Raw genomic sequence first — 56,944 nt, forward strand, 5'->3', positions numbered from 1 at the left:
GGGTTCACCGCGCAGCTCGGCGCGATGCGGATCTCCGAGGAGATCGACGCGCTCGAGGTGATGGCCGTGCGGAGCATGCCCTACCTGGTCACCACCCGGATCATCGCCGGGTTCATCGCGATCATCCCGCTCTACGTCGTCGGGCTGCTGATCTCTTACCTCGGCTCGCGGCTCACCACGGTCGTCTTCTTCGGACAGTCCGGCGGCACCTACGACCACTACTTCACGCTGTTCCTGCCGCCGGGTGACGTGCTCTGGTCGTTCGGCAAGGTGCTCGTCTTCAGCGTCGGCGTGATCCTGACGCACTGTTTCTACGGCTACCGCGCCTCGGGTGGCCCGGCCGGCGTCGGCGTGGCGGTGGGCCGGGCGGTGCGGACGTCGATCGTGCTGATCAGCGTGCTCGACCTGTTCCTGTCCCTGGCCATCTGGGGCGCGACGACCACGGTGAAGGTGTCGGGATGAGCCGGTTCGGCACGCAGCTCGCCGGGGTCGCGTTCCTCGGTGTGCTTGTCCTGCTCGGCTATCTCGCGATCGCCATCTACGACAAGGACTTCGACGACTCCGAAGTGGTGACGCTGCAAGCGGATCGCGTCGGCAACCAGCTCGCGCCGACGGCCGAGGTGAAGGTCAAGGGCGTGCCGTTCGGCGAGGTCCGGGCGGTGCGCAGCACGCGCACCGGCGCCGAGATCGACCTGGCGCTCGACCCGGCGAGGATCGGGACGCTGCCCGAGAACGTCTCCGCGCGGCTCCTGCCGAAGACGGTGTTCGGCGAGCGGTACGTCAACCTCGTCCTGCCCGACCTGCCACGCGGCTCGCTGCGCGCGGGAGACGTCATCGCGCAGGACCGCTCGTCGAGCGCGATCGAGCTGGAACGCGTCCTCGGCGACCTGCTGCCGCTGCTGCGGGCGGTCCAGCCGCAGAAGCTGAACAGCTCGCTCGGCGCGATTTCGCAGGCCCTCGACCACCGCGGGCAGCCGATCGGCGAAAGCATCGTCAAGCTGCAGGACCTCCTGGCCCAGGTGAACCCGCTGATGCCGCAGTTCAAGGCGGACATCACCGGGCTGGCGAACGCGGCCGACGTCTACACGACCGCCGCACCGGACATCCTGCAGGCGCTGACCGACCTCTCGACCACCGCGAAGACCATTGTGGACACCCGCGCGGACCTCGACAACCTCTACTCGAGCGTCACCAGCGCGACCGGGCACCTGAACGACTTCCTGCGGAAGAACAAGGACAACATCATCGGCGTCTCGGTGGAAAGCCGGCCGTCGCTGGAGCTGCTTTCCCGATACTCGCCGGAGTTCCCTTGCCTGTTCGACGCCGTCAACCGGCTCAAGCCGCTGATGGAGAAGGCACTCGGCAAGGGCACGAACGAACCGGGCCTGCACGTGACGCTCACCGTGCGGGACCCGCGCGAGAAGTACGTTCCCGGCCGCGACACCCCGCGGTTCGACGCCACGGGCGGGCCGAAGTGCTACGGCGGCGGCGCGGCGGCCTCGGGCGCCACCGACGGTGACCTCGGCCCGGCCAACTCGCCCGGCGAACGGCAGCTCGTCGCGGAGTTGCTGAAGCCCACGCTGGGGGACGTGCCGGACTGGAGCAGTGTCCTGATCGGACCGGCGTTGCGCGGGACGGAGGTGACCGTCCGATGAGGAGCGTCGCCGGTCCCGCGATCAAGGGCCTGATCTTCTTCCTGGTCACCGCGGTCGCCACCGGGATCCTCGCGATCACCATCGCCAACTCCAGCGTCGGCGCCACCATCGGCTACACGGCCCGGTTCACCGACGCCACCTCGGTCAACCCCGGCGACGAGGTCCGCATGGCCGGCGTCCGGATCGGCCAGGTCGACGAGGTGCACGTCGTCGAACACCGGCTGGCCGACGTCGCGTTCTCCGTCGACCGCACGCACCGGCTCACGGCCTCGGCCTCGGTCACCATCCGCTACCGCAACCTCGTCGGCCAGCGGTACCTCTCGGTCGACCCGGGCGCCACCGACACGTCGCCGACCCTCGGCGAAGACGCGCAGATCCCTCTCGAGCGGACCACGCCCGCGCTCGACCTCACCGCGTTGTTCAACGGGTTCAAACCGCTCTTCCAAGCACTGTCGCCGAACGACGTCAACCAGCTGTCGTTCGAGATCATCCAGGTCCTGCAAGGCGAGGGCAGCACGATCGAAAGCCTGTTGCGGCACACGGCGTCACTGACGTCCACCTTGGCCGGAAAGGACGCCGTGATCGGGCAGGTGATCGGCAACCTCAACACTGTGCTCGACACCGTGAACGCCCAAGGCGACCAGTTCGACGCACTCGTCGACACGACCGCGCAGCTGGTCACCGGCCTGGCCGCGGACGCGAAGCCGATCGGCCAGGCGATCGGCGGGCTCGGCGAGCTGACCACCGCCACCGCCGGGCTGCTGGAACAAGGACGTCAGCCGCTCAAGGACAGCATCACCGCCCTCGGCGACCTCTCGAAGAACCTGGCCGACAACACCCCGGTGTTCCAGCAGTTCCTCGACAACCTGCCGAAGAAGCTCGACCGCATCGGCACGCTGTTCTCCTACGGCTCGTGGGCGAACTTCTACCTCTGCTCGGTGGAGACCGACGCGAAACCCGCGCCGGGCGGACAAGTTCCAGGCATCCCCGTGACCGCTGAGAGGTGCCGATGAAACCGCCCCGCATCAAGCCGTTCCGCAGCCGCAACCCGATCGTCGTCGGCGCGGTGACCGCACTCGTCATGGTGCTGGCCGGCAGCGCCACCTTCTTCTCCGACGACCTGCCGATCCTCGGCGGCGGAACCACCTACAAGGCCGAATTCCACGAGGCCGCCGGGCTGAAGCCGAACGACGAGGTCCGCGTCGCCGGGGTGAAGGTCGGCGAGGTCACCGACGTGCGGCTGGCCGGCGACCACGTCGAGGTGCTGTTCCGGGTCAAGGACACCTGGATCGGCAACCGGACCACGGCGGCGATCAAGATCAAGACACTGCTCGGCCAGAAGAACCTCGTGCTCGACCCGGTCGGCAACGGCGAGCTGAACCCGGACCAGCCGATCCCGCCCGAGCGGACGAGCTCGCCCTACGACGTCACCGAGGTGTTCAACGACCTGGCGAGCACGGTCGGGGCGATCGACACGAACCAGCTCGCACAGGCGTTCCGGGTCCTGTCCGACACGCTCGGCGCGTCGGCCCCCCAGGACGTGCGCACCGCGTTCGACGGCGTCGCCGCCTTGTCGCAAACGCTTGCGTCCCGCGACGACGAACTGGTCAAGCTGTTCCAGAACACCAACCAGGTGTCCAAGACACTCGGCGAGCGCTCCGATCAGATCCAGGCGCTGATCCGCGACGGCAACACGCTGCTCACCGAGCTGAACGCCCGCAAGGACGCGATCGCGTCACTGTTCAGCGGGGTCAAGAACCTCTCGATCCAGCTGCGCGGGCTCGTCGCGGACAACCAGAAGACGCTCGGCCCGGCGCTCGACCAGCTCGACCGCGTCGCGACCGTGCTGCAGCAGAACCAGGGGAAGCTGGCGGACAGCCTGCGCCTGGCCGGCCCGTTCTACCGGCTGCTCGGCAACGCCGTCGGCAACGGCCGGTGGATCGACACCTACATCTGCGGGCTCATCCCCACCGGCACCACACCGGGCAGCTGCCTGCCGCCGAAGAACGGGGGACGCTGATGGCGCACCAGCTCATCGACCTGGGAGCGCAGGCGCGCCGGCGGACGAGACTGCGGGCGCTCGCGCTCGGCGTGCTGCTCGCTTTGACCGTCACGGCGGTGTGGCCGCTCGCGACCGCCCCGGCCGAACGCACGCTGACCGCGTACTTCGCCGCCGCCGTCGGCGTCTACCCGAACTCGGACGTCCGCGTCCTCGGCGTCGCCATCGGGTCGGTGTCCAAAGTGGAACCGAATGGCACCGACGTCAAGGTGACCATGACGCTGCATCCGGACGTCCAGCTGCCCGCGGACGCCGGGGCCGTCGTGATCACGCCGAGTCTCGTCGCCGACCGGTACGTGCAGATCACGCCCGTCTACCAGGGCGGGCCGCAGCTGGCCGACGGCGCGTCGATCCCGCGGGAGCGCACCGCGACCCCGGTCGAGGTCGACGACCTCCTGCACAGCCTCAACCAGCTGATGACGGCGCTCGGCCCGCAGGGCGCCAACAAGGACGGCGCGGTCAGCGAGGTGCTGACCAAGTCCGCCGAGTACCTGAACGGCAACGGGCAGACCATCGGCACGGCGATCAAGAACCTCGGCGAGTTCGCGCGTGCCGCGAGCGACTCCAAAGACGACCTGTTCGGTTCCGTCGACAACATCAGCAAGTTCACCGCGATGCTCGCCGCCAACGACGGCCAGGTGAAGCAGGCCATTTCGCAGATCGCGTCGCTCAGCAAGGTCCTGGCCGACCAGCGCGACCAGTTCTCCGGCGCGCTGACCGAGCTGACCCAGGCGCTGGGCGTCGTGCAGGGGTTCATCAAGGACAACCGCGGCAAGGTGCAGTCCAACGTGGACAAGCTCGCCGACGTCACGAAGGTGCTGGTGGACCAGAAGGACTCGCTCGCCGAGGCCCTCCAAGCGGCCCCGAACGCCCTGACGAACCTGCTGGGTGCCTACGACAAGGCGAACGGGACCATCGACGGCCGCGGCAACCTCCTCGAGTTCCCGGAGCCGAAATGAAGTCCCTGATCAAGGTCGCCGCCGTGGTGACGCTCGCGCTGGTCACCACCGGCTGCGGACGCGGGGTGAGCGTCTACGACATCCCGCTGCCCGGCGGCGCCGCGCTCGGCGACCACCCGATCCACGTCACCGCGAGCTTCACGAACGTCCTCGACCTGGTGCCGCAGTCCGGGGTCAAGGTCAACGACGTCCCGGTCGGGCAGGTCGTCAAGGTCGAACTGGCGCCCGACGGGCACAGCGCGCGCGTCGACCTGCTGGTCAACGGTGACGTCGACCTGCCGGGCAACGCCGTCGCGCGGCTGCGTCAGGCCAGCATCCTCGGTGAGAAGTTCGTCGAGCTGGCCCCGCCGGACGACGCGACGCCGTCGGGCCGGCTCCTCGACGGCGCGGCGATCCCGCTGGACCGGTCCACTTTGACGCCCGAGATCGAGGAGGTCTTCGGCGCGTTGTCGCTGCTGCTCAACGGCGGCGGGGTGGCGCAGATCCAGAACATCAGCCACCAGCTCAACGAAGCCCTCGGCGGCCGCGAAACCGCGGCGCGCAGCCTGCTGTCCAGTTTGGACGCCTTCGTGAAGGGCCTCGACGAGCATCGGACCGAGATCACGCGGGCTATCGAGAGCGTCAACAAGCTCGCGGAGACGCTCAACGCGCACACCGACCAGATCACCACGACACTCAACGGCCTGACACCCGGCATCGGTGTCCTCAACCAGCAGCGGGAAGCGCTGGTCGGCATGCTCAAGTCCCTCGACGGCCTGACTTCGGTCGCCGTCGACACCGTGAACGAGAGCAAGGACGACCTCGTCGCGGACCTCAAGGCCCTCGAACCGCTGCTGCGGCGGCTGGCCGACTCCGGGGACAAGCTGCCGAAGGCGATGGAGATGATCTTCACCTTCCCGTTCCCGGACGCCGCGCTCGACACGATCCGCGGCGACTACCTCAACGGGTTTCTCAAGGTGGGCCACTGATGCTGACCCGGTTCGTGCGCGTCCAGGTGACCCTCTTCGTCGTCATCGCCGTGCTCGGCGTCGCCTACGTCGGAGCCACCTACGCGGGCCTCGACAAGGTGTTCTTCGACCGCGGGTACACCGTGAAAGCGCAGTTCCCGACCGGCGGCGGCATCTTCACCAACGCCGAGGTCACCTACCGCGGCGTGCCGATCGGCCGCGTCGGCGAGCTGCGGTTGACCCCGGCCGGGATGGAGGCGGACCTCGAGATCGACTCCGGCACCGCGCCGGTCCCGGCCGACACCGAAGCCGTCGTCGCCGACCGGTCGGCGATCGGTGAGCAGTACGTCGACCTGCGGCCGCGCACGGACGGCGGGCCGAAGCTGCGGGACGGGTCGGTGATCACCCAAGCCGACACGAAGATCCCGCTGCCGGTCGACGTCGTCTTGTCGACAGTGGACTCGTTCGCCAATTCGGTGCCGAAGCCCGCCCTGCGCACGGTCGTCGACGAGCTGTACAACGCGACGTCCGACGCCGGCCCGGCGCTCGACCAGCTCGTCGGCCGCGGCATCGAGTTCGTGCAGGCGGCGAGCGCGCACGTGGCGCCACTGACCCGGTTCGTCACCGACGCGCACGTCGTGCTCGACACCCAAGTGCAGCAGGCCGACGCGATCCGCAGCTTCGGCGCCAATGCGAAACTCCTGGCCTCGACGTTGAAGCAGGCCGACGGCGACCTGCGCACGCTCATCCCGGCGGTGCCCGCGGCGGCGAACGAGGTCGGCGCACTGATCCGCGACTCCGGACCGCAGCTGGGCGTCCTGCTCGCCAACCTGCTGACCACCGCGGACGTCCTCGAAGCGCGCCAGAGCGGACTGCGGCAGCTGCTGATCACCGCACCGGAGGCGGTCGCCGCGGGCAGCGCGGTCGTGCGGCCGGACGGCGCACACTTCGGGTTGTCGCTGACGTTCTTCGACCCGCCGCCGTGCACCACCGGGTACACGACGCCGTATCACGACGGCCTCGACACGTCGACCCGTCCGCTGAACACGGCCGCGCGGTGTGCGCTGCCGAGGGGCGATCCGACGAACGTGCGGGGTTCGCAGAACGCACCGGGAGGACGGCCGTGAGGATCTTCGCGTGGGTGGCCGCGGTCTTGGCGACCGTCGCGGCGGGCTGGTCGGGGTTCACCTGGTGGCAGGCGGCGCACGACGACGGCGTCGCGCGCGCGGTCGTCCGGGAGGATGCGCTGCAGGCGGGCCGGACCGCCGTCGCCGGGCTGACCACTTTGGACTACCGGCAGGCGGCACCGGGGTACCAGCACTGGCTCGAGCTGTCGGGCGGCGCGCTGCACGACGAGCTGGCCGCCGATCGCCAGGGCAGCCTCGACCGGATCGCGCAGGCGAAGACCGTCACCGCCGGCAAGGTGACCGACGCGGCGGTGACCGAAGTGGACACCGGCGCGGGCACGGCGAAGCTGATCGCGTCGGTCGAGCTGGTGGTGGCGCCCGAAGGCGGCGACGCCGTGACGAAACGCAACCGGTTCCGGGCCGACCTGACGCGCGGCCCCGAAGGCTGGCGGGTCACCGGGCTGGGCCAGGTCCCGACGGGGGAGGCGCCATGACCACGCCGACGAAGAAGCGCCTGGCGAAGGTGGCCGGTCGGCACCACGACCCGGCACCTGTCGAGACACCGGTCGTGACACCTCGTCGCCGGGCGCCGTGGGTGCTCGCCGCGGTCGCGGTCGTGATGGCGGTGCTCGCCGGGTGGTTCACGCTCGAAGCGAGGAGCACGAACGCCGTCGTCGCGCACAACACCGCGCTTTCCGATGTCGCGGGCACCGCGGACGCCGGGAAACAGATCAGCGCCGCGCTCGGCACGCTGTTCTCCTACCGCTACGACGACCCGGGCAGGAACGAACAGGCGGCGAAAGAACTCCTCACCGGCCCCGCGCTGGCGCAGTACGGGCAGCTCTTCGGCGAGGTCCGGAAGCTCGCGGCCGACCAGAAACTCGTGGTCACGTCGACCGCCGTCGCATCCGGGGTGAAACTCCTGGACGGCGACCGCGCGGCACTGCTGGTGTTCCTCGACCAGACCGGAACCCGAGGCGACGGGCAGCACAGCACCGGTGCCGCTCAGTTGAGCGTCACGGCCGAGCGCGTGGGCGGGAAGTGGCGGGTCACGGGGATGTCCGCCGCGTGACTATCACGGTGACCACAGGCGTTGCCCGTGACGCAGTGAACGGAGTGACAAAGTATTTCCGCGCATTCCCGGTTCGTTGACAGGGATTCAACGGGGGAAATACGGTGAATCACCGGTCCGCCGCGAGAAATGCGCGAGGAATCCATGCTCACGAGTGCTGAACGTCTGTCTGCTTCGGACACGAGTGGATACGCAGTGCCGGCCGTCGATATCGTCGATGACCTCGGTGGCGTGCGATGACCGACCCCGGTGAGCTGCGCCGCTGGCTCACCGAGCGGATCGCCGGGCTCGCGGGTCTCACGCCGGAGCAGGTCGACGCCGGGGTGCCGCCGTCCGAGCTGGGCCTGTCGTCGCGGGATGCGGCGACCGTCGCCGCCGAACTCGGTGAGCTGCTCGGCCGCGAACCCGACCTCGCCTTGCTCGGGCGGTACCCATCGATCGCCGCGCTGGCGGCGGCGCTGGCCGAGCCGGACGCCCGGCCGCGGCCCCGGGCCGGTGAGCCGGTCGCGGTGCTCGGCGTCGGCTGCCGGTTGCCGGGCGGCGTCGAGTCGCCGGACGAGTTGTGGCGGGCGCTGCTGAGCGGCACCGATTTCGCCGGCGCCGTGCCGCCCGACCGCCGTCCGTGGTTCGAAGACGATTTCCGCGGCGCGTTCCTGGCCGACGTCGCCGGGTTCGACGCGGCTTTCTTCGGGATCGACCCGGCCGACGCCGCGGCGATGGACCCGAGGCAGCGGATCCTCCTGGAGACGACGTGGGCGGCGCTCGAGCACGCGGGCATCGCGCCCGGCACGCTGCGGGGCAGCCGGACTGGCGTGTTCGCGGGCGTCTCGGCGGCGGACACCGGGTCGGCTGCATCGATGATCGCGAACCGGGTGTCGGAGAGGTTCGACCTGCGCGGGCCGAGCGTGGTCGTGGACACGGCGGGCTCGTCGGCGCTGGTCGCGGTCCACCATGCGGTTCGGGCGTTGGCCGCGGGGGAGGCCGACGTGATGCTGGCCGCGGGGGTCCATGTGCTGTTCGCACCGCCGGCCGACGGCACGGTGTGCGGCGAGGGCTGCGGAGTGGTGGTGCTGAAGAGACTCGCCGACGCCCGCCGAGACGGCGACCGAGTGTTGGCGGTGATCCGCGGCAGCGCGGTGGGCTGGTCCGCGCCTGAGCAGATCCTGGCCGACGCGCACGCGGTCGCCGGATCTGACTTGTCCACTGTGGACTACGTGGAGACGCAGGCTGGCCTGGAGGAGGCACTCGGCCGAACCCGCGACCCGCGGCGGCCAGTGCTGGTGGGTTCGGCGAACTCACAGTTCGGCGACCTCGGCGCGGCATCCGGGATCCTCGGGTTGATCAAGGTGGTCCTGTCCCTTTGGCACAGCCGGATCCCACTGTCGCCGGACAAGCTCACCGACTGGCCGCGGTACGCCGGCACCGCTCGCGCCGGTGTCTCGGCCTTCGGTGCCGGTGGCACGGGGGCGCACGTCGTGGTCGAGGAATGGTCGAAACCCCTCGAACCCGCCACCCCCGGTTCCCGGTGGAACGGCCGCCCGCAGATCTTCACGGTCTCGGCCCGCTCGGAACCCGCCCTGCGCCGACGGGCCGGCGAACTCGCTGACTGGCTCGCCGGCCCCGGCCGCGGGACCGCACCCGGCGACCTTGCCGCGACGCTCGCCCGGCGCCGGGAGCAACTTCCGCTGCGGGCCGCCGTCATCACGTCCTCCCGCGCCGCACTGATCGCGGGACTGCGGGCGGTCGCCGAGGGCCGGACCACGGCCGATGTCGTCCGGGGGACGGCCGGGCGCGAGCCGCGTCCGGTTTTTGTGTTCTCGGGGGCCGGGGCGCAGTGGCCCGCGATGGGACGGCGGATGCTCGGCGCCGAGCCGGAGTTCCGGGCCGCCGTGGCCGCGCTGGAACCGTTGTTCCTGGCCAAGGCGGGATTCTCGCTGCGGGGCGCCCTGCGCCGGCCGCTCGGTGACCCCGCCGTCGTGCCGCCGCTCGTGTTCGGCCTGCAGGTCGCCCTGGCGGAGTGGTGGCGCGCGCACGGCGTCGAGCCCGCCGCCGTGCTCGGTCACTCCGCGGGCGAGATCGCGGCGGCCGTTGTCGCGGGCGCGCTGGACGCCGGGACCGGGCTTGACATCGTCGTCAGCCGGGCGAACCTCCTCTCGGAGCTGCCCGCCGGCACGATGGCCGTCGTCGAGCTGTCCGCCGCCGAGGTGCTCGAGCTGGGGTTCCCGGGCATCACGGTCGTCGAACACGCTTCGCCGGCGCAGTGCACGGTCGCCGGCAGTCCCGAGCAGCTCGCCGTATTGGTGTCCTATGTGGATAGTCTTGGTCGGTTGGCGCGCCGGCTGGCCGGAACCGGGAACTCGGCCGCGGTCGAACCGATTCTGGGCCGGTTCCGGTCCGGGCTGGGGGAACTGCGGTCGTGGCCACTCGCGACGGCCTTCTACTCCAGCGTGCTCGACGACCCGCGTGCGGTGCCGCCCTTCGACGCCGGCTACTGGACGGCCAACCTGCGCCGTCCGGTCCGGTTCACCCAGGCGGTCGCCGCCGCCGTCGCCGATGGGCACCGCTGGTTCGTCGAAATCTCGCCCCATCCGATCGCGCTGCCCGCTGTCGAGCAGACCGCGGCCGGCGTCCGGACGCTGCCCACCCTGAGCCGGCGCGACGGCGAAGAAAACGTTTTCGCGCGTTCGCTGGCCGAGCTGCACACCGCCGGGCACCCGGCGGTGCTCGACCGGCGGTACCCGGAGGCGCCCGTGCTCGACCTGCCCCCGCCCCCTTGGGAACACCGGACGTTCCGCCTACCGCGGCGGACCGCCGGCCATCCGCTGCTCGGCACCCGCGTCGAAGTACCGGACGAGGGGCGCCACCTGTGGCAGTCGACGATCGGGCCGGAAGCACCGGACGAGCACCGCGTGCACGACGTCGCGGTCTTCCCGGCGGCCGGTTTCCTGGAGCTGTTCCTGGCCGGCGCCCGGCAGCTGTTCGGCACCGCGCGCGTCCGGGTCGACGGCCTCGAAGTCCACCGGATGCTCGCGGTGACCGGGGAGACCTTGCTCAGCACGGAGATTCGAGCTGACGGCACCGCCGTGGTGCGGGCGAGAGCCGGAGCGAGTTGGGTGCGCCACGCAACGGCGTGGGTCGCACCGGACACCGAACCCGCGCCGGCACCGATTTCCGAAGTGGACCACGGCCCGGTTCGCGGGCTCCGTGCGGCCCTTGCCGCGACGTTGCCCGAAGACGTTGTGCCGAAAGGATTCGGCCGGGTACGGCTGCTCGGCGACCCGGGCCGGAGTGTGCGATGCATGGCTGACGGCAAAGGCGCGGTGCAGCTCGTCACCCAGGACGGCGAGGTCGTCGCCGACGTCGGCGACATCCGCGTCCAGACCTCCGTCAGTGTTCCGCTCGCCGCCCGCGCGTTCGGGATCGACTGGCCGCGAGCACCGTTGCCATCGACCCCGCCGGACGGACGGCGTTCGTGGTTGCTGCTCACCGACGAGCACCCGGCCGCGCTCGCCCGGGTCGTCGCGCTCGCCCTGGCACTGGCGGCGGCCGGCGACGAAGCGCTTTCGCTGCCGCAGGACGACCTCGACGAGCTGCCGGCTTTCTTGGCCGAACGCTCGGTGCGCGGCGTCGTGTTCCTCACCGGGGCGCCCCACGCCTACCGCGATCCCGAGGACGCCCAGGATCTCTTGCGTACCGTCCTTTCGGTACTTGCCCGCCTCGGGTCCGGTGTCCGGTTCCACCTGGTCACGCAGTCGAGCGGCGAGCCGGGACTGGTGTTCCTGCGCGGCTTGGTGCGGGCGCTCGCCTTCGACCGGCCGGGACTGCGGGCGACGCTCGTCGACTGCGACGCGCGGTCCCATGTGGACGTTCTCGCGCGCGAGCTGCGGGCGGACGCGCCCGACGACGAAGTCCGCTGGCGCCACGACGTCCGGTACGCGGCCCGGTTGACCCGCCTGCCGCTCGTCGACGGCGTGTCGACGGGACCTGGCGCGTACGTCGTCACCGGCGAGCCGGGGGCGGCCACCGCGCGCTGGCTGGCGAGCAATGGCGCCACCAGGATTGTCCTTTGCGGACTGTCCATTGAGGATGTACCAGGAGTGGACGTCGTGACTGTCGACGGCGACATCGCGCAACCCGGTGTCGCGGAACGGCTCGTCGCCGCGGCCACCGCGGATGGCCTGCCGCTGCGGGGAATCGTGCACGCGCCCGGCGGCGACCTCACGGCCGTGTGGCGCCCCAAAGTGCTCGGCGCACGACGGCTGCACGAGGCGACTGCCGACACCCCGTCCGACTGGTGGCTGCTGTATTCGTCGTCGGCCGCGCTGGTCGGCGCGCCCGATCGGATGGCCGTCGCGACCGCGGACGCGTGGCTGGACGCGTTCGCCGCCTGGCGGCGCTCACGGGGACTGCCCGCGACGACGGTGAGCTGGGGCTCGGATCCCGTGCTGGAGCGGCTGCCGGTGGCCGAAGAACTCGACGCACTGCCCGCGGTGCTCGCGGCTGACCGGCCGTCGGTCGGGATCGCGCGGCTCGACGCGGCCCGCGTCGCCGGGCACTTCCCGGACCTCGCCCGGCGGCCGTTCTTCTCGGCTGTGCTGACGGCCGTCCCGACGCCGGCGACCGCGCACGAGCGGCTCGCGGCCATCGTCGCGGGACTGCTCGGGGGCGCGGTGCCCCGGGACGTGCCGCTGGTCGAGCTGGGCCTGGACTCCCTGACGGCGATGCGGGCGCGGGCCGCGGCCGAGCGCGAGTTCGGCGTCACGCTGCCGGTGCCGCTGCTGCTGGGCGGCGCGAGCCTGGACGACCTCGCCGAGTACGTGACGGGCCCGCCGGCATCCTTCCCCGACAGTCCGCCGTGGCTCGAAGGCGCGCCGCTGGTGCTGTTCGGCGAGCCCGTCGTGTACCGGCCGCTCCTGGACCGGCTCGACGGCGTCCCGTGCCACCGCGTCGAAGCGTCCGATGTGGAGGGTTGCGTCGCGTCGCTGCGGGAGGTGCAGCCGGCCGGGCCGTACCGGCTGGGCGGTTGGGCGGCCGGCGGCGTGCTGGCGTTCGAGACCGCGCGACGGCTGGCCGGTGCGGGTGAGCGGGTGGACGTCGTGGTGCTCTTCGGCTCCGAAGCGCCGCCCGACGCGGCGCCGTACGCGGGTCGCGTCGTGCTGTACCAGGCGGGAGACGCGGCCGCGCCGGGTTGGGCAGAGTGCTGCGCCGACCTGCACATCGAGCCCGTGCCGGGCGACCACCGGACGATGCTCGACCCGCCGCACGTGGCGGTGCCGGCCCGGCACCTCGCCGCCGAGCTCGCCGAACTGGCCGGCCGCACGAGCCCCGGCACCCCGGTCTGACGCGAGTCGACCCTTCAATCACGAGTGATGCCCTCCCAATCACACGTGATGCCCCTCTGGTCACGCGAGATGCCTCCTTCCGCGCGCCGGCCGCTGTGCGGAAAGGGGCATCGAGCGTGATGGAGCAGGCATCACGCGTGATTGAAGGGGCATCACTCGTGATCAGAGGGTCGACACGGCTAGGTCAGGGTGGCGCGGAGGGCGAGGATCATCTCGAAGCGGTCGTCCGGATCCCGCAGGTGGTCCGCGAACAATGTCTCCAGCTCCTGGGCCCGCGCGCGGACCGTCTGCGGGTGGATCGCGAGGCGGTCCGCGACCTCGCGGACGTTGCCGCACGTCTCCAGCCACGCCAGCAGCGTCCCCGCCAGGCGGTTGTACTGCTTCGGGGTCAACGCCGTCAGCGGGGCCAGCCGGCGCCGGGACACCTCCGTCGCGAGGAACGGCTCCTTGCGCAGCCACAACGTCGCCAGGTGGTCTTCGCACCAGGTCAGCGGCTCGTCCGGGAGGACGTCGGCCGCGGCCAGGCGCAACGCCTCCTGTGCCGTCGCCAGGGAGCTTGCGGCCTGACGGGGCGGCACCGGCGGGCCGACCGCGGCCCGGTGGCCGGCCAGGGCCGCCGTCAGATCCGACCGGTCCGACGGCGCCGGCAGCAGCAGCCGCGGTGTCCCGTCCTCGAAGTCCTCCAGCGCGTCCAGCCCGACGATGTCGGCCGGTTCGTCCAGTGCCACCGCGACCAGCCGGTGCGGCAACGGCCAATCCGCCGCCGTCGCCGCTTCCTGGACCGTCCGCGACGGCGACGGCGGGTCCGCCAGCAGCAGGTCCAGCAGCCGGCGGCGACGTCGTTCCAACGCTCCCGCCGCCCGCGCCTGCGCCGCCGCGTGCCCTTCGATCGACAACGCCGACAGCTCGTCGATGTAGGCGAAGATCGCCTCGGCCAGCACGCACAGCGTCGCCGACGGCACGCCGGCCCGCGTCCCCACCTCGGCCATCCGCCGCCAGGTGACGCGCGCGCCGACGCGGTAGGCCGCCTGCAGGACGTCGAGGTTGCGGCCCTGCGCGAGCTCGTGCACGCCGAGCCCGACGAACACCCGCCGTCGCTCGTCCGAGACCGAGCCCGCCGCCGCGATCCGGTCGATGAACTGCAGGATCGCCGCCTGCACGCCCGCCCGCAGCGCCTTGCCGAAGGCGCCGTCGAGCGGCCGCGCGTAGTCCGGGATGGTCCGCTGGATCTCGCGCAGCACCTCGTCGGCGACGTCGAGCATCCGCGGCCGGAACACCGCGGCCAGCTCCCGGGGGAGCATGGCCCACAGCTGTCCCGGCCGCCCGTCGCCGCTCAGCATCGGCCCGAAGCTCGTTTCGCCGGACGGCCCCGTCACAAGCCTCACCACTCCTTCGGGATGAGCCGGACTCAGGAACCGAGCAGGGCCTCCGCCCGCAGCGCGATCTCCATGTCGAGCCGGTCGTCGGCGTTGTTGAGCCGATCACCGAACAGGTCGATCAGCTGGTGCATGCGGTACCGCACGGTCTGCGGGTGCACCTTGAGCTTCTTCGCGATCTCGGGCGCGCTGCCGCGCGACTGCAGCCAGATCAGCAGCGTCTCGCCGAGGCGCGCCCGCTGCTTCGGGGTGAGGTCCCGGAACGGCTCCAGGCTGCGGGAACACAGCTCGCGGACCAGGAACTCGTCGGCGAGCAGCCACAGCGTGGACAGGTGGTCCGTGCAGCGCGTGACCGGCGCGTCCGGCAGCACGCCGCGCTGGACGAGCTTCAGCGTCCGGCGCGCCCACAGCAGCGACCGCGGCGCGTCGGTGAGCCGCACGGTCGGGCCGATCACCGCGCGCCAGCCGCCCAGCCGCTCGGTGAGGTTCTTCAGGTGCTTCTCCGCATCGCCGGTGACCAGGCACGGCTCGCCGCCCTCGAGGTCGACGAGGACGTCGGAGTGCAGGTCCGGCGCGGCGAGACTGTGCTGGTCGGCGCGGGGTTCGAGGGCGACGACCGTGACCTCGGCGGGCAGCGCCCACTGCGCGGTCGCGGCCTGCGCGCTGATCGTCTGCGGCGCCGACGGCGGGTCGGCGAGCAGCAGTTCGAGCAGCCGCCTCCGTCGTCGCGCCCGGGTGCCGGCGGCGCGGGTCTGCGCCGCCGTGTAGCCCTCGATCGAGAGCGCGGAAATCTCGTCGACGTAGGCGAAGATGGCCTCGGCGCTGGTGCACAGCGTGTCCGCGGCGAGGCCGTTGGCCTGCCCGAACTCCGAGATGTGCCGCCACGCGACGCGCCCGCCGACCCGGTAGGCCGTCTGCAGGCAGTCGAGGCTGCGGCCCTCGTTGAACTCGATCTTGCCCAGGTTGCGGAACACGGTCGTCCACGTCTCGAGCGGCACGGCACCAGGGGTGCCGACACTGTCGAGGCACTGGATGATCGCCTGCCGGACACCCTGGGTGATGATGTGCCCGAACGCGCCTTCGAGGGGCTGGCGGTACTCGGGCACCGCCCGCTGGACCTCCTGCAGGACGGCGCGGGCCAGCGGGTCGACCCGCGGCTTGAAGCGGATCGCCAGCTCACGGGGCAGGGACGCCCACAGCCCGATGGCGCCGGAAGCGCGCACGGGCCGGGGTTCCCCCGAGGTCCGCTGAGCCGGCGGGTAGGCGGTCCGGGGCCGGTCGGCCGACACGGACTGCTGCCGGTACGCCGGTCCGGAAGAGCGCTCGCCGGGGTTGGGCCGGCCCGTCCGCAAAGCGGGGGCGGCGAACCCGGTGTCCACGTCGGTCATGTTTTATCCTTGCTGGCAACAAAACCGGCCTCTTCGTCGTCGAAGCCGGTCCGGATTTTGTGGCTCAGGCAACATAATTTCGCGCGAACGGCACTGTCAACGGGTTCTCCGCTGACTTTGCGGTAACCCGTCCGGACTACACCCGAACGGGTGGAACGGCGCGAGGTGAGGTGACACTTCCGCTTCGGGCGGATGGTGCGCGGATGACAACTTTTCAGGAGGGCTCGCGCACCGTGTTTTCGGCGGCCTGCGCGGCCGTCAGCCGCTCGGCGACGTCGTCCAGGGTCAGCCGCGCGGGTTCGGTGCCCCGGACGAACTCGTTCAGCAGCACGCAGAACCCGTCCGGATCGGACACATGTGGAAAGTGTTTCGCGTTTTCCCGCACGGTCAATCGGCCGTTCGGCAGCAGCCCGGCCGTCCGGCGGCCGTGCGCGACGGGGATGAGCGGGTCCCGCGCGCCCCAGACCAGCAGCGTCGGCACGGCTTCGGCCAGGTAGAGCTTCTCGACGGCGCTCGCGCGCTGCCCGCGCAGGTCGATGAGGCTGCGGGCGATGAAGAGGAACGCCCGCCGCCGCGCGGGGTCGGCCAGCGAGCCGAAATGCCGGGCCAGCTCCCGTGTTTCAGCTTTCAACGACCCGCCGAACCGGCGCCCCAGCCGGGCCGCGGCCCGCGCGATCACCAGCGTCACGCGGTTGACGGCCAGGGCCAGCACGGCCGGTGCACCCGGCAGCGCCGTGGCCCGCAGCACCGGGCTCACCTCCGGGCCGAGCCCGGCGCTGGCGACCAGCACCAACCGGTCGCACATTTCCGGGAACTGGTAGGCGAACTGCATCGCGACGCCGCCGCCGAGCGAGTGGCCGACGACGGTCGCGTGCCGCACGCCCGACACCGCCAGCACGTCCCGCACGGTGCTCGCCAGCGCGCCGAGGCCGTAGTCCGCGCGCGGCGCTTCCGATTCGCCGTGGCCGGGCAGGTCGGGTGCCAGCACCCGCCGGCCGAGCGCCGCGCACCGCGCCAGCACCGGCGCCCAGGTCTCGGCGCTGCCCGCGATCCCGTGCAGCAGCACGATCGCTTCGTCACCGGCACCTGACGGTGACGGCTGCTCGTGCAGCCGGATGCGGCGGCCGTGCAGGGTCAGGGAGTACGTCTCGATGGTCATCGGCAGCCTTTCTCGCGAACCTGAAAATAGGGCATCCGACTACTTGCGTCCGGTGTGGCGAACACCACTTACGCCGAATGCGGGTGTGCGTGACAACAACGGGACCGAAAAGGCGATCGAGGGTGCGGGTTCTCCCGGATTCACCGGTAATGCGTATCGACATTCCGCGGGTATCCGCGTATTCCTCGAAGGTATGGTCGCAATGACGCACCGGACGCGCTGATGTCCTGCCGCGCGAGTTTTCCGTCACCCCAGCGGCAGCTCCGGCCGCAGCGGCCGGGGTGCCGCCCGTGGCGGCGCGTGCTGCCGATGCCGGTGCGCGCGCTCGACCGCGCCGTCAGCGTTCCCGTTCACCCTCCGGCCGGTGCGCGCGCATGAGCAGCTGAGCACGCAGGGCGAGCTGCATGCCGAGGCGGTCGTCGGCGTCCTTGAGGCGGTCGCCGAACAGCTCCTCGAGCTGCCGCAGCCGGTTGCGCACGGTCTGCGGGTGGACGCCGAGGCGCTGCGCGATCTCCGGTGCCCCGCCGCGTGTCTCCAGCCAGGCCAGCAGTGTCTCGCTGAGCCGGTCGCGCTGCTTCTCGCTGAGGGAGGCGAACGGGTCGAGGCTCTGGCGGGCCAGCTCGGCGGCCAGGAAGTCCTCCGCGAGCAGCCAGAGCGTCGCGAGGTGGTCGCGGCACCAGATGATCGGGCCGGGGATGTCGGGGCCGGACAGCAGCAGCGCGCGGCGGGCGGTGCGCAGCGCGGCCGGGGCGTCGGCCAGGGGAACGGTCGGGGACACCGCGGCCCGCCAGCCGTCGAGCTTGGCTTCCAGGGGCGCGAGGTCGGCGTCGGGATCGCGGGTGAGCAGGTGCGGCTCGGGGCCGTCGAGGTCGGCCAGGACGCCGTCGCCGAGCAGGTCGGCCGGGAAGCCGGCGGCGTCGGGGCCGCGTTCGAGGGCGACCATCGCGGCGGCCTCCGGCAGCGGCCAGCCCGCGCCGCCGGCGAGCTCGGCGATGCTGCTCGCCGCGCCTTCGGGGGCTTGGACGATGAGCTCGAGCAGGCGCCGGCGCCGGACCGGGACGGCGCCCTCGGCCTCGGCCTGCGCTTGCTGGTAACCCTCGATCGCGGTGGCGCACAGCTCGTCGACGTAGGCGAAGATGGCCTCCGCGGCGACCGAGATGACGGCCGGGTCGACCCCCGCGGCGACGACGCCGGGGTGCATCGCCCGCCAGGCCACCCGGGCCCCGATGGTGGCGCTGTCCTGCAGCGCGTCGAGGTTGCGGCCCTCGGTGAACTCGATGCGGCCGCGGCCGCGGTAGAAGTCGGTCCAGTGCTCGTGGGACAGCTCCGGCTCACCCATCGAGTCGACGCAGTGCTGCACGGCGTACTCGACGCTCTTGACCAGGACCTTGCCGAACACGCCCTTGAGCGGCAGGCCGTAGGCGGGGACCGTGCGCTGGACCTCCTGGATCATCGAGGCCGCGGCGTGCCCGACGTGCGGGCGCAGGCCCGCGCCCAGCGCGCGCGGCAGCGAGGCCAGCAGGCGGAAGCTGCGGTACTCGACCACGAATCCCCCTTCGAGTTCGTCCAAGCGGAGCAGAGCGTATCCGACGGTTGTGTCACTGAAAAATCAACGAGGTGTTCCCGGAAAAGGTGACGCGGTGACGTCCTTTTGACACGGACGGGTGGGCGATCTACGCTCCGTGTCAGATGGCGGGTGTATTTCGAGGCGCCAATTCCCCAGTGGAGGACCGAATTTCCATGCGCGGTTCCGCTGCCTCGGACGGTTCGGTGTGGGCCCGGCTGCCCCACGAGCTCGGTGACGCGGTGCGGCCGCGGATCCCGGAGATCGCGCGGGCCTGCATCGACGGCATCGCCGCCGAGATTCCGGAATATTCCGGTACTTTCGGCCGCGGTCCCACCCGGACCGCGGCGATCGAGCAGGCGCGGCGCGGGATCGAGCGGGACATCGACCGCGTCGGCACGCCCGCGATGTGGCAGGCCGACCGGCTGGCCGAGTTCCGCGGGCACGGGCGCGAGGCGTTCCACAGTGGTCTGAGCCGCGAGTCGGTGCAGGCCGCCGTGCGCGTGTCGAGCCGGGTGACGTGGCGGTGGATCGCCGACATCGCCCGGGATGCCGGCTTGTCCGGCGACGTCCTGTACGGCGCGGCCGAGGGGATGTTCTCCGACGTCGAGACGTCGATGGCGGCGGTCGCTGAGGGCTACCGCGCGGCGGAAGCGGCGATGTCCGGCACGGGCGAGCGCCACCGGCGGCTGCTGCACGCCCTGATCGGCGGCCGCGCACCGGCCGAAGTGGACAGTCTGCTCGCGGCGTCCGGGCTGCCGGTGCCCGCGCGCGTGGCGGCGGTGGCGTTCCGGGCGTTGCCGGGCGCGCCGGAGTTCCCACCGGGGTTGCTGCCCGAGCACGTCCCGGCCGACCCGCTCGGGAGTCCGCCCGCGGCGCTGACGCCGGCCCCGGACACGGACCTGGCGGGGCTGGCGTCGTTGCCGGCCGGCTGGATGGCGGCGGTCGGGCCGCTGGTGCCCCCGGTCGAGGCCCCGGAGTCGTTCCGGGTGGCCCGCCGGGCACTGGACCTGGCGGCGCGGGGCTTGCTGGACGCGCCCGGCCCGGTGGTGTGGTGCCGCGACCATTTGACGACGCTGTTGCTGCTCGCGGACGAGTTCCTGGTGGCTCAGCTGGCATCGACGACGTTGGCGCCGTTGGCGGAGTTGTCCGGGCGGCGGCGGGAGCAGCTGGCGGAGACGTTGCTGGCGGTGGTCCAGACCCGGGGGAGCGCGCCCGAGCTGGGTCGGCTGCTGGACCTGCACCCGCAGACGATCCGGGCGCGGTTGAAGAAGCTGTCCGAGTTGTTCGGGGCGCGGTTGGACGATCCCGGGGAGAGGTTGCGGCTGGAGTTGGCGCTGCTGGCGGAGCGGGCGTTGCCGGGCGAGGAGTGAGCCGGGCGCTGGGCGGGCGGCTGCCGACGGCCACGCTCCTCCCGGACAGGGCCTCGGCAGAGACGGATCCCCGGCGGATGTCTTCGGCGGGCGCAGGGGCGGCCTCACCGGCGGTTGTCTTGAATGAGTCATTCAGGGCGTGGGAGGTCCTGAATGACTCATTCAAGACGTTTGCCCAGGCCACCACGCCCGTCGACCGACGCATCCACGAGCCCTCCACGCTGACCGCCTCGCGGTCCGGGAAGCCTCTCTACGACAAGCTCGGCTTCACCACTCTGGGCGACGCCAACTGGTGGCGTTGAGCCCGGGAACACCCACCGCCGGTAGCCGTACCAGCGGAACGCCGTGCCCAAGCCCGTCCCCAGCACCATCCCCGCCACGAAGTCGGCGACCTCCTGCGCCAGGTAGCTCACGTGCGGTACCGCCAGCCCCAGCGCGTACCGCGAGACCAGCGGCGGCACCAGGTTCACCGCCACCGCACCCGCGTTGACCACGAAGAACAACGCCGCCTCGCGCAGTCGGTGATGGCCGCCGCGGCCCGCGAACGACCAGCGCCGGGACAGCAGGTACGCGAACGCCGTCGAGGCCACCGTCGCGCAGAAAAGCGCCGTTACCGGTTTCTCACGGAACACGGTGAGCTTCAGGCTGTAGTCGCCCAGTAGGGTGACTCCGTACGCGGCCAGGCCGACGACGGCGAAGCGGAGCAGCTCTCGCGGCTCGGGCATGGTTCCTCCAGGTGACGCCGACAGGGTGGAGGTCTTTCGATGGCACGCACGGGCGGTGAGGGTGAGCTCCCCTCGGTCGCCGAACTGGTGAACCTTTCGCAGACGAAACCGCTGATGATCCGCGGTGACCTCGATGCGATGCTCGCCGCGGCGTCCGCGCCCGAACCGGAGCCCGAGACCAAGCCCGACCCCCTGGCCATCCTCGACGCCGAGCTCGCGGCGCCGGAACCCGAGGACGAGCGCCCACTGGAGGCGCCGCCCGCCGAGTCCCGCCGGACCAAGCCGTACGTCCTCGCCGCCGGTGCGGCCGTCGCGCTCGGGCTGGCCGCCGTCGTGCTCTTGCAGCCGCAGCAGGTCGGCGGGACGGCCACGCCGCCGCCGGGCGCGACCGCCCCCGCCGCGCCGCCCGCCTCGAGCGACGCGGTGGAGACGATGAGCGCTTCCGCGGAACCGCCCCCGCTCACCGCGCAGGTGCACGACTCGCCGGTCCGGACCACGGGCGCCCCGGCCGCCGCGGGACGCAAGCCCGCGCGCCCCACGCCGTCGGCATCGCCGGTTCAGGACACCTGGCAGCAGTACGTGAGCTCGGTGATCAGCTCGTGGCAGCAGCAGCACCCGCACGGCAGGCCGAACCGCTGATCAGCAGTTCGACGTCGCCGGCTTCCCGGCGATCCGGTCCTTGACGAACGCCAGGACGTCGGCGTTGCCGGTGTAGACCAGCGTGATGTGGTCGGTGTCGTAGGTCTTCCACGTCTCCTGGACGCCGGCCGCGCAGTACGCCTTGTGCAGACTGTCGGCCTGCGCGAACTGCACCAGCTGGTCGCCGGTCCCGTGGTACTGGAACACCGGGACGCGAGGCGGGCTGCCGCCGAGCTTGTTCTCGGTCAGCCGCGCCACCCACGCGGGCTTGATGTAGCCCGGGCCGGTCGTGTAGTCCGCGATCTTCTGGTTCGCGTACGTCGTGAGCAGCTCGAACGTGCACGCGCTCTGCTTCATCTCGGCCAGCTTCGCGCGGCCGTTGTCGCTGAGGAACGAGTCGAGCCGCAGCTCCGGATAGGCCTGGTCGAGGCCCAGCAGGGCGTAGGCGAACACGCCGAAGCCGGACTTGCCGTCGAGCTGCAGCGTCACCTGCACGAGGTCGGCCGGCACCCCGCCGGCCGCGACGCCGACGAGGTTCAGCTCCGGCGCGTAGGAAGGCTGCAGCTCCCCGGCCCACGCCGCGGCGCCGCCGCCCTGGGAGTAGCCGCGGAAGACGACCTTCGCCGTCGCGGACAGCCCGGCGGCGGTGAGCCGCTGGGCCGCGCGGACCCCGTCGAGCACCGCCGGGCCTTCGGATCGGCCCACGACGTACGTCGTCTTCGGCGTGCTCTGGTAGCCCTCGTAGTCGGGGACGGTGACGGCGTACCCCGCGTCGAGCAGGTCGTCGAGGCCGGGCTGCTCGTAGAACGCGCCGATGTCGATCATCTTCGACGGCGTGCAGCCGAACGCCGGGCCGTGCGTGCCGGGGTCGAACGAGACGATCGGCGCGCTCGCGCGGTCGGCGTTCTTCGGCACGAGCACGGTTCCGGTGACGGCGTCGGGCTGCCCGAGCGCGTTCGTGGACAGGTACATCACCTGCCACGCGTCGACGGATGCCTTGCGCGGCCCGGCGTTCGACGTCCGCCAGCGGATGACGTCGCCCGGTTCGCCCGCGGGCAGCGGCGAAGGCGGGGTGTAGAACGAGTCGTCGAAGGGACCGGGAGCCGGTGCCGCCGAGGCTGCCGGGGCGAGGGCCGCGGTGACGGCCAGCGCGACGAGCAGGGCGAGCGCGCGGCGCGTCACGAGCCCGTCCCGTAGACGCGCTTGCAGGTCGCGGACTCGCTGAAGGCCAGGTTCAGCTCGGGGTTCGCCTTGAGGTCCTTGATCGGGCCTTCCGGATCGGCCAGCTGCCCCATGGTCGCGTCGGCTTCGGAGATGACCTGGCGCAGGCTGGGCTGGTCGGTCACCTTCGCCTGCTCCATCTTGGACTTCGTCTCGGCCAGCTTGGTCCGGGTCTCGGTGAGGTTGCCGGTCGCTTTGTCCACTGCGGACTGTCCATCCGGGACAGGAGGGACGCCGGCGGTGCGGATGCCGCCCGCCATGTCCTCGAGGGCCGAGCCCAGGCGGCCGAGGAAGTCGACCATCGCGTCCCGGGTCTTCACCGGGTCGGCGTCGTCGACCGCCGGCGGCTGCGACAGCTTCGCCGAGCCCGCGGCCACCCCGGTGCACACCTTGTCGACCCAGGCCAGCGCCGCGGGGTCGGCGTGCCGGCCGGGATCGGCCGGGGCGTCCGACCCGCAGGCGGCGCACGACAGAAGTGCGGCCGCCGCCATTGCGAGCACCGCGCTGTGCATTCTTTTCATGGGTTTCGAAGCTACGCGGCGCGGTTGTGCGCGAGCAAGGACAGAAAAGCGGATTGGCACTCGCGTCAACATTTCGAGCCGGAGATTTGTCATGCGCGTCAGCGGTTCGGCGTCCGTGCTGTGCTGGGGAAACCTTCCCGTGCCTGCTAGGAACCCGGGTCGGCCGACGTGCCGGTGTGACAATTTACCGAGACGGCGTGACGTTTTCACCAAAAGCCCTTGATCGGCGCCATTGGTGCTCGTTAGCTTACGGTCCGGTCGCGATTCTCGAATAGCGCGGGCCGTTTCGTATCACTGTTGATACACGGAAGGACCATCGTGAGTCACCCAAGAGGCAAGAAGAAGACGGTCGCGGCCGCCGCGGCCGTGGGCGCGGTGGGGCTGATCGCCACCGCACTCGTCGTCGGGGCGCAGGCCAGTGCCGCCGACCCGATCTCGCTGACGCTGAACTACCACTGCACGCTGCCGCTGGTGGGTTCGCAGTCGCTGAAGGTGGTGATCAACACCGACCTGCCGACCACGGTGAACACCGGGCAGCCGACCGGCGCGTTCGACATCAAGGCCGTGTCCACCATCAACGCGGACACCGTCGCCGGGCTGAGCCTGATCGGGGCCACGACGATCGAGGGCACCGCGACGGCCGCCGCGACCGTCGCCGCGCCGAGCCTGAACCTGCCGGTCAACGTCCCGATCACGCTGGACAAGACGAACATCCCGGCCTCGGGTGAGCTGAACATCAACGCGGCGGGCAAGACGCCGTCGCTGACGTTCACCCAGCCCGGCCAGGCGAAGATCACCGTCGGCGACCTGAACCTCAAGGTCACCCCGCGCAAGGCCGACGGCTCGGTCACCGGCATCACCCCGGACGGCACGATCGACGCGCCCTGCACGCAGGACGCGGGCCAGGCCAACACCCTCGCCACGATCACCATCGCCGGCGGCGGGACGACGACCCCGCCCACCACCACCCCGCCGACGACGACACCCCCGACCACCACGCCGCCGACGACCACCCCGCCCACCACGACCCCGCCGGGCGGGGGCATCAAGTACTCCTTCGGCATCACCGGGTCGACGTCGCTCAAGTCGCTCGGCAGCACCGCGCCGATCACCGGCTCGTTCGACGCCGACGTCAACCTGTCGGCCAAGACGTTCACCGGTGACCTGAAGCTGAACCCGACGCACACCGACTTCAAGCTCTTCGGGTTCATCCAGGGCAGCTCGGACGTCAAGGTCGTGCAGAACGGCCAGCAGACCGGGGAACTGGTGGGCACCGGCTTCAAGGCGCACATCAAGTTCGACACGTTCCTGACCACCGTCAACCTGTTCGGCATCCCGATCAGCACGGACCCGAAGTGCGGCACGACCACCTCGTCGACCAGCGAGATGACCACCGGCGCCGACTTCGACCTGCTCAAGGGCGGCAAGCTGTCGGGCACCTATTCGCTGTCCGCGCTGCAGAACTGCGGCTCGTTCAACGACATCATCAGCGCGTTCGCCAAGAGTGACGGCAACTCGCTGGACCTCGTGCTCGCCAAGAAGTGACCCGAGCTGCCGGCCCCCGTCGCGCCGCGGCGGGGGCCGGTGCCATGCCCCGGAAGGAGAGAGCCCGTGCGGAAAGCCCGGTCGTTGCTCGCGGCGGGCCTCGCCTGCCTGGTGCTGCCGTTCGCCGTCCCGCCCGCGGACGCGTCGACGCCGATCGACAAGAAGCTCGGCTTCACCTGCCCGTTCCCGTTGATCGGAAGGCAGCAGCTCGACGTCGAGGTCAAGGCGTCCTTCGAGGTGCCGTCCGCACCCGGCGGGACGTTCACGACGGCGGACCTCACGGTCGCGGTGACCGTGCCGGACAAGTCCACCCGGGGCCTGGCCCTGGTCGGTGCGGCGAGCATCGAAGGGACGGCGTCCGCAGGGGTGACGCTGGCCAACGGCTCGCTGACGCTGCCGCTCGCCCTGCCACTGACCGTGGCGAAGACAGTGGTGCCGCAGTCGGGGGCGTTCACCACCCGGGCCACCGGGTCGGTCCCGCCGGTGCGGCTACCGAACGCGGGCAAGACCACGCTGACGATCGGGGACTTCAGCACCCGGCTGACGCCGAAGAAGGCGGACGGCTCGTTCACCGGGCTCAGCTCGTTCACCTCGGACTGCACACTCGACCCGGGCCAGGACCCGGTGCTGCTGAGCTTCGACCTGGGCGGCACGCAGCCGTCGTATGAGTACGGCGTCACCGGGACGACCACGCTGAAGGCGCTCGGGGCGACGGCGCCGGTCACGGGGTCGCTGGGCGTTCCGGCCTTCGGCACGGCGTTCGACCGGACGCGGGCGGAGTTCAAGGTCTTCGGGTTCGTGCCCGGGACGGCCGAGCTGCGGTTCGGCCCGGACGGCCCGCAGACCGGCGAGCTGACCGGCGACGGGTTCGTCGCGCACGCGAAGCTCGCGCTGGCGTTGCCGCAGGTGACGCTCTTCGGGCTGCCGGTCGCCGACGCGGGGTGCCGGGCGAGCGCGCCGATCGCGGTCGACCTGAAGTCGGGCAGCGGTTTCGCGCTCGCGTCGGGCGGTCCGGTGGGCGGGGAGTTCACGATCCCGGCGCTGACCGGCTGTGGTGCGTTCACGGAGTACCTGAGCTCGCTGGTCCAGGGACCGGGCAACGCGTTCGCGCTCACGTTGACCGCGCGCTGAAGAAGTTCTCACCGCCCTGTCGATTTCGCCCTCCCTCGCGTGACGGAGTAGGAAAGGACCACGACGAGAGGAAACGGACATGGCGCAGTACGCGGTGCTGATCTACGAGCGGGTGGCCCCCGAGGACCTGCCGAAGGAGATCATGGACCGGCACCTGGGGCTGCCCGACCGGATCGCCGCGCAGGGCGGCAAGGTGACCGCGGGCCTGGCCCTGCAGCCCAACGAGACGGCCACCGCGATCCGCGGCGACCTGGTGACCGACGGGCCGTTCGTGGAGACCAAGGAGGTGCTGGCCGGCGTGTACGTCCTGGAGGCCCGCGACCTCGACCACGCCCTCGCCTGCGCGAAGCTGACGCCGGTCGTCGAGGGCGGCGTGGAGGTCCGGCCGCTCGTCGACTTCCAGGTGGTGCCGGACTGACCTCGGTCGCGGACGCCGTCGCCGAGGCGCACCGTCGCGAGTGGGCCTACGTGCTCGCCGCGACGGTGCGGGTCACCCGCGACCTCGACGAGGCCGAAGAAGCCGTCCAGGACGCCTACCTCCAGGCGCTGAAGCGCTGGGCGAGTGACGGTGTCCCGGACCGGCCCGGTGCGTGGCTGACCACGGTCGCGCGCCGGACCGCCCTCAACGGCGTCCGGCACCGGGAAGTACTGCGGCGCAAGCTGCCGCTGCTGGTCGAGCCGGACGCCGCCGAGCCACCCGAACCGACCGGGCCGATCCCGGACGACCGGCTGAGGCTCGTCTTCACCTGCTGCCACCCGGCGCTGGCGCAGGAAGCCCAGATCGCGCTGACGCTGCGGCTGGTGTGCGGCGTCGCGACGGCCGACATCGCGCACGCCTTCCTGGTGCCGGAGCCGACGATGGCCGCCCGGATCACCCGCGCCAAGAAGAAGATCGCCGCCGCGCGGATCCCGTACGCGGTGCCCGCGGCCGAGGACCTGCCGGCGCGCGTGTCCGTCGTGCTGACCGTGCTGCACCTGCTCTACTCGGCCGGCCACACCGCGGCGTCGGGGGACGACCTGGTGCGCGACGAGCTGACCGGGCGCGCGCTGGACCTGGCGCGGATGCTGCGGGCCCTGCTGCCCGCGGACACCGAGGTCGCCGGCTTGCTCGCGCTCCTGCTGGTCCACCAGGCCCGCCGGGCCACCCGGACCGACGACGCCGGCCGGCTGCTGCGGCTGGAAGACCAGGACCGGTCCCGCTGGGACACCACGATGATCGCCGAGGCCGACCGGCTCGTCGTGGAAGCGCTCAAGGGCGGCCCGCCCGGGCGGTTCAGCGTGCAGGCCGCGATCGCCGCCCTGCACGCCCAGGCACCGAGCTACGCCGAGACGGACTGGCCGCAGATCCTGACCCTCTACGACGTGCTGCTGCGCCTGTGGCCCTCGCCCGTGGTGGCGCTCAACCGCGCGGTCGCGCTGGCGATGGTGGACGGCCCGGCGGCGGCGCTCGCCGAAATCGCCCGGCTGGAGGACGACGGCCGGCTCGCCGGCTACCGCTACCTGCCCGCCGCCAAGGCCGACCTGCTGCACCGCCTCGGCCGCGACGCCGAGGCGGCCGAGGCCTACCGGGCCGCGCTCGCGTTGAGCGACAACGCCGTCGAGCAGGAGTTCCTCGCCGCGCGGCTCAGCGGGGCCTGAACAGCAGGACGTACCCGGCAGCCGAAAGGACCAGCGCGGCCAGGAAGAACGCGCCGTGCGGCACCGCGCCGACGGCGATGTCCGCGAACAGCTGCAGGACCAGGTCCACGACGCCGAGCGCGCCGACGATCGCCAGCGTGACGCGGGTTCCCTTGACCCCGCGGTACACGCCGAGGACCAGCAGCGCCCACAGCCCGGCGCAGACGACGTACGCGAGGATCGCGACCGGGAGTGGGACGGCGGCTTCGACGGCCGTCCGGCGCCCGCCCAGCAGCGAGCCGAGCAGCCAGCACGCCGTCGCGCCCCACCAGGCGAAAGCGGCGCGCGGTGCCCGGGTCGGGGTCATCGCCGCAGCGTAGGACGGGATCGTCCGGTTCCGGCACGGTCACGACCCGAACCGTTACCCGCGTGGTGTCACACCGGGGTGCTATAAAGCGCTACCTGTCGTGGGACCGGTTTCACGGCCGTAGGCGGCCACCGCCGGTGCCGCTAGGGTGATCGTCTGGATGTGCTGGCTCACGAGCAGCCGAACGGGAGAAGCCGGTGACCGCCGCGCACGACTCATCGTGGGACTCCGGCACCCGTCTGCGCGTGCTGCTGGTGGAGGACGACGACGGCGACGCGCTGCTGGTCGAGGAGATGCTGGCGGACACCGCCGTGCCGTTCTCGCTCGAACGCGTCGAAACGCTCGCCGCCGCGCTGGCCGGCCCCCTCACCGCCGACTGCGTAATCCTCGACCTGCAGCTGCCCGACGCCATGGGCCTGAGCGGCCTGACCAAGCTGGGCCAGCACGCGCCCGGCGTCGCGATCGTCGTCCTGACCGGCGGGCACGACCAGGCCACCGGCGTCGCCGCGGTCGCCGCCGGCGCCCAGGACTACCTCGTCAAGGACCAGGTGGACGGGCCGCTGCTGGTGAAGGCGCTGCGCTTCGCCCGGGAACGCAAGCGCGCCGAGCAGGTCGAGCAGCAGTTCCTGCAGCAGCAGCTGCTCGCCCGCGAGAACGCCCGGCTCGAACGCGGCCTGCTGCCCGTCCCGCTGCTGCGCGACCCGCACCTCGAGCTCGCCTCCCGCTACCGCCCGGGCCGCAACGGATCCCTGCTGGGCGGCGACTTCTACGACGCGATCGAGCTCTCCGACGGCACCGTGCACATGATGATCGGCGACGTCTGCGGCCACGGCCCGGACGAGGCCGCGCTCGGCGTCGCGCTGCGGATCGCGTGGCGCTCGCTCGTGATGGCCGGCCTGCCGATGGCCGACGTGCTGAGCATGGTCGAGCGGGTGCTGGTGCACGAGCGGATCGAGCCGCTGTTCGCCACCGTCTGCATGGTCGTCGTCGCACCGGACCGAAGATCCCTGCGCCTGTCGCTGGCCGGGCACCTGCCGCCGCTGCTGCTCACCCCGGGCGACGGGCACCTGCTCTCCGGCAAGCACCTCGGCGTCCCGCTCGGCGTCGTCGAAGGCACGAAGTGGGAGGCCCTCGACGTGCCGCTGGAACCGGGCTGGTCGCTGCTGCTCTACACCGACGGCGTGTTCGAAGGCCGCGTCGGCGCCGGGTCGGAACGGCTCGGCCACGAGCGGATGGCCGCGATCGTCCTCGACATCCAGCACCAGGCCGGCCTGGCCGGCACCGACCTGCTCGACGAGCTGATCGCCCGCGCCGAGCGGCTCAACTCCGGCCCGCTCGACGACGACGTCGCCCTCGCTCTGCTCAGTCACGACCCGGGGAAGCAGGTTCGATGAGCGCTGAAGCACGCGGCTGGACGATCCGCCGCTGGCTCACCCTGCTCGCCGTGACCGAGGCGGTGCTGCTGCTCGCGGCGCTGGCCGGCGGCGGGATGGCGATGAACAACCTCACCGACGCCCGCAACCGCCTGCTCGACGTCATCGGCGCCCAGCGGCTCGCCGCCATCCAGCTGTCGACGGCCCTGCTGAACCAGGAGACCGGCGTCCGCGGTTACCAGCTCGGCCGGCAGCCGGACTTCCTCACCCCGTACACCGACGGCGTCCGGTCGCAGGCCGACGCCGTCACCCAGCTGCGGCGGCTCGGGGCCACGCCGGGCACGCAGATCGGCGACGACCTCGACCGCGTCCAGCGGGCCGCGTCGACCTGGCAGGCGACGATCGCGCCCACCATCACCCCGGCCGCGCCCCCGGTCACCCCGGCGCAGGCCGACCGCAGCCGGACCCAGTTCGACGCGGTCCGCGGCGCCCTCGACGCGCAGGCCGCGCACTTGGCGACGCTGCGCAACGAGGGCCGCGCCGACCTCGACAGCGCGGCGAGCTTCCTGACCGCGATGCTCATCGCCGTCGCGGTACTGGTGGTGCTGCTGTTCGTGGTCCTGTTCCTCGGCCTGCGGCGGGTCATCACCCGGCCGATCCTGCGGCTGGCGGACGAGGTCCGCCACGTCGCCGACCAGGACGTCCACCGGCCGGTGAACGGGAACGGACCGCGCGAGATCGCCCAGCTCGGCGCCGACGTCGAGGCCATGCGGCAGCGCATCCTCGACGAGGTCGCCGAGCTCGAGCGGGCGCACGCGATGCTGGACCGCCGGACCCGCGAGCTGGAGCGGTCGAACGCCGACCTGGAGCAGTTCGCCTACGTCGCTTCGCACGACCTGCAGGAACCGCTGCGGAAGGTGGCGAGCTTCTGCCAGCTGCTGCAGAAGCGCTACCAGGGCCTGCTCGACGAGCGCGGTGAGCAGTACATCGAGTACGCCGTCGACGGCGCGAAGCGGATGCAGGTCCTGATCAACGACCTCCTGGCGTTCTCGCGGGTCGGGCGCAAGCCGGGCGAGCACGTCGTGGTCGAGGCGGGCAGGCTGGTCGACGACGCGGTCGCGAACCTGGAGGTGGCGCTTTCGCTGAGCGCCGGCAAGGTCGAGCACGGCGAGCTGCCCGAGGTGCGCGTCGAGCCGGCGCTGATGACGGCCGTGTTCCAGAACCTGATCGGCAACGCCCTGAAGTTCAAGGGCGAGACGCCGCCGGAGGTGCGGGTCAGCGCGGACCGCGACGGCGAGGACTGGGTCTTCTCGGTGTCGGACAACGGGATCGGCATCGACGGGGAGTACGCCGAACGGGTCTTCGCGCTGTTCCAGCGGCTGCACACCCGCAGCGCGTACCCGGGCACCGGCATCGGCCTGGCCCTGTGCCGCCGGATCGTCGAGTACCACGGTGGCCGGATCTGGCTCGACACCGAGGCGGACGACACCACGTTCCGCTTCACCATCCCGGTCGCCGGGGACGAGGGGGACGCATGACGCAGGCGCACGAGCCGATCGACATCCTGCTCGTCGAGGACGACCCCGGCGACGTGCTGATGACGCGCGAGGCCTTCGAGCACCACAAGATCCGCAACGCGCTGCACATCGCGAGCGACGGCGTCGAGGCGCTCGAGTTCCTGAAGCGGAAGGGGCGCTTCGGGCAGGCGCCCCGGCCGGACCTGATCCTGCTCGACCTCAACCTCCCCCGCAAGGACGGCCGGGAGGTGCTCGGCGAGATCAAGCAGGACCCGGACCTGCGCACGATCCCGGTGGTCGTGCTGACGACGTCCGAAGCGGACGAGGACATCGTGCGCAGCTATGACCTGCACGCCAACGCCTACGTCACCAAGCCGGTCGACTTCGAGAAGTTCGTCGAGGTGGTCCGGAAGATCGACGAATTCTGGGTCACGGTCGTGAAGCTGCCGCGCCGCTGAAAGGCGTCGATGGCGGGGCGGCGGAGATTGGGGCACCATAAAGGGCCGTGACCTCTTCATCCCGGGATCTCCCCGCCGTCGAGCTGGCGGTCACGCTCGACTGGCGGGACACGGCCGCGGTCCTGTGCGTGGCGGGGGAGATCGACCTGCTGAGCGCGCCGGAGTTCGAGGAAGTCGTCGACGTCGTGCTGGCCGGCGAACCGCGGACGCTGGTGGTCGACCTGCGCGCGGTGACGTTCTTCTGCTCGGCGGGCCTGCAGGTGCTCGCGGCCGCGCACCGGCGACTGCCCGAGCGGGCGCTGCGGGTGGTGAGCGACTCGCCGGTGACGTCGGGGCCGCTGAAGACCACCGGTCTCGACACGTGGATCGGCATCCACGCGACGGTCGACGAAGCGCTGCGCAAGTGACGGGCGCGGAAAGGCGACTGCCGATGGACGAACCCCCGGGGCCGTTCCGCTGCCACGGCGTGCAGGCGGTGCCCCAGGACCTGCGGCGGCTCCGGCACGACCTGACGGCGTGGGTCCTCTCGGTGGGCGTCGACGCGGGCCGGGCGCAGGACATCGTGCTGGCGAGCTACGAGGCACTGGCCAACGTCGCCGACCACGCGTACGAGGGGGCGGGGTCCGGCGTGGTCGACCTCGACGCTTCGGTGCACCGCGACCGGATCGAGGTGGTCATCAAGGACCACGGCAAGTGGCGGACCCCGGTGGTGGACCCCCGCCCGGTTTCGGTGCGGGGGCGCGGGTTGACGCTGCTGCGGGCGAGCGCCGACCGGGCGGACATCTCGTCCGGCGAAGCGGGGACCGTGGTGACGCTGGCCTGGGACCTGGCGCCGGTGCACCCGTCGTGAGCGGAAAATGGTGAGGCGACCCGGCGTCCGGCTGGTAGCGTGGCGTCGGCCGTGACCCACCCGAGGAGGTGAGACCCGTGAACGCAGTACGTACGTGGGTGCTCCCCCTCGCCGTCATGGTCGGGCGATAGGCCTCGGGAGCGCCGTTTCCGGCACTTCCGAAAGGCATTTCCATGGATCCTCTGCTTTTCACGTCCGAGACGAGCTCGGACGGCGTCGTCGAGCGCGGCTTCACCGTCGGCGACGTCCCCGGTGTCCTCTGGTCACCCGCCTCCGGCCCTGAACACGCGCCCGTGGTGCTGATGGGCCACGGCGGCGGCCTGCACAAGAAGACGCCGGCCCTCGCGGCCCGGGCCCGCGACGCCGTGACCCGTCAGGGCTTCTCCGTCGTGGCCATCGACGCTCCCGGGCACGGCGACCGGCCGCGCACGGCCGAAGACGAGCGGGTCCGCGCCGGCTTCCGGCAGGCACACGCGACGGGCGACCGGGAACGGTTCCGGTCGGTCAGCGTCGACTACGCCCTCTCCCTGGCGGAGCGGGCCGTCCCCGAATGGCGGGCCACGCTGGACGCCCTCCAGCGGCTGCCCGAAATCGGCCGCGATGCCCCGATCGGTTACGGCGGCGGCATCTCGCTGGGCACCGCGATCGGGATCCCGTTGACGGCGGCCGATCCGCGCATCTCCGCGGCCGTTTTCGGCGGCGGGTTCTTCGTCTACGAAGAGCTGCTCGAGGCGGCGCGGCGGATCACCGTGCCGGTCCAGTTCCTGCTCCCGTGGGACGACGAGCACGTCGACCGGCAGTCGTGCTTCGCGTTGTTCGACGCCTTCGCCACCGAAGAGAAGACGTTGCACGCCAACCCGGGCGATCACCGCCGCATCCGCTGGATCGGCGTCGACGAGGGTTTCCTGGCCCGGCATCTGAACTGAGCCTCGCGAAGGAACGGGCCCGTGGCGGAGTCGCCACGGGCCCGCGCTCCACTGTGGACTAGCTGTGCACCACGGCACCGGTCTTCGGGTCGAGCGTGACCTTCTTCGCCTCAGGCCACCAGAAATCGAACATCCCGTTCATCGACCCCGCGCGGGAGTCGAACGACGAGTCGCCGATTCGGCCGGCGAACCAGTTGTCCTCGATGAACTTCAGCACCGAGGTCTGATCCGTCAGCGAGTGGTCGACGTGGTTCACCTTGCTGTACGGCGAAATCACCAGCAGCGGCAGCCGGGGGCCGTAACCGCAGCGGTCCGCGTACGTGCCTGCCGTCGTCGGCTTGCCCGTGCACACCGCCTGGTCCTGCGCCGCGTCGTGGGAACCGTTGATCACCTTCGACGCCTGGTGGTCGTACCAGCCGTCCGAGTCGTCGTAGGCCAGGACGATGGCCGTCGACTTCCAGTCCGGGGACTGCTGGATCTTGTTGATCTCGCTGACCACGAACTGCTGCTCGTCCAGCGGGTCCGAGTACCCCGCGTGGCCGTCCTGGTACTCCGGGGCCTTCAGGAAGCTCACCGCGGGCATCGAGCCGGCGCGCAGCGCGTCGTCGAAGTCCGAGGTGTCGTACTGGTGGTTCGCGCGGTCGGTCTGGCCGATCGCCTGCACCGACGACGGCGGCAGGTGCTTCGGGTTCGCCGTCGACGGGTAGTACTGGAACGGCTCGTGGTGCGGGCTGTAGTCCACCGCCGCGTTGCCGCCGACGTTGGTGTGCGTCGCACCGCAGACCGCGTAACCGCCGGCTTCGCCGGTGGGGCGGAAGCCGCCCTGGAACCAGCCCCACGTCACGTGGCGCTGGTTGAGCAGGTCACCGACGTTGCGGCCGTGCATCGTGGCCAGGTTGTCCTTGCTCGTGTGGTTCTTGTCCGAGCAGTCGTCCCACGCCGGGTCCGGGTCGTTGATCATCGTGCCGATGCCGTTCGCGTCCGGCGACTGCACGGCGTAGGCGTCGCTGACCGGCTCGTGCGTCACCGGGTCGACCGCCTGGACGCCGTGGGTGTTGCCCGAGATCAGGTCGATCGCGCCCGGGCTGGACGGGCCGAACACCGTGTTGAACGAGTTGTCGTTCAGCGCGTAGTGCTGCGCGTAGTTCCACATGCCGGTGACGGTGTTGCCGTCGTAGTAGTCCATCACCAGGCCGGGCTCGCCGAACAGCACGGGCTGGCCGGTGCACTTGTCCGTCTCGGTCTTCTCGACGAACTTGTCCATCTTGCCGCCGTTGAAGGCGGCCTGCTCGGCGCCGTAGTTGTGGTTCTGGTCGCAGGTCATCGCCTGCTCGTGCGTGAGCCGCTTCGGGTCGTACGCGTTGGGGTTGTTCGTCAGCAGCTTGTGGTCCAGGCCGTTGACCTTCGGGGTGTTGCGCGCGGCCTGGAACGGGGTGCCGTCCGTGTTGGCCGCGTTCGGGTAGGTGCCGAAGTAGTGGTCGAACGAGATGTTCTCGCCGAAGATGACCACGACGTGCTTGATCGGCGTCGAGGTCGGGATCCAGTGCGCGGGGAACAGGTTCAGCGGCTGGGCTTCCGCGGTGCTCGCCGCGGAACCGGTGACGACGGCCAGCACGGCGACCGAGGCGAGGGCCCCGGCGCCGAGCAGGCCGCGTCGCCGGCGGCGGATTCTCGTGTCCACAGTGGATTCCTTTCGTGGTGGGTTCGCCGGTCAGGCGAGCAAAGAGCGGCCGAAGTGGTCGTCCGGCCCGGTGACGCCCGGCAGCGCGAAGAAGTAGCCGCCGCCGAACGGGGAGATGTAGTCGGTCAGGGGTTCGTCGGCCAGCCGCGTCTGGACCGCCTCGAACTGGCGTTCCAGGTCCTGCTGGTAGCAGACGAAGATCAGGCCCATGTCGAGGTTGCCGTTGCTGTCGATACCGCGGTCGTAGTTCACCGCGCGGCGCAGGATCCGGCTGGCGTCGGTTTCCGGCGTGCGCGGGTTGGCTTTCCGGATGTGGCTGGTCAGCGGGATCACGGTGCCGACGGGGTCGTCGGCGTAGCGGGGGACGTCGGTCTCCTCGGTACCGTCGAGCGGGGCGCCGGTGTCGCGGCGGCGGCCGAACATGTTCTCCTGCTCGGCCAGCGAGACCCGGTCCCAGAACTCGACCAGCATCCGGATCAGCCGGACGACCTGGTAGCTGCCGCCCGCCGCCCACGCGGGTTCGCTTGGTGCGGACGTCCACACGAGACGGTCGAAGTCGGCTTCTTCCGGGTTGGCGGTGCCGTCCTTGAAACCCATCAGGTTCCGCGGGGTCCCGGCCGGGCGCGGCGGGGAGCTGAAGCCGTTGAGCTTCCAGCGCAGCTGCATGCCGCCACGGGTCGCGCGGGCGATGTCGCGCAGCGCGTGCAGGACGGTGTCGGTGGAGTTCGCGGACAGCGTGAGGCTGAGGTCGCCGTGGCACTGGGCGGGGTCGAGGGCGTCGTTCGCGAACGTCGTCATCGGCTTCAGCTTGGCGGGCTTGAGTTTCGCGAGGCCGTACCGGTCGTCGAACAGCGACGCACCGGCGCCGAGGATCACGCCCAGGTCCCCACCGGGCACAACGGGCCCGAGAACACCGGAGTCGGCGGGCGGCGCGCTGATCCCGAGCGCGGCGGGCGCGCCGCCACCGGTGAGGAACCGCGCCCGCTCGGTGATCGCACGGAAGAGATCGGTGAGCTCGGCCTTCGACTCGGCGACGACATCGAAGGAGGCGACGATGGTTTGAGTGGGCGGGGTCCGCAGGATGGCGGCTTGGGTGGCGCCGTGGAAGGCAACGGGGGAGGTGCCCTCGGTGACGGCGGAGGAAGCCCCGAGCCCGGCCCCGGCGGCGACGGTGAGGCCGGCGCCCATCGCGGCCCGGCGCAGGAAGGAACGCCGGGGGAGGCCGGTGGTGGGCTGCTGGGCCGGGTGCGGCACGGGACAGCGAGGCTGGTCGGTCACGAGACCCTCCTCGGCTCGGCGATCGCCGCGATCGGGGCCAGCAGCTCCGTCAACTCGCTCACGTCCGCGTTCAGCTTCTGCCTCTCCTTCAACGGCAGCTGCGCCAGCGGCGTCCAGCTGCCGTCCGGCCGGTGGGCCGCGTCCAAAGTGGTCTGAGTGCGGTTCAGCCAGCTGTCCACCTTGGACAAATCCGGGTACCTCGGCGCCAGCAGCGGGCGGAGGACGTCCAGCACCGCGCGGGTTCCGTCGAGGTTGGCGCGAGCCGTGGCCAGGTTGGTTGCGCTGCCGTAGTCCGTGCGGCCCGTCAGTTCGAACTGCAGCGTGTTCTCCATGATCTCGTGCGCGCGCAGGGCCAGGTCGTTGCCGTCGACCTGGCTGTCGGCGAACGACGCCTGCAGTGCGCGGGCGTCCGTGTCCAGCCGGTCGGCCACCGCCCCGAGCGCGCCCAGGTCCTCGTTGTGCCACAGGCCCTGCTCGAGGCGGTGGAAGCCGGTGAAACCCTCGTCCGACGTGCCGTTCGGGAGGCCGTCGGCGGTGCCGTTGAGCGCGCCGTCGGAATCGCCGAACGCGTCGTACGCCGCGCCCAGCCGCTCGTACGTCAGGTGGGCCGTCAGCCAGGCCGCCTCGCTCACCGAACGGTCGCCGCCGTGGATCGCGTTCTTCAGCGCGCCCGTGTTCGCGACCAGCTCGCCGAGACCCGTCGTGACGTGCTGCTGGTAGGCCTTGAGCGGCCCGAGCAGGTCGTTGTGCGTCACCGGCGCGACACCCGGCCCGGTCCGCTCGGCCCCGCCGCTGACCTGCACCGCCGGCCCGACGATCGCGCCCGCGTCCTCCGGCAGGCAGCGGAACGCGTAGCTGCCGTTGCCGAGGTTGACCTGCAGCGGCCGGGTGGTCGCCGCGCCGAGGCCCTCGACCTCGCCGTAGATCACCCCGGTCGCCGGGTCGATCAGGTCGACCTCGGCGGTCACCGACCCGGTGTTGTGCAGGCGGAACGTCTGCGGCCCGGGCTTCGGGTCCGACCAGCCGGTGCCGCACGCCGAGCGCGACACCGCGATCTCCGGGTCGCCCGCGGCAGCGCTGTCCGGCCAGAACGCCACGACGGCTCCCGCCGCGACGGCCACGACCACGGCCGCCACGATCCAGCGGCTACGCACTGACCCCGGCACGCACACTCTCCCGTCACTCGATCGGACCATCACCGGTCACGGATTATGCGAGCCTATCGCCCGAAAAACCGCATCGGATGCCGTCGAGAGGAGGGAATTCACCGGGACTTCAGCCCGGCGCCCACGAAAGGGGGAGAAATCAGACGATTTCGTGTGCCAGATCTGTCTGGTTGGGAAGGTTCGTCCGGTTGGTTACGCTCCGGGCAGCGGCGACCCGGTCTCCAGCAGCGTCTTCAGGCTCGAGAGCAGCGCGGGCCAGCCCTCGCTGCACATCGCCATGACCGTGCTGCCGGGCTCGAAACCGTCGTGCAGCACCGTCAGCTTCACGGTTTCCCCGTGCGGTTCGAGCGTGAAGCTGACCTTCGAGCGGCCTTCCCGCTGCAGTTTCGCCAACGTTTCGGCGTCGATTCCGTTTCCCTTCGCCCATTCTTCGGTGAACGTGTGCCAGGTGTAGGAAAGACGGCGGTACGGGTCCGATTCGAGGACGACCTGGTCGGGATGGCTCGTTTTCGCGCCGCTTTCTACCCAGACCATCGGCGATCCCTTTTTCCAGTCGGTTTCGAAGGCGACACCCCAGTACTGCCGGGTGAACGCCGGTTCGGTAAGCGCTTGCCAGAGCTTTTCCGGGGTCGTGCTGATATGGGTGGTGTACGCGAATTCGTTCATGGGTTCGGACTCCAGGGCTCGTTTCAGATCGGCCAGCGCGCCGGCCCGCTGCCGGTCGAAGCGGGTCATCCAGCGCTCGGCGATCGCGTTGATCGGCGCGGCGTCGAGGTGGTGCAGCTTTTCGCGGCCGCGCCAGGTCGTCGTGACCAGGCCGGCCGCCTCGAGCACGGCCAGGTGCTTGCTCACCGACTGGCGGGCCATGTCCAGCCCCGCGCACAGTTCGCGCAGGGTCTGGCCATTGCGCTCGTTGAGCACGTCCAGCAGCTGACGGCGGCTGGGGTCGGCCAGCGCCTTGAACACCTCGTCCATCGCGCCTTCCTTCAAACATGCAGCCAATCGGCTGCCTATGCACGATAGGCAGCCGAAAGGCTGCATGTCAACCGGGGGTCAGCGGAAGCGGATCGCCGTGATGCCCGCGAGCACGAAGAACACGAGGATGACCAGCGTCCCGGTCTGCCCGCCGGACGACCGCGTCACGACCTGGTCGACCGCGCCGGTCAGCCGCACCCCGCACTCGGCGATGACGGTGTGCCGCCCCGCCTCGATCCGCGTGAACTCGACCGGCGCGGTGAAGGCGCCGGAGCTGTCCGCGTAGGCGGAGCCGACCTCCATCCCGTCGGAGGTCAGGGTGACCATCCGGCTCGGCTCGCAGCCCTTCCCGGACGCCGACAGCTCGTCGCCGGGCTGCACGCTCGGCCGGTCGAGCACCAGCTCACCCGGCTTGGGCTCGGTGCTGGTGGTGGCCGGGGTGCCGGGGGTGGTCGGCGTGGTGGACGTCGGCGGCGTGCTCGTGGTGGTCGGCGGGGTGGTCGTGGTCGAAGGCGGGGTCGTGGTGATGCTGGGCTTGGACGGGCGCGTGGTCACGACTGGCGGCGTGGTCGTCGTCGGCGGCGGAGGAGTGGTCGTGGTGACTCCGGTGACGACGAAGGTGCCGCTGGCGGTTTGTTTCTGGCTCGTGCAGGTCGCGGTCACCGTGTACGAGCCCGGCTTCGCGCTCGCGGGCACAGCTGTCGGGAACTGCCCACTGGTCGCCGGGGCCACCTTGGAGCCGAGGGACGTACCCGCCCAGAAGAAATTGATGATCCGGCACGTCGGGAAACCGTTCCAGGAAATGGTGAACGAGCTGCCCGCCGGCCCACTCGACGGTTTCAAACCAACCGAAGGAGGAACCTGTGCATTGGCGTTACCTGCGACCGCGAGCAGAAGTATCGCTCCGGCCACGGCGCCGAAAAACAGCCGAACCACGAATCGCATTGGGACGTCCCTCCCCGGTGTGTGCTCGCTGTAGCATTCCGGACCAGTCGGATAACGCAAGTAGGGGATGCCCAATGGGACGTGTCATCGCGGCGGGGGTTGCGTTGGGTTTGTGCGGGGTGCTGCTCGGCGCGCTGCCGGCGTCGGCGCAGGCAGCGCCGGCCGGGTCCGGCTCGCTCGGCGTGCAGGTGTCGATCGACCGGCGGCCGATCGCCGACGCCACGGTCCCGATCGACCCCGCCAAGCAGGTCGAGCTGCAGGTCGTGGCCACCAACTCCGGCGCCGCCCCGGTGAAGGTCCGCAGCGTGCGGCTCTCCGGCGTCGCGCTCGCCCTCACCTTTTTCGCCTACGACACGACCGCGCCGTTCGAAGTGCCGGCGCGGGGGTCGATCACCCGGACGTTCGTACTGGACCTCGGCGACCTCGCCGGACAGGCGACCGGGCTGCTGCCGTCGTCGGTCGAGCTGCTCGACGCCCAGCGTGCCACGCTCGGCGAGGCGACGACGGTCGCCGACGTCCGCGGCTCCTTCTGGTCGGTCTACGGCGTCTTCGGCCTGGCGATGCTCGTGCTCACCGTCCTGGCCTGGCTGGCCGCGCTGCTCGCGCTCGCCCGGCACCGGCTGGCGCCCAACCGCTGGCGCCGCGGCCTGCGGTTCCTGCCCGCCGGGTTCGGCACCGGGCTGGTCGCGGTGATCACGCTGTCCGTCCTGCGGCTGGTCCCGCCGGAGCCGGCGATCGAGATCCCGGTGGTGCTGGGCGCCGCGGCGATCGCGTTCCTGCTCGGCTATCTCACGCCGCACCCTGCGCCGCCGCGGGCCGACACGGGCAGTGACACGCCCAGCAGCGACACCACCGTCCGGATGGCTATCCCGCCCTCCCAGGAATTCACCCGATGAGCGCACCGGCCGAGCTGGTCGCCGCCCTCCCGCAGTACGACATCGGCGCCGAGATCGGCGAAGGCGGCATGGGCGTCGTCTTCGCCGGGACGCACCGGACGCTCGGGCGCAGCGTCGCGATCAAGCAGCTGCCCTGGGACGTGCTCAACCACACCACGACCAGTGAGCTGTTCGACCGCGAGGCCCGCGTGCTGGCCAGCCTGGACCACCCGCACATCGTGCCGGTGTACGACTACGTCCGCACCGGCCGCGAACACCTGCTGGTGATGGAACGGCTCGACGGCGGCACCGTGCACAGCCGGTTCCACGGCGGCGGCGTCAGCGGCGAGCAGGCGTGCGCGATCGGCCTGGCGACGCTCGCCGGGCTGCACGCGGCGCACCGGGCCGGCGTGCTGCACCTCGACGTCAAGCCGCGGAACCTGCTGTTCAACCTGCAGGGCGTGGTCAAGGTGGCGGACTTCGGCATCGCGCGGGTGATCAGCGAGGGCGCCACGCTCGTCACGCACGGGGGCGAAATCCTCGGCACCCCGGCGTACATCGCGCCCGAGCAGGCGATGGGCAACGCGCTGAGCCCGGCGGCCGACGTCTACGCGACCGGCACGGTGCTCTACGAGCTGCTGTCCCGGCAGCTGCCGTTCGACAACACGCGCGGCGCGATCAGCATGATGCGCCAGCACATGTTCACCGACCCGCGGCCGATCGCGGGCGTCCCGATGCCGATCGCCGGCGTGATCATGCGCAGCCTCGCGCGTGAACTCGATTCGCGTTATCGCGAGGCGGAGTCCTTCGCGGCCGACCTGGCCGCGGCCGCGACCGCCGTCTACGGACCGGGCTGGCTCGAGCGGTCCGGGGTGCCGGTGCTGCACCTGACGCCGCGGGTGATCGCCGGGCTCAACTCGCCCACCGCGCCGGCGCCGCCGGGGGAGGCCCGGACGCGGCCGGTCCAGCGGCCGCCGGGGCCGAACGCGACGCTGGTCGCGCCGAGCGGGTCGCTCGACACGGGTTCCGGCCCGGTGACCGGCGGTCCGGGCTCCGGCTGGGCGGACGACGGTTCCGGTCCGCAGGCCACGGCGTCCGGCTCGAAGGCCGCGGTCCTGTGGCTGCGGCTGGCCGCGGCGGCGGCCGCGGTCGTGCTGGTCGTCCTCGCGCTGCTCAACCCGGAGCAGCTGCCGCACCAGGCGTCGCCGACGTTGCTGCTCGGCAGCGAGCCCGTCACGACGCCGGTCGAGGTGGACCTCAGCAAGCCCCTGACGCTGGCCGGCACCGGCAACCCGGGCCCCGTCGCGCTCACGCTGTCCGCGGCCGGGATCCCGCTCGGCTCGGCCGAGACCGACGCGAAACCGGCGGGCAACGGCTTCACCGCGCAGCTCACCCTGCCGGCGATCGCGCGGTGGGTCGTCGGCGGCGCGGTCACGGCGACGGTGCGGACCGGGCCGGTCACGCAGACGTTCACGCTGCGCACCAGCCAGCACCCGCTGGCCAGCGCGATGGGCGCGGGCAGTCTCATCCTGGCGCTGTTCGCGCTCGCCTACCTCGAGTCCGGGCTGCGGACGATCCGCAACGGTCACCGGTGGCGCGGCGCGCTGGTCGGCGGGCCGGTGCTGGGCCTGCTGTTCGGTGCCGTCGCGTGGCTGTGCGTTTCGGTGCTGCGCGTGCACGAACCGGCCCCTGGCTTCGGCGCCGGGTGCGCGGTGGCGGGCGCTGTCGCGGCCGGGCTCGTGGTCGCGGCGGCGCGGCGCCGGGCGTCCACAGTGGTCAGTCGACCATCCGGACGGTGACGTGCGGGCTGTAGCTCTTGCGCCGGCTCCACCCGGTTTCGGCGCAGAGGCTCAGCTGGATGGCGCGGTCGGCCGGTGCCCAGTAGCCCGTGCGGACGAAGTAGCCCTCCATCGTGTTCAGCGCGCCGAGGCGCTTGCGGGCCGAACACATCTCCCAGCCCCACTGCCGTCCGGTCTTCTCGACGCCGTTGCGCCGCACGGACAGGCACGGGTTCCCGACCGCTCGGATGTCGGCGTCACCCTCGGTGACGTAGACGACGCCGTCGATCTTGTAGAACCGGTTGTTGTCGAGCAGGGAGACCTGCCCGGAGAGCGTGACCCCGACCCGGCCACCGTCGTCGCCCGTGAGCGTCCAATCGAGACAGAATTCCTGGACCGGGAGTTCCAGCGACTGGGTCATGGCGATTTCCCCTGTTCTAGCGGTGCGTCCCTTCCAGAAGATAGGGAAAATCCGGACGCCGGGAAGGGATGCGGACGATCTTCACCCGAAGCGGTTCCGGGACGACGAATGCCTTGGCGTGCATGGGTTTTCAAGCGAGTGGGTGACGCCGGGCACGCGAGGTGACATCGGGGCGTCTCTCCGGGTGGCGCCGGCCGCACGGTCGAGTCAGCCCTGGTCTTGATCACTCTCCGTGAGTTGAAGGTAAAGGAACCATTACCTTCGGCGGGGCGTTGACGGGGCATGAGCGAGCCCACGGTGATCGAGCTCGGGCCCCGCGACCTGCTCGTGGTGGCGGGCCTGCCCGGCGCGGGCAAGACGACGATGCTCGAGCACGCCGCGCCCGGCCTGGTGGTGCTGGACTCCGACCAGGTCCGCGCCCGGCTGACGGCGGTGCCCTTGCCGTACCGGTGCTACCGGCCGGTGGTCCACGCGTGGCACCGCGCCCGAGTGGTCCGGCGGGCGCTGGCGGCGGGGCCGATCGTGGTCCACGAGCCGTCGACGCGGGCTTCGACGCGCGCGATGCTGGCGCTGGTGGGGGTGGTGAGCGGCCGGCCGGTGCGGTTGCTGTTCCTGGACGCGACGGCTTCGGAGGCACTCGCGGGCCAGCGCAGCCGCGGGCGGATCGTGCGGCCGCGGTCGTTCGCCCGGCACGTCCGGCGGGCGGGGAAGTGGCGGGAGGAGCTGCTGGCTTCGCGGGTGCCGGTGGGGTGGAGCAGCGTGCAGGTGATCGACCGGGCCCGCGCGGTGCGGACGCGGGTGGTGGCGAAGCTGCTGGTGGGGTGCTGAGCGACCGCGCTGCGGTGCACCCTGCGAGTGCTTCGGCGGGCGCGAGGTCGGGCGGCTCCCATCGGCGGTGTCTTGAATGAGTCATTCAGGTCTTCGGAGGTCTTGAATGACTCATTCAAGACGCTCGCCGGACTCGCAGGTGCCCGTGGCCGGCGCAGGAAGAGCGGCGGGGCGAGCCGGCGCCGCCGGGCGGGGCGTCACCCTCAGCTGGTCTGGACATTTTACATATTGGTCTAGACAATATCGGTAACTCCCCGACTGGAGGACCCGATGAGGCGTTCCAGACTGTCCGCAACCCTCGCCGCCTTCGTACTGGCGCTCTCCGGTCTCGCGGCCGGTCCCGCCGAAGCGGCCAACCTCCTCGCCAACCCCGGTTTCGAAGCCGGCTCCCTCTCCGGCTGGACCTGCGCCAACGCGACCACCGTCAGCACTCCCGTGCACGGCGGCGGGTACGCCCTCGCCGGCACCCCCGTCGGCGCCGACTACGCCCAGTGCTCGCAGACCGTGTCCGTTCAGCCGAACACCACCTACACCGTCTCCGCCTGGGTGCGCGGGAACCCCGTCTACCTCGGCATCACCGGCGGCGCCTCGACCTGGTCCGGCAACGCGAGCGCCTACAACCAGCTCTCCCTCACCTTCACCACCGGCAACCAGACCTCCGCCCAGCTCTACCTCCACGGCTGGTACGGCGCCGGCACCTACTACGCCGACGACGTCGTCCTCGACGGCCCCGGCGGCAGCACCCCTGGGACTCCCGGTGCGCCCGGCACCCCGGCCACCGGCGGCGTCACGAACTCCTCCATCGCCCTCAGCTGGGGTGCCGCCGCCGGGACCGTCACCGGGTACCGCGTCTACGAAGGCAGCACCGCCGTCGCGACCGTCACCGGGACCAGCGCCACCATCAGCGGCCTGGCCGCCTGCTCGACGCACAGCTACGCCGTCGTCGCCTACAACAGCGCCGGTGAATCACCGAAGAGCTCGACCACCAGCGCCACCACCACCGGCTGCGTCGACACCGGCCTGCCGAAGCACGCGCTGATCGGCTACCAGCACGCCAGCTTCGCCAACGGCTCCGGCTACATCAGGATGGCCGACGTCCCCGCCGCCTGGGACATCATCGACCTCGCGTTCGGCGAACCGACGTCCGTCACCTCCGGGGACATCCGCTTCAACCGGTGCCCCGCCACCGAATGCCCGAACGTCGAGAGCGACGCGGACTTCACCGCCGCCATCAAGGCCAAGCAGGCGCAGGGCAAGAAGGTCCTCATCTCCATCGGCGGCCAGAACGGCCAGGTCCAGCTGACCACCGCCGCCGCGCGCGACAAGTTCGTCAGCTCCGTCTCGGCGATCATCGACAAGTACGGCCTCAACGGCCTCGACGTCGACTTCGAGGGTCACTCGCTCTCGCTCAACGCCGGCGACACCGACTTCCGCAACCCGACCACGCCGGTGATCGTCAACCTGATCTCCGCGCTGAAGTCGCTCAAGGCCAAGTACGGCTCGGGCTTCGTGCTCACCATGGCGCCGGAGACGTTCTTCGTGCAGGTCGGCTACCAGTTCTACGGCGGCTCGGGCGCCGGCGACGCGCGGACCGGCGCCTACCTGCCGGTGATCCACGCGCTGCGGGACTCGCTCACCGTGCTGCACGTCCAGGACTACAACTCCGGCCCGGTCATGGGCCTGGACAACCAGTACCACAACATGGGCGGCGCGGAGTTCCACATCGCGATGACCGACATGCTCAAGGCCGGCTTCAGCGTCGCGAACACCGGGCAGTTCTTCCCAGGGCTGCGGCCGGACCAGATCGCGGTCGGGCTGCCGGCGGCGGTCAGTGCCGGCAACGGCTACACGTCACCCGCGGACGTCCAGACGGCGGTGAACTGCCTGGTCAAGGGCAGCGGCTGCGGCTCGTACACGCTGCGCGGCGGGACGTCGCCGGCGCTGCGCGGGCTGATGACGTGGTCGATCAACTGGGACAAGTACTACAACTGGGAGTTCCAGAACAGCCACGAGCCGTTCCTGAACTCGCTGCCGTGATGCCGGGCGGTGTGCCCCGCCGCGCGAGCCGGGGCACACTGCCTGACGTGGCGAAACGAGACTCCGTGCTGACGCGCGTCGTCCGGATCTTCGAGACGTTCGAACCGGACGCGCCCGCGTTGCGCGTCACCGACGTCGCGCGGCGGGCCGGGCTGCACGTCGCGACGGCGTCGCGGCTGATCGAGGAGCTGGTCGGGCACGGCTGGCTGCTGCGCGACACCGATCGGAGGGTCCGGGTGGGCGTCCGGTTGTGGGAGCTGGCTTCGCGCGCTTCCCCGACGTTGGGGCTGCGCGAGGCGGCGATGCCGTTCATGGAGGACCTGCACGCCGTCGTCGGGCACCACACGCAGCTCGCCGTGCTGGAAGACCACGAGGTGCTGTTCGTCGAGCGGCTTTCGGCGCCCGGCGCGGTCGTCAACGTGACGCGGGTGGCCGGGCGGCTGCCGTTGCACGCGTCGTCGTCCGGGCTCGTGCTGCTCGCCCACGCACCCGCCGACCTGCAGGAACAGGTGCTGGCCGGTCCGCTCGGCGCGTTCCGCCGGACCACGCTGACCGACCCGGCGCGCCTGCGGCGTTTCCTCGCCGACGTGCGGCGGGACGGCTACGCGTACTGCGCGGGTTTCATCGACGAAGAGACCACGGGGATCGCCGTTCCGCTGCGGGGACGCGGTGGCGACGTCGTCGCGGCGCTGTCGGTGATCGTGCCCAACGACGACTCCGCGCGGATGCAGATCCCGGCGTTGCGCGCGGCGGCGCGCGGAATCTCGCGGACGCTCTCTCACTGAATGAGAATGTCGTAGTGGGCGCCGCGGTGGGTGGCCCATGCTCGGGCTCTCCGCGTGAAAGGACGTTGCCGTGCGCACCCAGGTCGTCATCGTCGGCGCCGGCCCGGCCGGGCTGCTGCTGTCCCACCTGCTCGGCCTCGAAGGCATCGACTCGGTGCTGCTCGAACGGCAGACCCCCGAGTACGTCCAGGCGCGCATCCGCGCGGGCATGCTCGAGGCGGGCACGGTCGATCTGCTGCGTGCGGTGGGTCTCGGCGACCGGCTCGACGCCGAAGGCATGGAGCACCGCGGCATCCACCTGCAGTGGCCCGGCGAGCGGCACCACCTGGACTTCGTCGATCTCGTCGGCCGGTCGGTGACGATCTACGGGCAGACCGAGATCACCAAGGACCTCATGGTGGCGCGGGAGAAGGCGGGCCGCCCGGCGTACTACTCGGCGTCGGACGTCACCCTGCACGACGTGGCGGACTCGCCGTCCGTGACCTTTGTGGACGCCGACGGTGCGGCGCGGCGGATCGACGCGGACGTGGTCGTCGGCTGCGACGGGTTCCACGGGCCGAGCCGGCTGTCCATTCCGGACGCGCGGGTCTGGGAGCGGGCTTACCCGTTCGCGTGGCTGGGGGTGCTGGCCGACGTCGCGCCGTCGGCGGACGAGCTGGTCTACGCGTGGCACCCGGACGGCTTCGCGATGCACAGCATGCGCTCGCCGCGGGTGAGCCGGTTCTACCTGCAGGTGGCGCCGGACGAGGACATCGAGCAGTGGAGCGACGACCGGATCTGGACGGCGCTGTCCACCCGGCTTGCGTTCTCCGGCTGGACGTTGCAGACGGGCGCGATCACGGAGAAGAGCGTGCTGCCGATGCGGAGCTTCGTGGCGACGCCGATGCGGCACGGAAACCTTTACCTGGCCGGGGATGCGGCGCACATCGTGCCGCCGACGGGGGCGAAGGGGCTGAACTTGGCGGTGGCCGACGTGGCGCTGCTGGCACGCGCGTTGACGGCGTCGTTCCGGGGCGACGACTCGCTTGCTGACGCGTACTCGGAGACGGCGTTGCAGCGGGTCTGGCGGTGCACGCACTTCTCGTGGTGGATGACGTCGATGCTGCACCGCCACGGCGACGACTTCGACGCCCAGCTCCAGCTCTCCCAGCTCCGCCGCACGGTGAGTTCGGTGTCCGCGGCCACGGAACTGGCCGACAACTACTCAGGCATCCCCCTGTAACCCGTGACGGAGGGGTCGACACGCGTGATTGGGGAGTCGACACGCGTGATTGAAGGGTCGACACGCCGCGCGCCCCGGACCCGCGCCGTGTCGACCCGCTAATCACGCGTGTCGACCCTTCAGACACGCGTGTCGACCTTCTGATCACGCGGCTTGTCTGGTTCTGGGTCTTGACGTCCGTCGCTTGGCGAGCGCACCATACCCGCGTAGTAATTCGAATTATCAGCGCCGGGGAAGGCTTCATGAGGGAACTGGACACGGAGATTCTGGTGGTCGGCGGGGGACTCGGCGGGGTCGCCGCCGCGCTGGCCGCGGCGTCCCACGGCCGGCGGGTCGTGCTCACCGAGGAGACCGGCTGGCTCGGCGGGCAGCTCACCGCCCAGGCCGTGCCGCCGGACGAGAACCCCTGGATCGAGCGGTTCGGCTCCACCCGCACCTACCGCGACCTGCGCGCGGGCATCCGCGACCACTACCGCCGTCACTACCCGCTCCGCGCCGAAGCCGCGAAGCGCCCGGAGCTGAACCCGGGCGCGGGGCGGGTCAGCAAGCTCTGCGGCGAACCCCGCGTGGCCCTGGCCGTCATCGAAGCGATGCTCGCGCCGCACGTCAGCGCCGGGCGGATCCACGTCCTGCGCCACCACCGCCCGGTCGAAGCGCACACCACCGGCGACCGCGTCGACGCCGTGGTCCTCGAAAGCGGCGAAGGCAAAGTCACCGTCAACGCCCAGTACGTCCTCGACGCCACCGAGAACGGCGACCTCCTGCCGCTCACCGGCACCGAGCACGTCACCGGCGCCGAATCCCACGCGGACCACGGCGAGCCGCACGCCCCCGCAAAAGCCGACCCGGCGAACCTCCAGGGCATCACCTACTGCTTCGCGGTTTCCCACCACGAAGGCGAAAACCACGTCATCTACAAGCCGGAGATGTACGGCTTCTGGCGCGACTACCAGCCGGACTTCTGGCCCGGCCCGCTGCTCGGTTTCGTCGCGCCCGACCCCCGGACGCTCGAGCCCGTCAAACGCACCTTCGTCCCGAACCCACCCGGTGACCCGCTCGCCGTGAGCGCCGACCAGAGCGCCGACGCCGGTGACAAGGAACTGTGGGCCTTCCGCCGCATCCTCGCCCGCAACCTGCACACCGACGGCGCCTTCGACTCCGACATCACGCTCGTCAACTGGCCGCTCAACGACTACTGGCTCAAGCCCGCCCTCACGATCCCCGGCCACACCACCGAAGCGGACGTGGCAACAGCTCACCACGAAGCCAAGCAGCTGAGCCTGTCCGTCCTGTACTGGCTGCAGACCGAAGCACCCCGCGCGGACGGCGGCACCGGCTTCCCCGGCCTCAAGCTCCGGCCCGACGTCACCGACACGGAGGACGGCCTCGCGAAATCGGCGTACGTACGGGAAGCCCGGCGCATCAAGGCCGTCACGACCGTCACCGAGCACGACGTCTCGGCCGAAATCCTCGGCGTCGACGGCCGGGTCCGCCGCGAGGACGCCGTCGGGGTCGGGAGCTACCGGATCGACCTGCACCCGTCGACCGGCGGGGACAACTACATCGACGTCGCGAGCGTGCCGTACGAGATCCCGCTCGGCGCACTGCTGCCCGTCCGGACGGCGAACCTGCTGCCCGCCGGCAAGAACATCGGCACCACGCACATCACCAACGGCTGCTTCCGGCTGCACCCGGTGGAGTGGAACATCGGCGAGGTCGCCGGGCTGCTCGCCGCGTTCGCCATCAGCGAGGACGTCGAGCCGCGGGACGTCAAGACCGACACACGCCTCTTCGACGACTTCGCCCGCGTACTGGACGCCGCCGGGGTGGAACGCCGGTGGCCGGAAGTGCGGGGGTACTGACCGTGCCGCCGGTAAGGTCTGACGGAGTCGCGGAGGGAGTCACGGATGACGGCGGGTTCGGGCCGGGTCACGCAGGCCCAGGTGGCGCGCCTGGCCGGCGTCTCGCAGGCCGTCGTCTCGATGGTGCTGAACGGCTCCGACAGCCTGCGCATCACCCCCGAGACCCGCGACCGCGTGCAGCAGGTGCTCCGCGAAACCGGGTACACCGTGGACATCATGGGCCGCCGGCTGCGCGGCGGGACCAACCAGATCCTCGGCGTCTTCACCTACGAGTCGGTGTTCCCGTCCGGGGTGGCCGACTTCTACCGGCCGTTCCTGCTCGGCATCGAGGAGGAAGCCGAGGCCCAGGGCTTCGACCTGCTGCTGTTCACCAGCGGTGGCCGCCGCGACGGGCGCCGCCGCATCTACGACCAGGGCACGAACCGGCTGCGCATCGCCGACGGCTCGATCCTCCTCGGTCGCCACAACGACCCGCAGGAGCTCGCGCAGCTCGTCGAGGAGCAGTTCCCGTTCGTGTTCGTCGGGCGCCGCGAGTCGCCGACCGGGCCGATCAGCTACGTCGGCGCGGACTACGTCGCGGCCACCCGTGAGGTCCACGAGCGGCTGTGGACCCTCGGGCACCGGCGGATCGGCCTGCTCAGCGTGACCGAGGAGAACGAGCCGACGCTCGATCGCCGCAGCGGGTACGAAGCCGCGGCGCGCAAGAGACGCCGTCCGCCGCTGGTGTTCCTCGAAGAGGACCCGGCGCTCGCGCTGCGGCAGGTGCTCGACGAAGGCGTCACGGCGTTGCTCGTCGAGAGCTCGGCGATGGCCGACGCCATCCTCGCGTGCGCGCACGACCTCGGCCTGGACGTGCCCGGCGACCTGTCGATCGTGGTGCTGGGCGACGCCGACCCGTCGCAGCAGCCGCACGCGCACGCCGTGCCGAGCACCGCCACGGACTGGTCGATGTTCCGCATCCCGCGTCACGAAATGGGCGGGCACGCCGTGCGCGTGCTCGTCGGGTTGCTGAAGGACCCCAAGCCCCGGCAGCTGCTGCTGCCGTGTTCGTTCCACGAGGGCGCCACCACGGCGAAACCCTCCACTGTGCACATTCACTGATCGGCGCACATCCACTGACCGGCGGTAGCGCCGGTTGACAGCCCCGCAAGCGACGCTTACGGTCGCTGCTAATTCGAATAACCAGGAGGCATCGTGGCCTACCGCAGAACCCGGTTGCTCGCCGCCGCGGCCCTGTCCGCCGTCGCACTGGCTTCGACCGCCTGCTCCGGCGGCGCCGGCGACGACACGAACATCGCGCTGCGCATGACGGTCTGGACGACCGACAAGAACCAGCTCGCCCTCTTCGACTCCATCGCCGCCGAGTACCGCAAGGCCCACCCGGAGGTCGCGTCGGTCAAGTTCGACGTCGTCCCGGGGGACACCAGCGCCTACTCGGCCGCGCTCACCACCCAGCTCTCCGGCGGCAACCCGCCCGACCTGGCGTGGATCCTCGAACGCGACGCGCCCGACTTCGTCCAGTCCGGTGCGCTCACGAACCTGAAGCCCACTTTGGACGCTGCCGCCGGCTACAACGCCGGCGAGCTGGTGCCGTCCGCGACGAAGCTGTGGACCAAGGACAGCGGCCTGTACGCCTACCCGTTCTCGACGTCGCCGTTCGGCATGTTCTACAACAAGAACCTGCTCACCCAGGCCGGGATCACCGAGACCCCGGACCAGCTGCTCGCGAGTGGACGGTGGACCTGGGACGCGGCCAAGCAGATCGCCACCCAGGTCGCCGCGAAGGACACCGGCAAGGCCGGCCTGGTCATCCGCGAGTTCGAGTACAAGCAGTGGGTGCTGCTCGCCTCGGTGTGGCGCGGCTTCGGCGCCGACGCGTGGGGCCCGGACGGCAAGACGTGCGGGTTCGCGACACCGGAGATGACGTCTGCGATGACGTTCCTGCACCAGGCGATCTTCACCGACAAGGCACTGCCCGGCCCGGGCACGACGGCGGACTTCTTCGCCGGGGAGAGCGGCCTGACCATCGCGCAGATCAGCCGCGCCGGGCTGCTGAAGGCCAAGCCGTTCGAGTGGGGCATCGTCCCGCTGCCCGCCGGCCCGAAGGCGAACGCGCAGGTCATCGGGCAGGCCGGGATCGGCGTGCCGGTGAAGGGCAAGCACGCCAAGGCCGCCGCGGACTTCCTGGCGTTCTTCACCGACCCGGCCAACTCGGCGAAGCTCGGCCAGTACTTCCCGCCGGCCCGCGACAGCCTGCTCAACGCGGCGACCCTCGCCAAGGCGAACCCGCTGTTCAGCCAGGAACAGCTGCAGAACGTCGTGGTGAACGGGATCAAGACCGGCGCGGTGCTGCCGTCGCACACCGGGAGCGCGCGGATCGCGTCGCTCGTCCAGTCCGCTTTGGACCCGATGTGGAAGCCGGACGCGAACGTGCCCGCCGCGCTGGCCGGTGTCTGCCAGGCGATCGACCCGGCGCTGAGCCAATGACCCTGACTTCGAAGAAGCGCGAGGAGCTCGCGGGGTGGATCTTCATCGCCCCGCAGGCCCTCGGCTTCCTCGCCTTCGTGGTGGCGCCGCTCGCCGCGGTGGTCTGGTACAGCTTCCAGGACGTCAACCTGCTGGCCGGCACGTCGGCGTTCGCCGGCGCGGACAACTACGCGAAGCTCTTCGACGACCCGACCGCGCCGAAGGTCGCCCGCGCCACGGCGATCTTCTGCGTCGGCCTGGTCGTGCTGAACCTGGCGCTCGCGCTCTCGCTGGCGTTGCTGCTCAACCTGAAGCTGCGCGGCACCACGGTGTTCCGGACGGTCTTCTTCTCGCCGGTGGTCGTCACGCTCGTCGCGTGGACGATCGTGTGGAACTTCCTGTTGCAGGACAACGGCGGGATCAACTCGCTGCTGCAGACCATCGGGATCGACGGGCCGAACTGGCTGCGTGGCAACGGCACCGCGATGCTGTCGGTGATCGTGGTGCAGGTGCTGAAGAACGTCGGGCTGAACATGGTGCTGTTCCTGGCCGCGCTGCAAGGGATCCCGGCGTCCATCATGGAGGCGTCGCAATTGGACGGTGCCGGGCCGTGGCGGCGGTTCCGCTCGGTGATCCTGCCGATGATCAGCCCGACGACGTTGCTGACGGCGATCATCACCGTCGCCGGCGCGCTGCAGGTGTTCGCGCAGATCCAGGTGCTGACCCTCGGCGGGCCCGCCGACAGCACCAACGTGCTGGTGTTCTACTTCTACCAGCAGGCTTTCGCCAACCACGACCTCGGCTACGGCTCCGCGCTGGCCGTCGTGCTGTTCCTCGTCATCCTCGTGCTCACGCTGCTGCAGTGGCGGATGCGGAAGCGGTGGGTGTTCCATGAGTCGTAGGGCCAAGATCGCCTGCTACGTCGTGATGGTCGTGCTGGCCGTGCCGTTCGTGTTCCCCACCTGGTGGATGATCACGGCGTCGCTGCTGCCAGCCAACGAGGTGCTCGCGTACCCGCCGAAGCTGTTCCCGGCATCGCCGCAGTGGGAGAACTACAAGACGGCGTTCACGGACTTCCCGTTGGCGCAGCAGTACTTCAACAGCCTGTACATCGCCGTGCTCGTCACGCTCGGCACGATGTTCTTCTCCTCGCTGGCCGGGTACGCGTTCGCCCGCATCCGGTTCCGCGGCGAGAAGCTGTTCGGGCTGATCCTCATCGGGCTGATGGTGCCGAGCGAGGTCACGATCATCCCGCTGTTCCGGCTGGTCGACGACCTCGGGCTGACCAACACGCACTGGCCGCTGATCGTCGTGCCGATCTTCGGCGCGCCGAGCGTGCTGGCGACGTTCGTGATGCGGCAGTTCTTCATCACGATCCCGGGCGAACTCGAGGAGGCCGGGCGGCTCGACGGGCTCTCGCGGTTCGGGCTCTACCGCCGTGTCGCACTGCCGATCGCCAAGCCCGCGCTGGCCGCGGTCGCCATCTTCACGTTCCTCAACACGTGGAACTTCTTCCTGGAACCGCTGGTCTACCTGACCGACAAGAGCATGTTCACGCTGCCGGTGGCGCTGACGCAGTACGTCGACGTCTACGGCGGTCACCTCTGGAACGTCCAGCTCGCCGCCGCGACCACCACGGTCGTGCCGGTCCTGGTCGTCTTCATCATCGCGCAGCGCCAGTTCGTCGAAGGGCTCGCCCAGAGCGGCCTCAAAGGCTAGGAGGCAGTCGTGATCGAACGCAGAACATTCCTCGGTGGTGCCGCAGCCGCCGCACTGCTCGGCTTGGCGGGCGCTCGGGCGGCGTCGGCCGCCGTGCCGCCGCCGGCGGGGCCGTTCCCGCCGCTCGCCCCGCTGCCGCCCGGCGCGCCGAACCGGCGGCTCTTCTCGCCCGCGGAGCAGCGTTTCGCGCCCTACCTCGCCATTTTGCCGGGCATTGTCAACGATGTCAGCACCGATCCCGCCACCCTGGGCTTCTTCGGTGGCGGCTGGTGGCGGACGCCGAGCGAGCCGTACAACGCCCGCGTCCAGGAGCACGTCTACACGCTGAGCTGGTTCTACGCGAACCGGCGGCCGTGGAACCCGTACTACCTGGACCCCGCCCTGCGGAACCGGCTCGAAGCGGCGATCGCGCACTACCTGAACCTGCAGCACGCCGACGGCTCGTTCCCGGAGTACTCGATCACCGAGAAGTCCAAGGCCGCCACCGGGTTCGGCCTGGGCTACCTCGCCAAAACGCTGGCCAACCTCCGCCAGGTCAACGCGCTGCCCGCCCGGCGCACGCAGCTGGAAGCCGCGCTGCACCAAGGCATGACGTGGTTCCTCGACCCGGCCAACCCGATCTGGGCGCACCCCATCGAGTACGCCAACCAGAACACGTCCGGGCTGTCGTCGTCCCAGCTGGCACTCAAGCTGAACCCGGACGCCGCGCTGGCCAAGCAACTGCACGACCGGATCGAGTTCCTCGCGGCGAACGGCCAGAGCCCGGCCGGGTTCTTCTACGAGCCGACCGGGATGGACGTCAACTACAACTTCGAGGTGATGCTCCCGGAGCTCGCCGAGATCTACGCGCTGACCCGCAACCGCACGGTCGTCGGGATGGCCCGGAAGTTCGCGGACTGGTTCGGCCACAACGTCGTCCGCGAACCGGACGGCTCGGGCTCGCTGACCTACGTCGCGACGTCGAGCCGTACCCACGTCTCCTACTACGACGACGTCATCCCGGATCCCGACCGGACCAACCTCGCCTCGCTGTTCGTGCCGGAGGTGCCGGACCTGGCCGCGTTCTTCACCACCCGCGAGGACCGCGCCGAGACGCGCCGGCAGTGGGCGAAGACGCCCGGCCCGGCGATCGGTCCGGCCAAACAGGACACTTCGCCGCGCATCCTCGCGCACGTCTCCTACGGTGAGGCTTTCCCGTCGCACGGCGAGAAGCAGGCCTCGATCCGGCAGCTGCCGTACCTGCGCTCGACCGACTTCGCCGTCCAGCGCCGGGACGACGAGCTGAACCAGACCTACGTCTACGTCCGGCGCCCGCAGCTCTACCTGGCGGGTTTCTGGGGCACGCGGCCGTCGACCTACGTCCGGGGCGCGCAGGGCATGCTGTGGCATCCGCGGGCGGGCATGGTCGTCCACTCGCAACAGGACGACACGCAGTGCTGGGCCAGCCTGCTCCCGAACGGCAGCCCGGACGCCCGCGGCCTCCTGGACGCGACGTACGCCATCGGCGACCGCACCTGGGACGGCAGCCGCAAGGTGCCCGGGTCCGCGCCGGTCGTCGTCCGGTACGGCCTGGACACCCGGATCCGCACGGACCTGACGATCACGCGCGACACCGTCACCCGCGCGGTCCGGGGCACGACCCCGCTCACCGAGCAGATCCCGCTGGTCCTGCACCCGGGCGACGACGTGCGCTTCGCCGACGGCACGCCGGTCGCCTATGGTGCCGACGCGAGCGCGACGGCGTCAGGGCTGACGATCCGCCGCGGCGGCACGACGATCACGATCGGCTGGGGCACGTCCCTGGGCGCGACCGTCACCGCCACCGCCGTCACCTTCCTGCGCGACGGCGCCCGGCGGCTGCACGTCCTGCGCGTCCCGCACCCCGGGACCCTCACCACGGAGATCCGGCTTCGGTAGCCGGACGGTGAACGTCGACCCGGCGTCCACTTCGGACTCCGCGGTCACCGTGCCGCCGTGCGCCTCCACCAGGTGCCGCACGATGGCGAGGCCGAGCCCGCTGCCGCCGGTCTGGCGGTTGCGGGACTTCTCGGCCCGCCAGAACCGGTCGAACACGTGCGGCAGGTCCGCGGCGGCGATCCCGGCTCCGGTGTCCGCGACGGCGATCACCACCTCGTCCACAGTGGACGACACGTGGATCGTCACGCGGCCGCCGGCCGGCGTGTGCCGGACCGCGTTGGTGACCAGGTTGGAGACGATCTGACGCAGACGCACCGGGTCGGCCTCGAGCCCCGTTTCGCCGTGGGGCGACACGGTGAGCGTGACTCCGGCCGCGGCGGCCCGGTCGGCGTGCGCGGCGGCGACGTGGCCGGCCAGCTCGGCCGCGTCGACCGGCTCCGGGTGCAGCCGCAGCCGGCCGGCGTCGGCCGCGGCGAGGTCCTGCAGGTCCTCGACGATGTGCTGCAGCAGCACGGTTTCTTCGAGCAGCGACGTCGACAGCGCCCGGTCGAACGGCAGGTGGCCGTCCTCGGCGGCCTCCAGCCGGCCGCGGATGACGTTGAGCGGGTTGCGCAGCTCGTGGGCGATGTCGCTGACCATCGCCTTGCGCTGCTCCTCGATGCGTTCGCGGCGGGCGGTGAGGTCGTTGAAGGCGGTCGCGAGGTAGCCGACCTCGTCGCGGGACTTCACCGGCGCCGGCCGGTCCTGCTGCGCCGCCTCGGTCAGCGCGCGCAGCGGCCGGGACAGCCGGCGCGCGACGAGCACCGTGATCGCGGCCGCCAGCACCAGCACGCCCCCGGTCACCGCGAGGATCCGCGTCAGGTTCTCCTGGGACAGCGTGAACGTCGGCAGCTGCGACCCGCCCGGGCCGAGCGTGAAGAGCAACGCGGGCGGCGCGACGAACGGCGTGAGCTGCTCGCGGCGGGCCGAGTCGAGGCAGCGCTGGCTCGCCCCCTGGTCGGAGCCGGCGAGCAGTTCGAGGTCGAGGTCCAGTTTCACCGGGTCCGCGCCCTGGCTCTGCAGGCAGCGGTTCACGGCTTCGTTGAGGCTGTCGAGCGCGGCCTGCTCGGTCGGGGTCGGTATCGCCAGCTCGTAGATCCCGCACTTGGCCGCGAAGTAGCGGACGCTGAGCGGGTCGGTCCCGGTGAGCTGTGCCCGCCCGCTCGCCGACTCCCGCACCTGGCCGTCGATGCCCAGCGACTCGAGGCAGGCGATGGCCTTCCTGGCCAGGCCGTCGACGTCGTCGCGTTCCTTCGGCGGCAGCCGGAACGGGCCCACCGCGCGCGGGTCGATGCCGCTGGTGCCGGCCTGGGGCAGCAGCACCGCGTCGACGTGCAGCGGGTCGACCGACGCGGTCGCCTTCACCGGCAGCGTGACCGGCGCGCCGCCGGAGTCGCCGAGGACGCGGCGGTCGAGGGTGGTCAGCACGATCCGCCGGCCGGTCTGGTCCGACAGCGCCTTGAGCTTCGGCCCGACCTGGTCCCAGGTGTGGTTGGCCGCCGCGAAGCCGAGCACCTCGGTGTAGATGGTCGCGTCGCCGGAGAGGGCCTGGCCCTGCTCCTGCTGGATCGCGCGGGTGGTGGTCTGCACGGCGAGCCACGCGGTCGCGGCGATCGAGCCCAGCGCGATCAACAGGGAGACGGCGGTCAGCCGGACGACGAGACTGCGCCTGAGCGGGAAGCTACGTGTCATCGTCCGCCGTCAGCTTGTACCCCACGCCGAACACGGTCCGCAGGTAGACGGGGTTCTGCGGGTCCGGCTCGAGCTTCTTGCGCAGGTTGAGCACGTGGACGTCGATGATCCGGGTGCTGACGAACCGGTCGTCGCCGCGGGTGAGCTCCAGCAGCTGCCGGCGGGTGAACACCCGGCCCGGCTGCCGGATCAGCGTCTCGAGCAGCTGGAACTCGCCCGGCGTGGTCTCGACCGGGCGGCCGTCGATCGACACCTCGTGCCGGACCGGGTCGAGTCGCAGCGCGCCGGCACGCAACCCCGTGTCGGGTGGCTCGCTGCGCGCGGCCGTCCGGCGCAGCAGCGTCCGG

The 56,944-nt window shown here is 71.2% G+C and carries 50 protein-coding genes (2 of these 50 only partly in view); 34 read left to right on the plus strand and 16 right to left on the minus strand.

What is annotated here, in order from left to right:
- The 10 genes from QQ657_RS31005 to QQ657_RS31050 all read left to right on the plus strand — a co-directional run.
- Window positions 1-462 carry the 3' portion of an MlaE family ABC transporter permease gene (locus QQ657_RS31005; protein WP_284745804.1) on the plus strand. The gene continues 354 nt to the left of window position 1, outside the view, so the window shows 462 of its 816 coding nt (coding positions 355-816); its start codon lies off the left edge, out of view; its stop codon occupies window positions 460-462.
- A complete protein-coding gene (locus QQ657_RS31010) occupies window positions 459-1,655 on the plus strand; it encodes an MCE family protein (RefSeq protein ID WP_284745805.1) in 1,197 nt (398 codons plus the stop codon). Before QQ657_RS31005 ends, QQ657_RS31010 begins: the two co-directional genes overlap by 4 nt.
- Window positions 1,652-2,668 carry an MCE family protein gene (locus QQ657_RS31015; protein ID WP_284745806.1) on the plus strand — a complete coding sequence of 339 codons (1,017 nt, stop codon included), beginning with the start codon at window positions 1,652-1,654 and terminating at the stop codon, window positions 2,666-2,668. Before QQ657_RS31010 ends, QQ657_RS31015 begins: the two co-directional genes overlap by 4 nt.
- On the plus strand, window positions 2,665-3,675 hold the full coding sequence (locus QQ657_RS31020) for an MCE family protein (protein WP_284745807.1): 1,011 nt from the start codon (window positions 2,665-2,667) through the stop codon (window positions 3,673-3,675). Before QQ657_RS31015 ends, QQ657_RS31020 begins: the two co-directional genes overlap by 4 nt.
- Entirely contained in the window at window positions 3,675-4,673 is a 999-nt protein-coding gene (locus QQ657_RS31025; RefSeq protein WP_284745808.1) for an MCE family protein, read from the plus strand. Before QQ657_RS31020 ends, QQ657_RS31025 begins: the two co-directional genes overlap by 1 nt.
- Window positions 4,670-5,641, plus strand: coding sequence for an MCE family protein (locus tag QQ657_RS31030; protein ID WP_284745809.1), 972 nt, complete (start codon window positions 4,670-4,672; stop codon window positions 5,639-5,641). The genes QQ657_RS31025 and QQ657_RS31030 overlap by 4 nt, the downstream gene beginning before the upstream one ends.
- A complete protein-coding gene (locus tag QQ657_RS31035) occupies window positions 5,641-6,747 on the plus strand; it encodes an MlaD family protein (RefSeq protein ID WP_284745810.1) in 1,107 nt (368 codons plus the stop codon). Before QQ657_RS31030 ends, QQ657_RS31035 begins: the two co-directional genes overlap by 1 nt.
- Complete coding sequence (locus tag QQ657_RS31040; protein ID WP_284745811.1) at window positions 6,744-7,241, plus strand: Rv1363c family protein; 498 nt, start codon at window positions 6,744-6,746, stop codon at window positions 7,239-7,241. The genes QQ657_RS31035 and QQ657_RS31040 overlap by 4 nt, the downstream gene beginning before the upstream one ends.
- Complete coding sequence (locus tag QQ657_RS31045) at window positions 7,238-7,819, plus strand: hypothetical protein (protein WP_284745812.1); 582 nt, start codon at window positions 7,238-7,240, stop codon at window positions 7,817-7,819. Before QQ657_RS31040 ends, QQ657_RS31045 begins: the two co-directional genes overlap by 4 nt.
- Window positions 7,820-8,055: 236 nt before the next feature.
- Window positions 8,056-13,161, plus strand: a complete 5,106-nt coding sequence (locus QQ657_RS31050; RefSeq protein ID WP_284745813.1) for a type I polyketide synthase — start codon at window positions 8,056-8,058, stop codon at window positions 13,159-13,161.
- A 179-nt stretch (window positions 13,162-13,340) separates the two neighbouring features.
- Here QQ657_RS31050 and QQ657_RS31055 read toward each other — a convergent pair whose 3' ends face one another.
- The 4 genes from QQ657_RS31055 to QQ657_RS31070 form a co-directional block, all read right to left on the minus strand.
- Entirely contained in the window at window positions 13,341-14,537 is a 1,197-nt protein-coding gene (locus QQ657_RS31055; protein WP_284745853.1) for a PucR family transcriptional regulator, read from the minus strand.
- Between the two features lie 32 nt (window positions 14,538-14,569).
- Window positions 14,570-15,760 carry a PucR-like N-terminal domain-containing protein gene (locus QQ657_RS31060; protein ID WP_284745854.1) on the minus strand — a complete coding sequence of 397 codons (1,191 nt, stop codon included), beginning with the start codon at window positions 15,758-15,760 and terminating at the stop codon, window positions 14,570-14,572.
- 379 nt (window positions 15,761-16,139) lie between these two features.
- Entirely contained in the window at window positions 16,140-17,084 is a 945-nt protein-coding gene (locus QQ657_RS31065; protein WP_284745814.1) for an alpha/beta fold hydrolase, read from the minus strand.
- A 337-nt stretch (window positions 17,085-17,421) separates the two neighbouring features.
- Window positions 17,422-18,630 carry a PucR family transcriptional regulator gene (locus tag QQ657_RS31070; protein WP_284745855.1) on the minus strand — a complete coding sequence of 403 codons (1,209 nt, stop codon included), beginning with the start codon at window positions 18,628-18,630 and terminating at the stop codon, window positions 17,422-17,424.
- Window positions 18,631-18,824: 194 nt separating this feature from the next.
- Between QQ657_RS31070 and QQ657_RS31075 the strand changes: the two genes are divergently transcribed.
- Window positions 18,825-20,021, plus strand: a complete 1,197-nt coding sequence (locus QQ657_RS31075; RefSeq protein ID WP_284745815.1) for a PucR-like N-terminal domain-containing protein — start codon at window positions 18,825-18,827, stop codon at window positions 20,019-20,021.
- 158 nt (window positions 20,022-20,179) lie between these two features.
- On the opposite strand, the gene QQ657_RS31080 is transcribed toward QQ657_RS31075, so the two are convergent.
- Complete coding sequence (locus QQ657_RS31080) at window positions 20,180-20,746, minus strand: GtrA family protein (RefSeq protein WP_284745816.1); 567 nt, start codon at window positions 20,744-20,746, stop codon at window positions 20,180-20,182.
- 39 nt (window positions 20,747-20,785) lie between these two features.
- Here QQ657_RS31080 and QQ657_RS31085 point away from each other — a divergent pair, with 39 nt between their 5' ends.
- Complete coding sequence (locus tag QQ657_RS31085) at window positions 20,786-21,385, plus strand: hypothetical protein (protein WP_284745817.1); 600 nt, start codon at window positions 20,786-20,788, stop codon at window positions 21,383-21,385.
- On the opposite strand, the gene QQ657_RS31090 is transcribed toward QQ657_RS31085, so the two are convergent.
- Both QQ657_RS31090 and QQ657_RS31095 read right to left on the minus strand, forming a co-directional pair.
- A complete protein-coding gene (locus tag QQ657_RS31090; RefSeq protein WP_284745818.1) occupies window positions 21,386-22,567 on the minus strand; it encodes a lipase family protein in 1,182 nt (393 codons plus the stop codon). It abuts the gene before it with no gap.
- Entirely contained in the window at window positions 22,564-23,127 is a 564-nt protein-coding gene (locus QQ657_RS31095; RefSeq protein ID WP_284745819.1) for a hypothetical protein, read from the minus strand. The genes QQ657_RS31090 and QQ657_RS31095 overlap by 4 nt, the downstream gene beginning before the upstream one ends.
- 318 nt (window positions 23,128-23,445) lie before the next feature.
- Here QQ657_RS31095 and QQ657_RS31100 point away from each other — a divergent pair, with 318 nt between their 5' ends.
- The 4 genes from QQ657_RS31100 (at window position 23,446) to QQ657_RS31115 (ending at window position 27,441) form a co-directional block, all read left to right on the plus strand.
- Window positions 23,446-24,672 (plus strand): DUF6801 domain-containing protein, encoded by a 1,227-nt coding sequence (locus QQ657_RS31100; protein ID WP_284745820.1) that lies wholly within the window; start codon window positions 23,446-23,448, stop codon window positions 24,670-24,672.
- Window positions 24,673-24,738: 66 nt separating this feature from the next.
- Window positions 24,739-25,803 (plus strand): DUF6801 domain-containing protein, encoded by a 1,065-nt coding sequence (locus QQ657_RS31105; RefSeq protein WP_284745821.1) that lies wholly within the window; start codon window positions 24,739-24,741, stop codon window positions 25,801-25,803.
- A 79-nt stretch (window positions 25,804-25,882) separates the two neighbouring features.
- Complete coding sequence (locus QQ657_RS31110) at window positions 25,883-26,221, plus strand: YciI family protein (RefSeq protein ID WP_284745822.1); 339 nt, start codon at window positions 25,883-25,885, stop codon at window positions 26,219-26,221.
- Window positions 26,218-27,441: an RNA polymerase sigma factor gene (locus tag QQ657_RS31115; protein ID WP_284745856.1), complete on the plus strand. Its 1,224-nt coding sequence runs from the start codon at window positions 26,218-26,220 to the stop codon at window positions 27,439-27,441. Before QQ657_RS31110 ends, QQ657_RS31115 begins: the two co-directional genes overlap by 4 nt.
- Here QQ657_RS31115 and QQ657_RS31120 read toward each other — a convergent pair.
- Complete coding sequence (locus QQ657_RS31120) at window positions 27,428-27,787, minus strand: hypothetical protein (protein ID WP_284745823.1); 360 nt, start codon at window positions 27,785-27,787, stop codon at window positions 27,428-27,430. The genes QQ657_RS31115 and QQ657_RS31120 overlap by 14 nt on opposite strands.
- A 197-nt stretch (window positions 27,788-27,984) precedes the next feature.
- Between QQ657_RS31120 and QQ657_RS31125 the strand changes: the two genes are divergently transcribed.
- The 6 genes from QQ657_RS31125 (at window position 27,985) to QQ657_RS31150 (ending at window position 32,911) form a co-directional block, all read left to right on the plus strand.
- The gene (locus QQ657_RS31125; protein WP_284745824.1) at window positions 27,985-29,181 is read left to right on the plus strand and encodes a PP2C family protein-serine/threonine phosphatase; all 1,197 of its coding nucleotides are present in this window, start codon (window positions 27,985-27,987) and stop codon (window positions 29,179-29,181) included.
- Window positions 29,178-30,698, plus strand: a complete 1,521-nt coding sequence (locus QQ657_RS31130) for a sensor histidine kinase (RefSeq protein WP_284745825.1) — start codon at window positions 29,178-29,180, stop codon at window positions 30,696-30,698. The genes QQ657_RS31125 and QQ657_RS31130 overlap by 4 nt, the downstream gene beginning before the upstream one ends.
- The gene (locus QQ657_RS31135; RefSeq protein WP_284745826.1) at window positions 30,695-31,135 is read left to right on the plus strand and encodes a response regulator; all 441 of its coding nucleotides are present in this window, start codon (window positions 30,695-30,697) and stop codon (window positions 31,133-31,135) included. Before QQ657_RS31130 ends, QQ657_RS31135 begins: the two co-directional genes overlap by 4 nt.
- 47 nt (window positions 31,136-31,182) lie before the next feature.
- Window positions 31,183-31,542 carry an STAS domain-containing protein gene (locus tag QQ657_RS31140; RefSeq protein ID WP_284745827.1) on the plus strand — a complete coding sequence of 120 codons (360 nt, stop codon included), beginning with the start codon at window positions 31,183-31,185 and terminating at the stop codon, window positions 31,540-31,542.
- Between the two features lie 23 nt (window positions 31,543-31,565).
- Window positions 31,566-31,985 (plus strand): ATP-binding protein, encoded by a 420-nt coding sequence (locus QQ657_RS31145; RefSeq protein WP_284745828.1) that lies wholly within the window; start codon window positions 31,566-31,568, stop codon window positions 31,983-31,985.
- 173 nt (window positions 31,986-32,158) lie between these two features.
- Window positions 32,159-32,911: a dienelactone hydrolase family protein gene (locus QQ657_RS31150; protein WP_284745829.1), complete on the plus strand. Its 753-nt coding sequence runs from the start codon at window positions 32,159-32,161 to the stop codon at window positions 32,909-32,911.
- Window positions 32,912-32,969: 58 nt separating this feature from the next.
- On the opposite strand, the gene QQ657_RS31155 is transcribed toward QQ657_RS31150, so the two are convergent.
- From QQ657_RS31155 to QQ657_RS31175, 5 genes are all read right to left on the minus strand, one after another.
- Window positions 32,970-34,592: a phospholipase C gene (locus QQ657_RS31155; RefSeq protein ID WP_284745830.1), complete on the minus strand. Its 1,623-nt coding sequence runs from the start codon at window positions 34,590-34,592 to the stop codon at window positions 32,970-32,972.
- A gap of 30 nt (window positions 34,593-34,622) precedes the next feature.
- The gene (locus tag QQ657_RS31160) at window positions 34,623-35,780 is read right to left on the minus strand and encodes a Dyp-type peroxidase (RefSeq protein ID WP_284745857.1); all 1,158 of its coding nucleotides are present in this window, start codon (window positions 35,778-35,780) and stop codon (window positions 34,623-34,625) included.
- 86 nt (window positions 35,781-35,866) lie between these two features.
- Entirely contained in the window at window positions 35,867-37,024 is a 1,158-nt protein-coding gene (locus QQ657_RS31165; protein WP_350310714.1) for an EfeM/EfeO family lipoprotein, read from the minus strand.
- Window positions 37,025-37,228: 204 nt separating this feature from the next.
- Window positions 37,229-38,011 (minus strand): ArsR/SmtB family transcription factor, encoded by a 783-nt coding sequence (locus QQ657_RS31170; RefSeq protein WP_284745858.1) that lies wholly within the window; start codon window positions 38,009-38,011, stop codon window positions 37,229-37,231.
- Between the two features lie 78 nt (window positions 38,012-38,089).
- Window positions 38,090-38,410: a hypothetical protein gene (locus QQ657_RS31175; protein WP_284745832.1), complete on the minus strand. Its 321-nt coding sequence runs from the start codon at window positions 38,408-38,410 to the stop codon at window positions 38,090-38,092.
- Between the two features lie 13 nt (window positions 38,411-38,423).
- Between QQ657_RS31175 and QQ657_RS31180 the strand changes: the two genes are divergently transcribed.
- From QQ657_RS31180 to QQ657_RS31190, 3 genes are read left to right on the plus strand one after another with little or no spacing between them, the layout of a single operon-like run.
- Window positions 38,424-38,990 carry a hypothetical protein gene (locus QQ657_RS31180; protein ID WP_284745833.1) on the plus strand — a complete coding sequence of 189 codons (567 nt, stop codon included), beginning with the start codon at window positions 38,424-38,426 and terminating at the stop codon, window positions 38,988-38,990.
- Window positions 38,991-39,030: 40 nt separating this feature from the next.
- Complete coding sequence (locus QQ657_RS31185) at window positions 39,031-39,852, plus strand: hypothetical protein (RefSeq protein ID WP_284745834.1); 822 nt, start codon at window positions 39,031-39,033, stop codon at window positions 39,850-39,852.
- A complete protein-coding gene (locus QQ657_RS31190; RefSeq protein WP_284745835.1) occupies window positions 39,849-41,630 on the plus strand; it encodes a serine/threonine-protein kinase in 1,782 nt (593 codons plus the stop codon). Before QQ657_RS31185 ends, QQ657_RS31190 begins: the two co-directional genes overlap by 4 nt.
- On the opposite strand, the gene QQ657_RS31195 is transcribed toward QQ657_RS31190, so the two are convergent.
- Complete coding sequence (locus QQ657_RS31195; protein WP_284745836.1) at window positions 41,608-42,030, minus strand: hypothetical protein; 423 nt, start codon at window positions 42,028-42,030, stop codon at window positions 41,608-41,610. The genes QQ657_RS31190 and QQ657_RS31195 overlap by 23 nt on opposite strands.
- 282 nt (window positions 42,031-42,312) lie before the next feature.
- Here QQ657_RS31195 and QQ657_RS31200 point away from each other — a divergent pair, with 282 nt between their 5' ends.
- The 9 genes from QQ657_RS31200 to QQ657_RS31240 all read left to right on the plus strand — a co-directional run bounded on the left by QQ657_RS31200 (window position 42,313) and on the right by QQ657_RS31240 (window position 52,949).
- On the plus strand, window positions 42,313-42,858 hold the full coding sequence (locus tag QQ657_RS31200; protein WP_284745837.1) for an AAA family ATPase: 546 nt from the start codon (window positions 42,313-42,315) through the stop codon (window positions 42,856-42,858).
- A gap of 270 nt (window positions 42,859-43,128) precedes the next feature.
- Window positions 43,129-44,895, plus strand: a complete 1,767-nt coding sequence (locus tag QQ657_RS31205; protein ID WP_284745838.1) for a chitinase — start codon at window positions 43,129-43,131, stop codon at window positions 44,893-44,895.
- Entirely contained in the window at window positions 44,895-45,680 is a 786-nt protein-coding gene (locus tag QQ657_RS31210) for an IclR family transcriptional regulator (protein ID WP_284745839.1), read from the plus strand. Before QQ657_RS31205 ends, QQ657_RS31210 begins: the two co-directional genes overlap by 1 nt.
- A 70-nt stretch (window positions 45,681-45,750) precedes the next feature.
- A complete protein-coding gene (locus QQ657_RS31215) occupies window positions 45,751-46,902 on the plus strand; it encodes a 4-hydroxybenzoate 3-monooxygenase (protein WP_284745840.1) in 1,152 nt (383 codons plus the stop codon).
- A 242-nt stretch (window positions 46,903-47,144) separates the two neighbouring features.
- A complete protein-coding gene (locus QQ657_RS31220) occupies window positions 47,145-48,764 on the plus strand; it encodes an FAD-dependent oxidoreductase (RefSeq protein ID WP_284745841.1) in 1,620 nt (539 codons plus the stop codon).
- 45 nt (window positions 48,765-48,809) lie between these two features.
- Window positions 48,810-49,865: a LacI family DNA-binding transcriptional regulator gene (locus QQ657_RS31225; protein WP_284745842.1), complete on the plus strand. Its 1,056-nt coding sequence runs from the start codon at window positions 48,810-48,812 to the stop codon at window positions 49,863-49,865.
- A 93-nt stretch (window positions 49,866-49,958) separates the two neighbouring features.
- Complete coding sequence (locus QQ657_RS31230; protein ID WP_284745843.1) at window positions 49,959-51,251, plus strand: ABC transporter substrate-binding protein; 1,293 nt, start codon at window positions 49,959-49,961, stop codon at window positions 51,249-51,251.
- Window positions 51,248-52,132 carry a carbohydrate ABC transporter permease gene (locus QQ657_RS31235; protein WP_284745844.1) on the plus strand — a complete coding sequence of 295 codons (885 nt, stop codon included), beginning with the start codon at window positions 51,248-51,250 and terminating at the stop codon, window positions 52,130-52,132. Before QQ657_RS31230 ends, QQ657_RS31235 begins: the two co-directional genes overlap by 4 nt.
- Entirely contained in the window at window positions 52,122-52,949 is an 828-nt protein-coding gene (locus QQ657_RS31240) for a carbohydrate ABC transporter permease (RefSeq protein ID WP_284745845.1), read from the plus strand. The genes QQ657_RS31235 and QQ657_RS31240 overlap by 11 nt, the downstream gene beginning before the upstream one ends.
- Before the next feature lie 1,743 nt (window positions 52,950-54,692).
- Here QQ657_RS31240 and QQ657_RS31245 read toward each other — a convergent pair.
- Together QQ657_RS31245 and QQ657_RS31250 are read right to left on the minus strand one after the other, a co-directional pair.
- Window positions 54,693-56,597 carry a sensor histidine kinase gene (locus QQ657_RS31245; RefSeq protein ID WP_284745846.1) on the minus strand — a complete coding sequence of 635 codons (1,905 nt, stop codon included), beginning with the start codon at window positions 56,595-56,597 and terminating at the stop codon, window positions 54,693-54,695.
- Window positions 56,587-56,944, minus strand: the 3' portion of a protein-coding gene (locus QQ657_RS31250; RefSeq protein ID WP_284745847.1) for a response regulator transcription factor. The gene runs 338 nt beyond the window's last position; the window shows 358 of its 696 coding nt (coding positions 339-696); its start codon lies beyond the right edge, outside the window; the stop codon is at window positions 56,587-56,589. Before QQ657_RS31250 ends, QQ657_RS31245 begins: the two co-directional genes overlap by 11 nt.

Origin of the sequence: Amycolatopsis ponsaeliensis (genome assembly GCF_030182635.1) — a bacterium.
GTDB classification, from domain to species: Bacteria; Actinomycetota; Actinomycetes; order Mycobacteriales; family Pseudonocardiaceae; genus Amycolatopsis; species Amycolatopsis ponsaeliensis.

What these genes read in the sequence shown, in the direction of transcription:
- QQ657_RS31080 (WP_284745816.1), bottom strand. Translation starts at nt 20,746, where the DNA reads ATGCCCGAGCCGCGAGAGCTGCTCCGCTTCGCCGTCGTCGGCCTGGCC.
- QQ657_RS31050 (WP_284745813.1), top strand. Translation starts at nt 8,056, where the DNA reads ATGACCGACCCCGGTGAGCTGCGCCGCTGGCTCACCGAGCGGATCGCC.
- QQ657_RS31010 (WP_284745805.1), top strand. Translation starts at nt 459, where the DNA reads ATGAGCCGGTTCGGCACGCAGCTCGCCGGGGTCGCGTTCCTCGGTGTG.
- QQ657_RS31045 (WP_284745812.1), top strand. Translation starts at nt 7,238, where the DNA reads ATGACCACGCCGACGAAGAAGCGCCTGGCGAAGGTGGCCGGTCGGCAC.
- QQ657_RS31025 (WP_284745808.1), top strand. Translation starts at nt 3,675, where the DNA reads ATGGCGCACCAGCTCATCGACCTGGGAGCGCAGGCGCGCCGGCGGACG.
- QQ657_RS31240 (WP_284745845.1), top strand. Translation starts at nt 52,122, where the DNA reads ATGAGTCGTAGGGCCAAGATCGCCTGCTACGTCGTGATGGTCGTGCTG.
- QQ657_RS31190 (WP_284745835.1), top strand. Translation starts at nt 39,849, where the DNA reads ATGAGCGCACCGGCCGAGCTGGTCGCCGCCCTCCCGCAGTACGACATC.
- QQ657_RS31130 (WP_284745825.1), top strand. Translation starts at nt 29,178, where the DNA reads ATGAGCGCTGAAGCACGCGGCTGGACGATCCGCCGCTGGCTCACCCTG.
- QQ657_RS31035 (WP_284745810.1), top strand. Translation starts at nt 5,641, where the DNA reads ATGCTGACCCGGTTCGTGCGCGTCCAGGTGACCCTCTTCGTCGTCATC.
- QQ657_RS31210 (WP_284745839.1), top strand. Translation starts at nt 44,895, where the DNA reads ATGCCGGGCGGTGTGCCCCGCCGCGCGAGCCGGGGCACACTGCCTGAC.
- QQ657_RS31225 (WP_284745842.1), top strand. Translation starts at nt 48,810, where the DNA reads ATGACGGCGGGTTCGGGCCGGGTCACGCAGGCCCAGGTGGCGCGCCTG.
- QQ657_RS31150 (WP_284745829.1), top strand. Translation starts at nt 32,159, where the DNA reads ATGGATCCTCTGCTTTTCACGTCCGAGACGAGCTCGGACGGCGTCGTC.
- QQ657_RS31185 (WP_284745834.1), top strand. Translation starts at nt 39,031, where the DNA reads ATGGGACGTGTCATCGCGGCGGGGGTTGCGTTGGGTTTGTGCGGGGTG.
- QQ657_RS31065 (WP_284745814.1), bottom strand. Translation starts at nt 17,084, where the DNA reads ATGACCATCGAGACGTACTCCCTGACCCTGCACGGCCGCCGCATCCGG.
- QQ657_RS31145 (WP_284745828.1), top strand. Translation starts at nt 31,566, where the DNA reads ATGGACGAACCCCCGGGGCCGTTCCGCTGCCACGGCGTGCAGGCGGTG.
- QQ657_RS31205 (WP_284745838.1), top strand. Translation starts at nt 43,129, where the DNA reads ATGAGGCGTTCCAGACTGTCCGCAACCCTCGCCGCCTTCGTACTGGCG.
- QQ657_RS31030 (WP_284745809.1), top strand. Translation starts at nt 4,670, where the DNA reads ATGAAGTCCCTGATCAAGGTCGCCGCCGTGGTGACGCTCGCGCTGGTC.
- QQ657_RS31075 (WP_284745815.1), top strand. Translation starts at nt 18,825, where the DNA reads ATGCGCGGTTCCGCTGCCTCGGACGGTTCGGTGTGGGCCCGGCTGCCC.
- QQ657_RS31110 (WP_284745822.1), top strand. Translation starts at nt 25,883, where the DNA reads ATGGCGCAGTACGCGGTGCTGATCTACGAGCGGGTGGCCCCCGAGGAC.
- QQ657_RS31160 (WP_284745857.1), bottom strand. Translation starts at nt 35,780, where the DNA reads ATGGGCGCCGGCCTCACCGTCGCCGCCGGGGCCGGGCTCGGGGCTTCC.
- QQ657_RS31245 (WP_284745846.1), bottom strand. Translation starts at nt 56,597, where the DNA reads ATGACACGTAGCTTCCCGCTCAGGCGCAGTCTCGTCGTCCGGCTGACC.
- QQ657_RS31020 (WP_284745807.1), top strand. Translation starts at nt 2,665, where the DNA reads ATGAAACCGCCCCGCATCAAGCCGTTCCGCAGCCGCAACCCGATCGTC.
- QQ657_RS31170 (WP_284745858.1), bottom strand. Translation starts at nt 38,011, where the DNA reads ATGGACGAGGTGTTCAAGGCGCTGGCCGACCCCAGCCGCCGTCAGCTG.
- QQ657_RS31120 (WP_284745823.1), bottom strand. Translation starts at nt 27,787, where the DNA reads ATGACCCCGACCCGGGCACCGCGCGCCGCTTTCGCCTGGTGGGGCGCG.
- QQ657_RS31015 (WP_284745806.1), top strand. Translation starts at nt 1,652, where the DNA reads ATGAGGAGCGTCGCCGGTCCCGCGATCAAGGGCCTGATCTTCTTCCTG.
- QQ657_RS31085 (WP_284745817.1), top strand. Translation starts at nt 20,786, where the DNA reads ATGGCACGCACGGGCGGTGAGGGTGAGCTCCCCTCGGTCGCCGAACTG.
- QQ657_RS31095 (WP_284745819.1), bottom strand. Translation starts at nt 23,127, where the DNA reads ATGAAAAGAATGCACAGCGCGGTGCTCGCAATGGCGGCGGCCGCACTT.
- QQ657_RS31195 (WP_284745836.1), bottom strand. Translation starts at nt 42,030, where the DNA reads ATGACCCAGTCGCTGGAACTCCCGGTCCAGGAATTCTGTCTCGATTGG.
- QQ657_RS31235 (WP_284745844.1), top strand. Translation starts at nt 51,248, where the DNA reads ATGACCCTGACTTCGAAGAAGCGCGAGGAGCTCGCGGGGTGGATCTTC.
- QQ657_RS31135 (WP_284745826.1), top strand. Translation starts at nt 30,695, where the DNA reads ATGACGCAGGCGCACGAGCCGATCGACATCCTGCTCGTCGAGGACGAC.
- QQ657_RS31200 (WP_284745837.1), top strand. Translation starts at nt 42,313, where the DNA reads ATGAGCGAGCCCACGGTGATCGAGCTCGGGCCCCGCGACCTGCTCGTG.
- QQ657_RS31220 (WP_284745841.1), top strand. Translation starts at nt 47,145, where the DNA reads ATGAGGGAACTGGACACGGAGATTCTGGTGGTCGGCGGGGGACTCGGC.